At 48.0% G+C, this 56572-nt stretch carries 59 protein-coding genes and 1 tRNA gene (1 of these 60 cut by a window edge); 35 read left to right on the top strand and 25 right to left on the bottom strand.

Annotated features, from left to right (window positions below):
• The 4 genes from B160_RS0108225 to B160_RS0108210 all read left to right on the top strand — a co-directional run.
• On the top strand, positions 1-1996 hold the 3' portion of the coding sequence (locus B160_RS0108225) for a TonB-dependent receptor (protein ID WP_018627421.1). 419 nt of this gene lie to the left of the window's left edge; 1996 of the gene's 2415 nt are visible here — the last part of the coding sequence; its start codon lies beyond the left edge, outside the window; it ends in the stop codon at positions 1994-1996.
• Between the two features lie 130 nt (positions 1997-2126).
• On the top strand, positions 2127-3167 hold the full coding sequence (locus B160_RS0108220) for a DUF6807 domain-containing protein (protein WP_018627420.1): 1041 nt from the start codon (positions 2127-2129) through the stop codon (positions 3165-3167).
• Between the two features lie 368 nt (positions 3168-3535).
• The gene (locus B160_RS0108215) at positions 3536-4855 is read left to right on the top strand and encodes a M16 family metallopeptidase (RefSeq protein WP_018627419.1); all 1320 of its coding nucleotides are present in this window, start codon (positions 3536-3538) and stop codon (positions 4853-4855) included.
• A gap of 66 nt (positions 4856-4921) precedes the next feature.
• Positions 4922-7000, top strand: coding sequence for an insulinase family protein (locus tag B160_RS0108210; RefSeq protein WP_018627418.1), 2079 nt, complete (start codon positions 4922-4924; stop codon positions 6998-7000).
• Between the two features lie 195 nt (positions 7001-7195).
• Here the strand turns inward: B160_RS0108210 and B160_RS0108205 are convergent, their stop codons facing one another.
• Complete coding sequence (locus B160_RS0108205) at positions 7196-8185, bottom strand: hypothetical protein (RefSeq protein WP_018627417.1); 990 nt, start codon at positions 8183-8185, stop codon at positions 7196-7198.
• Positions 8186-8292: 107 nt separating this feature from the next.
• Between B160_RS0108205 and B160_RS0108200 the strand changes: the two genes are divergently transcribed.
• Positions 8293-8961, top strand: coding sequence for a metal-dependent transcriptional regulator (locus B160_RS0108200; RefSeq protein ID WP_018627416.1), 669 nt, complete (start codon positions 8293-8295; stop codon positions 8959-8961).
• Positions 8954-10846, top strand: coding sequence for an Nramp family divalent metal transporter (locus tag B160_RS0108195; protein WP_018627415.1), 1893 nt, complete (start codon positions 8954-8956; stop codon positions 10844-10846). Before B160_RS0108200 ends, B160_RS0108195 begins: the two co-directional genes overlap by 8 nt.
• A gap of 146 nt (positions 10847-10992) precedes the next feature.
• Here the strand turns inward: B160_RS0108195 and B160_RS0108190 are convergent, their stop codons facing one another.
• Together B160_RS0108190 and B160_RS0108185 are read right to left on the bottom strand one after the other, a co-directional pair.
• Positions 10993-11637 carry a rhomboid family intramembrane serine protease gene (locus tag B160_RS0108190; RefSeq protein ID WP_018627414.1) on the bottom strand — a complete coding sequence of 215 codons (645 nt, stop codon included), beginning with the start codon at positions 11635-11637 and terminating at the stop codon, positions 10993-10995.
• Positions 11638-11693: 56 nt separating this feature from the next.
• The gene (locus B160_RS0108185) at positions 11694-12167 is read right to left on the bottom strand and encodes a 23S rRNA (pseudouridine(1915)-N(3))-methyltransferase RlmH (RefSeq protein WP_018627413.1); all 474 of its coding nucleotides are present in this window, start codon (positions 12165-12167) and stop codon (positions 11694-11696) included.
• Positions 12168-12267: 100 nt separating this feature from the next.
• Here B160_RS0108185 and B160_RS32095 point away from each other — a divergent pair, with 100 nt between their 5' ends.
• The gene (locus tag B160_RS32095) at positions 12268-12408 is read left to right on the top strand and encodes a hypothetical protein (protein ID WP_157557960.1); all 141 of its coding nucleotides are present in this window, start codon (positions 12268-12270) and stop codon (positions 12406-12408) included.
• On the opposite strand, the gene B160_RS0108175 is transcribed toward B160_RS32095, so the two are convergent.
• Both B160_RS0108175 and B160_RS0108170 read right to left on the bottom strand, forming a co-directional pair.
• Positions 12409-12482: transfer RNA gene (locus B160_RS0108175), tRNA-Arg, on the bottom strand.
• A gap of 174 nt (positions 12483-12656) precedes the next feature.
• Positions 12657-13925: a sialidase family protein gene (locus tag B160_RS0108170; protein ID WP_018627412.1), complete on the bottom strand. Its 1269-nt coding sequence runs from the start codon at positions 13923-13925 to the stop codon at positions 12657-12659.
• A 212-nt stretch (positions 13926-14137) separates the two neighbouring features.
• Here B160_RS0108170 and B160_RS28720 point away from each other — a divergent pair, with 212 nt between their 5' ends.
• Both B160_RS28720 and B160_RS0108160 read left to right on the top strand, forming a co-directional pair.
• Positions 14138-14431: a hypothetical protein gene (locus B160_RS28720; RefSeq protein WP_018627411.1), complete on the top strand. Its 294-nt coding sequence runs from the start codon at positions 14138-14140 to the stop codon at positions 14429-14431.
• 30 nt (positions 14432-14461) lie between these two features.
• Positions 14462-14935: an Hsp20/alpha crystallin family protein gene (locus B160_RS0108160; protein ID WP_018627410.1), complete on the top strand. Its 474-nt coding sequence runs from the start codon at positions 14462-14464 to the stop codon at positions 14933-14935.
• A gap of 155 nt (positions 14936-15090) precedes the next feature.
• Here B160_RS0108160 and B160_RS0108155 read toward each other — a convergent pair whose 3' ends face one another.
• The 3 genes from B160_RS0108155 to B160_RS0108145 form a co-directional block, all read right to left on the bottom strand.
• The gene (locus B160_RS0108155; protein ID WP_018627409.1) at positions 15091-16176 is read right to left on the bottom strand and encodes a metallophosphoesterase; all 1086 of its coding nucleotides are present in this window, start codon (positions 16174-16176) and stop codon (positions 15091-15093) included.
• 105 nt (positions 16177-16281) lie between these two features.
• Entirely contained in the window at positions 16282-17085 is an 804-nt protein-coding gene (locus tag B160_RS31940) for an META domain-containing protein (protein WP_169540018.1), read from the bottom strand.
• Positions 17086-17397: 312 nt separating this feature from the next.
• A complete protein-coding gene (locus B160_RS0108145; protein WP_040679644.1) occupies positions 17398-17751 on the bottom strand; it encodes a single-stranded DNA-binding protein in 354 nt (117 codons plus the stop codon).
• A gap of 326 nt (positions 17752-18077) precedes the next feature.
• On the opposite strand from B160_RS0108145, the gene B160_RS0108140 reads away from it, so the two are divergent.
• A complete protein-coding gene (locus B160_RS0108140) occupies positions 18078-18335 on the top strand; it encodes a hypothetical protein (protein WP_245562167.1) in 258 nt (85 codons plus the stop codon).
• A 117-nt stretch (positions 18336-18452) separates the two neighbouring features.
• Here B160_RS0108140 and B160_RS0108135 read toward each other — a convergent pair whose 3' ends face one another.
• The 6 genes from B160_RS0108135 to B160_RS0108110 form a co-directional block, all read right to left on the bottom strand.
• Positions 18453-19367, bottom strand: a complete 915-nt coding sequence (locus B160_RS0108135) for an SMP-30/gluconolactonase/LRE family protein (RefSeq protein WP_018627405.1) — start codon at positions 19365-19367, stop codon at positions 18453-18455.
• A gap of 141 nt (positions 19368-19508) precedes the next feature.
• Positions 19509-20177: a ferredoxin reductase domain-containing protein gene (locus tag B160_RS0108130; protein WP_018627404.1), complete on the bottom strand. Its 669-nt coding sequence runs from the start codon at positions 20175-20177 to the stop codon at positions 19509-19511.
• A gap of 112 nt (positions 20178-20289) precedes the next feature.
• On the bottom strand, positions 20290-21201 hold the full coding sequence (locus B160_RS0108125; protein WP_018627403.1) for an alpha/beta hydrolase: 912 nt from the start codon (positions 21199-21201) through the stop codon (positions 20290-20292).
• A 66-nt stretch (positions 21202-21267) separates the two neighbouring features.
• Entirely contained in the window at positions 21268-21744 is a 477-nt protein-coding gene (locus B160_RS0108120) for a DUF4268 domain-containing protein (RefSeq protein ID WP_018627402.1), read from the bottom strand.
• Between the two features lie 12 nt (positions 21745-21756).
• Positions 21757-22506, bottom strand: a complete 750-nt coding sequence (locus tag B160_RS0108115) for a polyprenol monophosphomannose synthase (RefSeq protein WP_018627401.1) — start codon at positions 22504-22506, stop codon at positions 21757-21759.
• A 57-nt stretch (positions 22507-22563) separates the two neighbouring features.
• Positions 22564-23331, bottom strand: coding sequence for a 3'-5' exonuclease (locus tag B160_RS0108110; RefSeq protein WP_018627400.1), 768 nt, complete (start codon positions 23329-23331; stop codon positions 22564-22566).
• 247 nt (positions 23332-23578) lie between these two features.
• On the opposite strand from B160_RS0108110, the gene hisG reads away from it, so the two are divergent.
• The 9 genes from hisG (at position 23579) to hisIE (ending at position 31771) form a co-directional block, all read left to right on the top strand.
• Positions 23579-24439: an ATP phosphoribosyltransferase gene (gene hisG, locus B160_RS0108105; RefSeq protein ID WP_018627399.1), complete on the top strand. Its 861-nt coding sequence runs from the start codon at positions 23579-23581 to the stop codon at positions 24437-24439.
• Between the two features lie 184 nt (positions 24440-24623).
• Entirely contained in the window at positions 24624-25919 is a 1296-nt protein-coding gene (gene hisD, locus B160_RS0108100; protein ID WP_018627398.1) for a histidinol dehydrogenase, read from the top strand.
• Between the two features lie 4 nt (positions 25920-25923).
• Positions 25924-26997 carry a histidinol-phosphate transaminase gene (gene hisC / locus B160_RS0108095; RefSeq protein WP_018627397.1) on the top strand — a complete coding sequence of 358 codons (1074 nt, stop codon included), beginning with the start codon at positions 25924-25926 and terminating at the stop codon, positions 26995-26997.
• Between the two features lie 4 nt (positions 26998-27001).
• Complete coding sequence (gene hisB, locus B160_RS0108090; protein WP_018627396.1) at positions 27002-28141, top strand: bifunctional histidinol-phosphatase/imidazoleglycerol-phosphate dehydratase HisB; 1140 nt, start codon at positions 27002-27004, stop codon at positions 28139-28141.
• Between the two features lie 64 nt (positions 28142-28205).
• Complete coding sequence (hisH, locus tag B160_RS0108085; protein WP_018627395.1) at positions 28206-28790, top strand: imidazole glycerol phosphate synthase subunit HisH; 585 nt, start codon at positions 28206-28208, stop codon at positions 28788-28790.
• 357 nt (positions 28791-29147) lie between these two features.
• Positions 29148-29870 carry a 1-(5-phosphoribosyl)-5-[(5-phosphoribosylamino)methylideneamino]imidazole-4-carboxamide isomerase gene (gene hisA, locus B160_RS0108075; protein ID WP_018627393.1) on the top strand — a complete coding sequence of 241 codons (723 nt, stop codon included), beginning with the start codon at positions 29148-29150 and terminating at the stop codon, positions 29868-29870.
• A gap of 34 nt (positions 29871-29904) precedes the next feature.
• The gene (locus B160_RS28710) at positions 29905-30273 is read left to right on the top strand and encodes a four helix bundle protein (RefSeq protein WP_051107139.1); all 369 of its coding nucleotides are present in this window, start codon (positions 29905-29907) and stop codon (positions 30271-30273) included.
• A gap of 61 nt (positions 30274-30334) precedes the next feature.
• Entirely contained in the window at positions 30335-31090 is a 756-nt protein-coding gene (gene hisF / locus B160_RS0108065) for an imidazole glycerol phosphate synthase subunit HisF (protein ID WP_018627392.1), read from the top strand.
• A 90-nt stretch (positions 31091-31180) separates the two neighbouring features.
• A complete protein-coding gene (gene hisIE, locus B160_RS0108060) occupies positions 31181-31771 on the top strand; it encodes a bifunctional phosphoribosyl-AMP cyclohydrolase/phosphoribosyl-ATP diphosphatase HisIE (RefSeq protein WP_018627391.1) in 591 nt (196 codons plus the stop codon).
• A 104-nt stretch (positions 31772-31875) separates the two neighbouring features.
• Here hisIE and B160_RS28705 read toward each other — a convergent pair whose 3' ends face one another.
• The gene (locus B160_RS28705; RefSeq protein ID WP_018627390.1) at positions 31876-32583 is read right to left on the bottom strand and encodes a hypothetical protein; all 708 of its coding nucleotides are present in this window, start codon (positions 32581-32583) and stop codon (positions 31876-31878) included.
• Between the two features lie 167 nt (positions 32584-32750).
• Between B160_RS28705 and B160_RS30510 the strand changes: the two genes are divergently transcribed.
• From B160_RS30510 to B160_RS0108025, 5 genes are all read left to right on the top strand, one after another.
• Positions 32751-33476 (top strand): DUF4294 domain-containing protein, encoded by a 726-nt coding sequence (locus B160_RS30510; protein ID WP_245562166.1) that lies wholly within the window; start codon positions 32751-32753, stop codon positions 33474-33476.
• A 359-nt stretch (positions 33477-33835) separates the two neighbouring features.
• The gene (locus B160_RS0108040; protein ID WP_018627387.1) at positions 33836-37396 is read left to right on the top strand and encodes a DUF2723 domain-containing protein; all 3561 of its coding nucleotides are present in this window, start codon (positions 33836-33838) and stop codon (positions 37394-37396) included.
• Between the two features lie 310 nt (positions 37397-37706).
• Entirely contained in the window at positions 37707-38804 is a 1098-nt protein-coding gene (locus B160_RS0108035) for a vWA domain-containing protein (protein ID WP_018627386.1), read from the top strand.
• Between the two features lie 249 nt (positions 38805-39053).
• Entirely contained in the window at positions 39054-39233 is a 180-nt protein-coding gene (locus tag B160_RS32220; RefSeq protein ID WP_018627385.1) for a GxxExxY protein, read from the top strand.
• Between the two features lie 43 nt (positions 39234-39276).
• Positions 39277-40809 (top strand): AAA family ATPase, encoded by a 1533-nt coding sequence (locus tag B160_RS0108025; RefSeq protein WP_018627384.1) that lies wholly within the window; start codon positions 39277-39279, stop codon positions 40807-40809.
• 47 nt (positions 40810-40856) lie between these two features.
• Here the strand turns inward: B160_RS0108025 and B160_RS31580 are convergent, their stop codons facing one another.
• Positions 40857-41018, bottom strand: a complete 162-nt coding sequence (locus B160_RS31580) for a hypothetical protein (RefSeq protein ID WP_018627383.1) — start codon at positions 41016-41018, stop codon at positions 40857-40859.
• A gap of 40 nt (positions 41019-41058) precedes the next feature.
• Between B160_RS31580 and B160_RS0108015 the strand changes: the two genes are divergently transcribed.
• Positions 41059-41313 carry a helix-turn-helix domain-containing protein gene (locus B160_RS0108015; protein ID WP_018627382.1) on the top strand — a complete coding sequence of 85 codons (255 nt, stop codon included), beginning with the start codon at positions 41059-41061 and terminating at the stop codon, positions 41311-41313.
• An 11-nt stretch (positions 41314-41324) separates the two neighbouring features.
• On the opposite strand, the gene B160_RS0108010 is transcribed toward B160_RS0108015, so the two are convergent.
• A complete protein-coding gene (locus B160_RS0108010; RefSeq protein ID WP_018627381.1) occupies positions 41325-41771 on the bottom strand; it encodes an acyl-CoA thioesterase in 447 nt (148 codons plus the stop codon).
• Between the two features lie 126 nt (positions 41772-41897).
• Between B160_RS0108010 and B160_RS0108005 the strand changes: the two genes are divergently transcribed.
• Positions 41898-42632 carry an FKBP-type peptidyl-prolyl cis-trans isomerase gene (locus tag B160_RS0108005; RefSeq protein WP_026309626.1) on the top strand — a complete coding sequence of 245 codons (735 nt, stop codon included), beginning with the start codon at positions 41898-41900 and terminating at the stop codon, positions 42630-42632.
• Positions 42633-42821: 189 nt separating this feature from the next.
• Here B160_RS0108005 and B160_RS0108000 read toward each other — a convergent pair whose 3' ends face one another.
• Positions 42822-44585, bottom strand: coding sequence for a phosphodiester glycosidase family protein (locus B160_RS0108000; RefSeq protein ID WP_018627379.1), 1764 nt, complete (start codon positions 44583-44585; stop codon positions 42822-42824).
• Between the two features lie 177 nt (positions 44586-44762).
• A complete protein-coding gene (locus tag B160_RS0107995) occupies positions 44763-45269 on the bottom strand; it encodes an Lrp/AsnC family transcriptional regulator (RefSeq protein ID WP_018627378.1) in 507 nt (168 codons plus the stop codon).
• Between the two features lie 122 nt (positions 45270-45391).
• Between B160_RS0107995 and ahcY the strand changes: the two genes are divergently transcribed.
• The 4 genes from ahcY (at position 45392) to B160_RS0107975 (ending at position 49847) form a co-directional block, all read left to right on the top strand.
• Entirely contained in the window at positions 45392-46720 is a 1329-nt protein-coding gene (gene ahcY, locus B160_RS0107990; protein WP_018627377.1) for an adenosylhomocysteinase, read from the top strand.
• A gap of 260 nt (positions 46721-46980) precedes the next feature.
• Entirely contained in the window at positions 46981-47421 is a 441-nt protein-coding gene (locus tag B160_RS0107985; RefSeq protein WP_018627376.1) for a hypothetical protein, read from the top strand.
• 237 nt (positions 47422-47658) lie between these two features.
• Positions 47659-48459: a 3-keto-disaccharide hydrolase gene (locus B160_RS0107980; protein WP_157557959.1), complete on the top strand. Its 801-nt coding sequence runs from the start codon at positions 47659-47661 to the stop codon at positions 48457-48459.
• A 47-nt stretch (positions 48460-48506) separates the two neighbouring features.
• Positions 48507-49847 carry a Gfo/Idh/MocA family protein gene (locus B160_RS0107975; protein WP_018627374.1) on the top strand — a complete coding sequence of 447 codons (1341 nt, stop codon included), beginning with the start codon at positions 48507-48509 and terminating at the stop codon, positions 49845-49847.
• Between the two features lie 427 nt (positions 49848-50274).
• On the opposite strand, the gene B160_RS0107970 is transcribed toward B160_RS0107975, so the two are convergent.
• The 4 genes from B160_RS0107970 to B160_RS0107955 form a co-directional block, all read right to left on the bottom strand.
• On the bottom strand, positions 50275-50865 hold the full coding sequence (locus tag B160_RS0107970) for an NAD(P)H-dependent oxidoreductase (RefSeq protein ID WP_018627373.1): 591 nt from the start codon (positions 50863-50865) through the stop codon (positions 50275-50277).
• Positions 50866-50954: 89 nt separating this feature from the next.
• A complete protein-coding gene (locus B160_RS0107965; protein WP_018627372.1) occupies positions 50955-51476 on the bottom strand; it encodes a Crp/Fnr family transcriptional regulator in 522 nt (173 codons plus the stop codon).
• Positions 51477-51604: 128 nt separating this feature from the next.
• Positions 51605-52531 carry a helix-turn-helix domain-containing protein gene (locus B160_RS0107960; protein WP_026309623.1) on the bottom strand — a complete coding sequence of 309 codons (927 nt, stop codon included), beginning with the start codon at positions 52529-52531 and terminating at the stop codon, positions 51605-51607.
• 12 nt (positions 52532-52543) lie between these two features.
• Complete coding sequence (locus B160_RS0107955; RefSeq protein ID WP_018627370.1) at positions 52544-53395, bottom strand: NAD(P)H-binding protein; 852 nt, start codon at positions 53393-53395, stop codon at positions 52544-52546.
• Between the two features lie 380 nt (positions 53396-53775).
• Here B160_RS0107955 and B160_RS28685 point away from each other — a divergent pair, with 380 nt between their 5' ends.
• From B160_RS28685 to B160_RS0107940, 3 genes are all read left to right on the top strand, one after another.
• The gene (locus B160_RS28685; RefSeq protein ID WP_018627369.1) at positions 53776-54099 is read left to right on the top strand and encodes an SDR family NAD(P)-dependent oxidoreductase; all 324 of its coding nucleotides are present in this window, start codon (positions 53776-53778) and stop codon (positions 54097-54099) included.
• A gap of 162 nt (positions 54100-54261) precedes the next feature.
• Positions 54262-54546: a DUF3853 family protein gene (locus B160_RS0107945; RefSeq protein ID WP_018627368.1), complete on the top strand. Its 285-nt coding sequence runs from the start codon at positions 54262-54264 to the stop codon at positions 54544-54546.
• Positions 54547-54584: 38 nt separating this feature from the next.
• Positions 54585-54833, top strand: coding sequence for a hypothetical protein (locus tag B160_RS0107940; RefSeq protein ID WP_018627367.1), 249 nt, complete (start codon positions 54585-54587; stop codon positions 54831-54833).
• Between the two features lie 57 nt (positions 54834-54890).
• On the opposite strand, the gene B160_RS0107935 is transcribed toward B160_RS0107940, so the two are convergent.
• Complete coding sequence (locus tag B160_RS0107935) at positions 54891-55142, bottom strand: hypothetical protein (protein WP_018627366.1); 252 nt, start codon at positions 55140-55142, stop codon at positions 54891-54893.
• A gap of 313 nt (positions 55143-55455) precedes the next feature.
• Between B160_RS0107935 and B160_RS28680 the strand changes: the two genes are divergently transcribed.
• Both B160_RS28680 and B160_RS0107920 read left to right on the top strand, forming a co-directional pair.
• Positions 55456-55785: a hypothetical protein gene (locus B160_RS28680; protein ID WP_018627365.1), complete on the top strand. Its 330-nt coding sequence runs from the start codon at positions 55456-55458 to the stop codon at positions 55783-55785.
• 108 nt (positions 55786-55893) lie between these two features.
• A complete protein-coding gene (locus tag B160_RS0107920) occupies positions 55894-56226 on the top strand; it encodes an Ntn hydrolase family protein (protein ID WP_018627364.1) in 333 nt (110 codons plus the stop codon).
• Positions 56227-56238: 12 nt separating this feature from the next.
• Here B160_RS0107920 and B160_RS0107915 read toward each other — a convergent pair.
• Positions 56239-56572 (bottom strand): transposase (locus tag B160_RS0107915; RefSeq protein WP_018627363.1); only part of this gene is annotated, 334 nt, incomplete at its 5' end.

Here is a 56572-nt window from a genome sequence, read left to right as displayed (position 1 = left end):
AGTAGATCAGGCAGCTCTGGCGCAACAACAGGTGATCAGTATGAGCGACGGACTGGTGCGGAATGTAAGCGGCGCTACAAGAGTAGAGCACTGGGGCGATCTGTATGCGAATATTACTGCCAGGGGCTCCCAGATACAGGCATTCCGGAACGGCTTTAATGTAGTGGCTTCATACTGGGGGCCGTTAACAGAAGATATGAGCTTTGTGGACCGGGTGGAATTTGTAAAAGGACCAGCCGGGTTCATGCTGGCCAACGGCGACCCAAGTGGTTTGTACAACATCGTTACCAAAAAACCGACGGGGATCACAAAAGGCGAAGTCAATCTTACCCTGGGAAGCTTTGATCTGTACCGGGCCGGCCTGGACCTGGACGGAAGCCTGAGCAAAGACAAAAAATTATTATACCGTTTAAACATAGCGGCGCAGAACAGAGGCTCCCACCGCAATTTTGAATACAACAACCGCTACATTATTGCCCCGGTAATCTCCTACCAGCTGGATGAAAAGACCAAAGTAACGCTGGAGTACAACGGCCAGTTCGCAAAGATGACCGAGGTAGGCTCGTATTATATATTTTCCAGATCCGGCTATGGCACTTACCCCCGGAACCTGACTTTTACCAATCCCGGCCTGCCTCCTACCAGGATCAACGACCAGAGCGGTTACCTTACTTTCGAGCATGCTTTTAACCCCAACTGGAAGCTGACGGCACAAGGCTCCTACTTCCGGTACAACCAGGCCGGCATGAGCTCCTGGCCCTCTCTTATGGACTCTGTTACCGGTCACCTGATCCGGAACATCGGTCTCTGGGATGCAAAAAGCAATATGGCATTGGGCCAGGTATTCTTAAACGGAGAGTTCCGCACCGGTACCGTCCGGCACCGGATTTTAGCAGGCGTGGATGCCGCCGACAAAAAATACTATGCCGACTGGGGGCAGTCGCACGACCTCGATACCCTGGGCGCCCTGTTTGATCCGGAAAATCCCGGCTATGGCGTTCCAGACAACGGCTACCCGGTCTTTGACCGGAGCAAGCCGCTGGAAGAGCGGGCAATTGCCGCAGGCGGGATCCAGACCCAGCGGTATTCCAGCATTTATGTACAAGACGAACTGGCCTTTTTCCGCGAGCGTTTAAGACTTACCCTTGCCGGCCGTTACACTGATGTAAGCCAGATCTATGGCACCGGTACAGATTTTTCAAAAGCCAGGCATTTCACCCCAAGAGCGGGTCTGAGTTATTCGATCGATCAGACCCTTTCTGTGTACGGTTTATACGACCAGGCTTTTATTCCGCAGACCGGTGTACTTACCAACGGAGGAAAACTAAAACCGGTCACCGGCAATAATATGGAACTGGGCATCAAAAAGAACTGGTTCCACAACCGCTGGATGACCACGCTTTCCGTTTACCGCATACTAAAACAAAATGAATTGACAGCCGACCCCCAATCCGACCCCGGCGCGCCTACCAGCATTGTGCTGGGAGAAAAAGTAGCCAGGGGTGTTGAGCTGGACATAAGGGGCACGATCCTTCCGGGATTTACCGCTATGGCCAACTATGCCTTTACAGAAGGCCTTATTACGAAAGTAGCTCCCGGCGCAGCCGGCCTATATACCGTAGGTCAGATCGTACCCGGCTACGCCAGGCATACATCCAACGCCTGGTTCTCCTATGAGTTGCAAACGGGGGCATTACAGGGCCTGGGCCTTTCCGGAGGAGTCACGTCTCTTATTGGCCGCTACACCGGGTGGTCCATTGAAGGACAGCAATTGCCCGATTATTTAAAACTGGACGGCGGGTTGTTCTATACACGGGACCGATACCGCTTCACGCTGAATGTCTTTAATATCCTTGACAGCTACCTCTATACCGGCTCGTACTACGAAATGCCTTCGATCTATGGCGACTGGAGTCAAGCCTCGTTAAAACCGGCCTACTATTATCAGACCGAACCACCGCGCAATATACGGTTCAGCGTAAGCTACCGTTTCTGATCCGGACCGTTCATCTTAAAAACTGCTGTCTGCATTCTTATATGTCCTGCGGACGGCGGTTTTTCTTTTTCATCCCGTTGCCGGCCTTTCTTATCTTTGATCTTCTTAACGATCTTTCAAAACAAATGATATGAAAAGTAATTTTCTGGCCCTGTTCCTGCTATATACCCTCGCCGCCACCGCGCAATCTTCTGAAAAAGGCTTTGCCCTGGTCGCACGCCCGGATCAGAAACAGGTAGATGTCACCTATAACGGGCACCTGCTTACGGCCTACTGTTATACAGACTCCATTGCCAAACCATTCCTCTACCCCGTCAATACCCTCGATGGCATTACCGTTACCCGCGGGTTCCCGGTAAAGACCATACCCGGCGAAAGCACCGACCATCCGCACCACGTGGGCATCTGGATGAACTATGAATCGGTAAACGGCATTGATTTCTGGAACAACTCCTCGGCCATTCCTGCTGCCAAAAAGGATCATTACGGGACCATTCTGCACAAGAAGATCCTGAAACAGACCGCATCAAAAAACCAGGCGCAATTGCAAACCACGGCAACCTGGGTCAACCATTCCGGCGAACCCTTCCTGAACGAATCCACCACGTATTTTTTTGAAGTAAAGGACAACCGGTTTTATATAACGCGGTCTACGACACTGACAGCGCTGGACAAACCCATGGTATTTAAGGACGTAAAAGATGGATTCTTTGCCATCCGGCTTGCCAAGGAGCTGGAAATGCCCTCCGCCGAACCCCGGTCATTTACAGATAACCAGGGAAACGTAACAAAAGTAAAAGCCTCCGGCGCCAATGTACCTACAGGCATGTACTATGCCTCCAACGGGCTCAAAGGCGATGCAGTATGGAGCAGCCAGGGTACCTGGGCCATGCTGAAGGGAAAAAAAGACGGTGCGCCCATATCCATCGGTATGTTCGATCATCCTTCCAATACCGGTTACCCCACCTACTGGCATGCGCGCGGCTATGGGCTCTTTGCCCTCAACCCCCTGGGCCGGTCCGTATTCAGCAAGGGTAAGGACGCTCTAAACCTTACGCTTCAGCCACACCAGTCAAAAAAATTCACCTACCGCATCGTCGTTGCACAGCAGGATCTTTCTGATACCGAAATGAAAAAAATGGAAGCCGAATTTAAGCAAACGCGATATTGACGATTTCGCGGCTGATTTAAATAGCAGGAGCAAAGAGGCACGTAACGGCATTAAGATTTCCCGCAACAACGCTAAGGGCGGTCGCAGCGTTAATACCTGTTTTTGTAACGCCTGATGCCTTCGGGTATCGGCTATTTATTTCCCGCAGGGACGCGGGGGTTCCCTTGACGGCACAGTGATTTCCTGCATGCAAAGGATCGCGGGGCAAACGGTTGATCAATTCCCAGTTCCTCCGGGATCCCCTTTGCCGAACGGCGCATGTTTCGCAGTTAATGAAGAAAATATAATATCTTCGGGCCGGAAAATTGTCCATTAAGACAGTAACTGTTTAGCATGCTAATCGATTTCCATTTAAAAAAAATACACAAATGAAAAAAAGGTTGATTACTGCCTGTATGGCGGCGGGGTTCATGATCTCCTCCGTTGCGGTCAGGGCACAGAAAGTGGAATTCACCGAATACAAGCTGAGCAACGGGCTTCATGTGATCCTCCACCAGGATAAATCCGCGCCCGTTGTAGCCGTTTCTGTGATGTATCATGTAGGATCAAAAAATGAAGTAAAAGGCCGCACCGGTTTTGCCCATTTCTTCGAGCATCTTTTATTTGAAGGCTCACCCAACATCAAACGCGGCGAGTTCATGAAATATGTGTCTGCAAATGGCGGACAGAATAATGCCAATACTTCATTTGACCGCACGTTCTATTATGAGGTATTCCCCTCCAATCAGCTGGAGCTTGGCCTGTGGCTGGAAAGTGAGCGGATGCTGCATCCCATTATTGCCGACTCGGGTGTTAACGTTCAGCGCGAAGTTGTAAAGGAAGAGCGGCGGACACGCTATGAAAATACGCCTTACGGGGGATTGCTGGCAGCAGTAGCAAAACGGTTGTTCCGCAATACGGTTTATGAATGGATGCCCATCGGATCCATGGAAGATCTGAACCAGGCAAAGCTGGAAGAATTCATCGCCTTTTTTAAAAAATACTATGTGCCCAATAATGCCGCCCTGGTCATCTCCGGTGATATCGACATCCCCAAAACAAAATCCCTGGTGCAGGCTTATTTTGGCGAAGTGCCCAAAGGAACACCGGTAGCACAACCCGAAGGCGCCATCCCGCCGCTGACAACGGCGATCATCGATACCGCCTATGATGCCAACATCCAGATCCCGGCCTTGCTGGTGGGTTATCGCTCCGTTCCCCTGAAATCAAAAGAAGCAAAAACCTTCAGCCTGATCTCGTCCATTTTATCCGGTGGCGGCAGCTCGCGGCTCCTTAAAAAAATGGTAGACGAAAAAAAAGAGGCCCTCACCATTGAAGCCTTTAATCTGGCGCTTGAGAATGGTGGCGGCTATATTGTATTTGCCCTGCCAAACGGCGCTACGCCCCTGAATACCCTTCTGCAGGATATTGATTCTGAGATCAAAGACCTGCAAACCAATTTGATCAGTGAAAAAGAATACCAGAAGCTGATCAACCAGGCCGAAGATGCATTCGTAGGGCAAAACACAACCAACCTGGGTGTGGTAAACAACCTGGCGGATGCCTATACGTTCCAGGGTAACACCAACGCTGTAAATACGGAGCTGGATGAAATACGATCGATCACCCGCGAAGACATCCGGGAGGTGGCAAAGAAATACCTGGGAGAGAATCAGCGACTGGTCCTTTATTATTTACCCAAAAAATAACCGCAGGTACCCGGAGCGATACATATACTATTATTGGCCATGCACCATTCACCCAACTTACAACAAATGAAAAAATATATACTGATAACAGCTGCAGCACTGATGATGCAACCTGTTACTGCACAAAAAATAGACCGGACCCATGCTCCCAAGGCAGGACCGGCACCGGTTATTAAAATAAATGACCCGGCAACCTTTATCCTGCCTAACGGCATTACTGTGCTCGTCGTCGAAAACAAAAAAGTTCCGAAGATCTCCGCAACCTACTCCATTGATGCAGGTCCTATTACCGAGGGCAGTAAGGCGGGCGTAACAGAACTGATGGGGGCCATGCTGAATGAAGGAACTCAAAAGCAAACCAAAGCCCAGTTTGACGAAGCCGTAGACCAGATGGGCGCCAGTGTGTCCCTCAACGCCGGAGGCGGAGGCGTTTCTGCGCTGAACCGGTATTTCGACAAAGCATTTGAATTGTTCGCCGAAGCCTTACAGCAGCCGGCCTTTCCGCAGGAATCCTTCGACAAATTAAAATCCCAGACCATCACGGGTCTGAAAGCACAGGAAAAGGATGCCAAGGCCATTGCAGGCAGGGTGACCAATGCCCTGTTATATGGGAAAGACCATCCCCTGGGTGAATTTGAAACAGAAACGAGTGTCAATGCCCTCACGCTTGAGGACGTAAAAAGCGCCTATCAAAAATACATTACCCCATCCCGGGGCTACCTGGTCTTTGTGGGGGATATTACCCCGGCAAAAGCCAAAGCCCTTGCTCAAAAAGCGTTTGGCTCCTGGAAAGGCACCTCCCTCTCCTGGCCGGACCTTGCCCTCGTCAGCAACCCCGGCAAGACAGAGATCAACCTGATAGACGTTCCCAATGCCGTACAGTCGGTGATCACGGTTACCAATTTAATTTCGCTTCCGCTGAGCAACCCGGATTATTTTCCGGCCATCCTTGCCAACAACATTCTTGGAGGCGGCGCCGAAGCAAGGCTCTTTAAAAACCTGCGGGAAAAACACGGATTCACGTATGGCGCCTACTCCCGTATAGGCAGCGGACGTACACAGGCCGCCTTTTCTGAAAGTGCCTCCGTGCGCAACGCCGTAACGGATAGCGCTGTTACCGAATTTCTGAACGAGATCAAACGCATGCGCACGGAAAAAGTATCGAACGAAGAACTGAAGAATGCCAAAGCGCTTTACAACGGAAAATTTGCACTGGGTACGGAAAATCCGGAAACCATTGCTACTTATGCGCTCAATATTCTTACCAACAGGCTTCCCAAAGACTTTTACCGTACCTACCTGCAAAAGATCAATGCCGTAACCGCTGATGACATCCTGCGGGTAGCAAAAAAATATTTCAATTATGACAATACCCGTATTGTGGTAACCGGTAAGGCCGGCGAAATAAAAGACGGCCTGCTAAAGCTGGGCCACCCGGTAAAAGAATACGATAAATTTGCAGCTCCCGCAACAGCCCAAGCTGCAACGGCACCCGTTGCCGGGGTAAAAGCTGAAGACGTGGTCGCCCGATATCTTACAGCAACAGGAGGAGCAAATGAATGGGGTAAAATAACGGCTGTGTCCGCCAAAGGGACCATGACGATGCAGGGCATGAACCTGAACGTTGTCATGAAAAACAAGATACCCAACCTTTCGCTTATGCAGATCTCCATGGGCGAGAATACGGTAATGAAACGGGTATTTGATGGAAAAGCAGGGTACAGTATGCAAATGGGACAAAAAAAAGCAATGACCGCCGGCGAGATCGCAGACGTAAATGAGAATGGCATTATTCCTCAGCTGGAATACAACAAGGGAAAATACAAACTTGAACTGGCCGGCGCCGAAAAGATAGAAGGCAAGGATACCTACAAAATAAAAGTAATCAAGCCGTCCGGAAATTCAGCAACGGAATATTACGATGTGAAATCGGGCCTGCTGATCCGGCAAGATAACACGGTCACTGCAGAAGGGCAGGAAATAGCGCAGTCAGTAATTTTTTCTGACTATATCAAAGAAGGCAGCATTCTTTTTCCGAAGACATTTGTCACTTCCGTTCAAACGCCGATGGGTACCCAGGAGTTCACCATAACCCTCAAAGAAATAAAGCTGAATGAAGGCGTAAGTGCGGAAGATTTTAAATAAGATCAAAGCCTCCTGATCGTAAAAGCGATGGATACCAAAAGTAATCGTATCCTGATGGCGCAGCCCTTTCAGATGATATGGTTATTTCCTCACGGATGCCACGGACGGGCACCGAAGGCTTTGTATCTCTGTGCCCGTCGGTGAAGTCTGTGAGCCTTATACACGCGGTGTATTTCTTTGGGTCATATTGAGCTGTCAGGATCTGGATCTCGCTTTCTCCGGCTCTGCGGTGGCTTTTTTCTTTTCCTTCTTCCGGGGGTATTTGCCATTAAAAGAACATTGCAATGCGCCAAGGCGGGAACCGCAGCCCTCCACTTCCTCCAGGGAAACACTGTTCTTATCAAAGATAAAACGCAGTACACAGGGATCCCCTCCCTGCCGGTATTCGGCCACGGAAGCAGAAGTAAACACCGCGTCCCCTTTTAATTCGCCCACACATTCCTTATCATTTTTTTCCAGATGGATAAAAAAATGGATCCGCCCTTCGCGCTGCCCGTCGCGGATGGAAACCAGGTTCATTTTGCTGTTGCCATAGTCGCCCGAATACTTTTGCTTGCGTTCCAGCGTATCGATCGGGTTGATCAGCTCCGTAAAGCCGTCTCCCAGACTGTCCGTCATGATCAGCGAAAAATTCTTCGCTGCGCTATTCAGTACAAAAACATCGTGCCCGCTTATTTCAATACCATTGGGTAAGGTTTGCGTGAGGTCTTTACTGATATTCAGCCGGGAGTCAATGGTCACCCTCACCGCCACATTGGTATTCCGTGTAAGCTTGATCACCGGAAACCCCGCGATGAACTGTTTCTTTTTATCGTGGGCGGTGATCAGCAGCACCTTCCGCTCTTTATCAATTCCCCTGGTCAGCAGGTAGCGCTCTCCGTCACCGGCCTCCACAGCGCCCACCGGATAATAACGGGGACGGGAAGTCGCGCCAAAAGCCTTCTGTGTGACCGAATCCGGTATGAACTGGTGCAGGACCTCAGGGGCAATGCGGAGTGAGTCATTTTCCCTTGCAGGAAAGGACGTATCGCTAAAGGTAAAAGGAAGCGATAACGCCGGGTATGCCTCCATGAATTCTTCAATATTCACCACATCATCCCCGGTCATTGTCTTTTTCTTCTTTCCGCCACAGGCCACAAATAGGATCGCAGCGACGATCAGGAACCAGTATAAAGGTTTACGCATACATATGGATTATGCAACAAAATAAATAAAATCCCAGCATCTGCATAAAAAAATAAATTTTGACCGCTTGTTCTATTTTTTTTAGATTTGTCTAAATTTTTATTTAGATGTTATTAAACCTTTCATATACGGAAGAAAATTATATAAAGGCCATTTACCGCCTGGAACAGGACGGGAAACCGGTAAACACCAACGATCTGTCGGAACAACTGAGAACGGCCGCCGCTTCTGTTACGGATATGCTCAAAAAGCTAAAACAGAAAAAAATAGTGCATTATAAAGCCTATTATGGGTGTAATCTTACCGACAATGGCCGGAAGCACGCGCTGATGATCATCCGGCGGCACCGTCTGTGGGAGTATTTCCTGTCAAAAAAGCTGGGATTCAACTGGGATGAGGTGCACGACATTGCCGAAGAGCTGGAACACGTGGGCAGTACCAGCCTCATCAACAAGCTGGATGCCTTTTTGGGCTATCCCCGGTTTGACCCGCACGGAGACCCGATCCCGGACGAACAGGGCCATATCATAAAGCTGCAAAACAAGTTGTTATCTGCAGTGCCGCTACACACCCCGGTTGAAGTGGTACAGATCGGCGATCAGTCGGCCAATATACTGGAGCTGCTCAATGAAAAAAATATCCGGATCGGCACCATCCTGGAGATCCGCAAGCGGTTTTCCTATGACCAGTCCCTGGAAATAAAAGCAGGCGGCAAACAGATCACCCAGATATCAAAAGAATTATCACAAAATATATTAGTACAGGAGCATGAATAGGCATCATTCCGACATCTCGCTGAGCGAGGTACATCAATCCGTAGATACCACCCAGACCAATAAGCCCAAGTGGCGGCGCATTCTTTCCTTTTTCGGGCCGGCTTACCTTGTAAGCGTGGGCTATATGGACCCCGGGAACTGGGCTACGGACCTGGCGGGGGGCAGTCAGTTCGGCTGCAGCCTGCTATGGGTGTTGCTGATGAGCAATCTTATGGCATTGCTGCTGCAGAGTCTTTCGGCCCGGCTGGGGATCGTGCGGCATAAAGACCTTGCCCAGGCCAACCGGGAGACCTATCCCAGGGGGGTTAACTTTATCCTTTATCTGCTGGCAGAAATAGCCATTGCCGCCACCGATCTGGCCGAGGTGCTGGGTATGGCGATCGGCTTGCAGCTGCTGACCGGCATGCCACTGATGTACGGCGTGCTTATCACTGTGCTGGATACTTTTTTGCTGATGCTCCTGCAACGCTTTGGTATGCGCAAACTCGAAGCCTTTGTCATCGGTCTGATCTTTATTATTGGCATGTCCTTCCTGGTGCAGATCATCATCGCCTCTCCCAACCCGGGAGAAATGGCGTCCGGTTTTGTACCGAGGCTTCAGAACGATGCTGCCCTGTATATCGCCATCGGGATCATCGGTGCCACGGTAATGCCACACAATCTATACCTGCACTCGGCCCTGGTACAGACCCGCAAATTCAAGAACACGGAGGAAGGGATCCGGAAGGCATTAAAATACAATTTCTGGGACAGTGCCATTGCTCTGAACATGGCCTTCCTGGTGAACGCAGCCATCCTGATCCTGGCGGCCACTATTTTCTTCAAAACGGGCAGGACCGATGTGGCAGAGATCCGCCAGGCCTATGAGCTCCTGCCCAGCCACCTGGGCAGCGATTTTGCCTCCAAGCTCTTTGCCATTGCGCTTATCGCAGCCGGTCAGAGCAGCACGGTAACCGGCACACTGGCCGGCCAGATCATAATGGAAGGCTATTTAAAACTGCGGATCAACCCCCTGGTGCGGCGTTTGCTGACCCGGCTGATCGCCATTGTACCCGCAATACTCGTTATCGGGCTGTATGGAGAAGACGAGGTAGACCAACTGCTGATCTTCAGCCAGGTGGTGCTGAGCATGCAGCTGGGATTTGCCATCATCCCCCTTATCCATTTTGTAAGCGACCGGCAAACGATGGGCGCTTTTACCATCAGGCCCCTTACCAAATTTTTCGCATGGGTCATCACAGCAGTGCTGATCTACCTAAACGGCCGGATGGTGGCAGATGCGATTACCGGCTATTTCGCAACCACCTCCTCCTGGAGCTGGAAGCTGCTGATCATCCTTGCCAGCGGTGGGATCCTGACCCTCCTGGGCTACACGATCCTATATCCTTTTCGTAAAAAGCGCCTGTTCCCCAGTTTCTCCCCTGTTCATCCGGAGCCGGCTCCGTTGGATCTTTCGCAAGGCTCCGGGCCCCATAAGACCATCGCCATTGCGGTTGATTTTGGCAAAAACGACAGCGCTCTCATTACGCAGGCGCTCAAACAGGGCAACCTCCAGACAAAATTCGTATTGATCCATGTCGTAGAAAGTGTGGCCGCCCGCTTTAACAACCGGGAAATAAAGGACCAGGAATCCAAAACCGACAAGGCATATTTAGACGGGTATGCCCGGCAGATCCGGCAAAAAGGATACAAAGTGGTATGGGAACTGGGCTATGGAATTGCATCACGGGAGATCCCAAAAATTGTCAACAGCCAGCAGGCCAGTCTTCTGGTTATGGGCGCCCATGGCCACAAGGGCCTGAAAGACTTTATCTATGGCAGTACCATCAATAATGTACGCCACCGCCTAAAGATCCCGATACTTATTATCGGCAGTAAGATCTGAGCGGTCAGCAATACAGGATTGAGATTTCAGAATTGAGCATCTGCGATCAATTCAGAAATTGAAAGTGTGGAAACGTGAAAATCAGCCACCATGCATGAGACCGATCCAACGTTGAACTGAAGCGGCAAATCCCGGACCATTACTGATCACCCCCGGATATGGCGGATAAAGTTCTCAAAAACGGGGAACTGGCCTTTTAGCCCCACAAACAAAATGACAAAAACGATCCCAAAGATGGCGCCCCATAAATGCGCTCCATGATTGATGCGTCCGCCGCCCTGCCGGTCTAAGTATGCCGATATCAAAAGATACAGTCCACCGAAGATCCAGCCGGGGATATCAATCGGAATAAAGATAAAGCGGATGGGAAGGGAAGGATACAGGAGGATCCCTGCAAAGATCACCGAGGAAACGGCCCCCGAAGCGCCAAGGCTTCTGAACGCATAGTCATCTTTATGCTTGAAATAGTCCGGTATGCTTGCAATGATCAGCCCGCCAATATACAACCCGGCAAAATAAAGCGGGGCGTCGGCGCCAAAAATCACCGGGTTCCCGAATAGCATGGGCGACTCCAGGAATTCGCCAAAAGTAAACAGCGCTATCATGTTAAACGCCAAGTGCATCAGATCCGCATGGATCAGCCCATGTGTTAAAAAGCGGTAGTACTGGTGGTTTCGGGAGATAGCAGGTCCAAAGAAGATAAGATTATCAATAACTTTCGGGCTGCTGAACCCTCCTAATGAAACGGCTACTGTGATCACCGTGATAATGAGTGTAACGGTTATTTCCATCGGCTAAAAATAGCGACATTTTTCCCATTTCTCAAATCTCAATGTTCTTTTCAAAATTAAGAATGATGGTATTTCTCGTTTTTCATGATCGTACAGGCCCGGTATACCTGCTCTGCCAGGATGAGGCGCACCAGCTGATGCGGGAACACCAGTTGCGACAGGCTCCACAATGTATTCGCCCTTCGCAGAACGGTTTCATCCAATCCGTAAGCACCGCCGATCAAAAAGATTATACGCCGGGTTCCGGCATTGGCCCGGCCCTGCAAAAAAGCAGCAAGCCCTTCTGAGGTCAATTGACGCCCCCGCTCTTCCAGGGCCACGAGATAATCCTCACGGGCTATTTTCGGCAGGATGATCTCAGCCTCTTTTTTCTTTAATTCTTTCGGAGCAAGATGCGCCGCTTCCCTGGGCACGGGGATCAATTCCCATTTCAGCCGGAAATAATTCCCGATGCGACCGGAAAATTCCTCCACCCCTTCTTTTACATATGCTTCATGATTCTTTCCCAGCGCCCAAAAGGCAATTTTCATGTACGATGCTTTTAAAAATGGTGATACCGTTCAAAAATTCTAACAAATTTGTCAAGGATCATACCAAAGACTACAGGTGAAAGGAAGAAACCAACGGGTTATGCAACCAAATGGATATGAAACATATAAAAAAGCCACCTCCACCGCTGCCGTTTATACGCCCTGCTGCACTCCGCCCTGCCTGTACAAGAAGCGCTCCGGCATTTTCAAACAAAAAGCCCTGGCTTTCGCCAAGGCCTAGTGACCGCGTCAGGATTCAAACCTGAAACCTTCTGATCCGTAGTCAGATGCTCTATTCAGTTGAGCTACGCAGCCATTTTTGTGGGAGGCAAAGATAGGCATTTCTTTGGTTCCTGCAAAAAACTTTTAGGCTTTTCTTCCGGCGCTTCCGGTAAAATACCAGTCACTGATCCCTTATAAAGATCGACCGACATGATCATTAGCAATGGAACCTTCATAAAAACGCGGGCGGCAAAGAGCAGCCGGCGATCAGGGCTCCTTTCTTTGTGGATCGATCTCTATAATGCTGCCTGCAATATGCCGCGTCCCCTTCCCGATATTATAGTAGTACACCACCAGAACATGCTTTTTATCAAGCTGCACAGACCATGGATACCCCAGGTCCGTGCTGCCGCCATCGGTTCGCAAAATGATCTCTGGTGCCGTCCTGTAATCAGAACAGTCGGCATTCAGTATACGCGCCCTGATACCATAAGGCTGGTGCCGGTAACCATAGGTGATCAACACCCGGTTGTCGGGGAGTCGCAAAGCATGAAAGGGATGGCCTTTGAACCCCATTTTTTCCCATTGAAATGTTTTGCCGCCATCGGTTGACCGGGCAATACAGGCTTCGTCCTCCAAGCCGGCTGTACGCAAAAAAGCTACGATCTCTCCCCGCGGCGTTTCGTATACGGAAGTTTCATTAAAAGAGACTTTTTCATCTTTTGCAACCACCCCCTGCAGCCGCCACGAACGGCCTTTGTCATCAGATATATACAGATAGGTTGAAGTCTTTTTGTTATTGGGCAGCCGGTCCGAGGCCGCCACTACCCAAAAGATCCGCCCGCTTTTCCCTTCATACATGGCCCCCCGGTTATAGGCCGGGATCCTGTTCCCATAAGGGCTGTAATTCAGCTCATCCGGAACGGGAGGTGGATAAACAGGGGCCTGCCAGCTTTTTCCACCATCCGTTGAGCGAAGCACGTATCCGCCCAGAAAAGTTGCATGAGCAGCGTTAAACAGCGGCTTTTTCAATTTTGCTTTTGCATCTTCTTTTAGGAAAGCCCATCCATAGCTGGCGCATAGCAATGTGCCGTCCCTCAGCTGCAGTAAACAGGGATCCTGCGACCCGCCAAAAGGGTTTGCATAAATGAGTGCGGGCTCCCTGCTCCAGGAAACACCGTCCTTTGAAGTAACGGCAACAAGGTAACTATTGGGATCCACATGGTTCGTACTTAGCTCACCGAGTGCCCTGCGCTCCGGTGCTCGCCTGAATGCCACAAACAGCGTTCCGTCTTTCTTCTTTATAACCGACGGGAACGACGAAAAAAACAGGCTATCCTCATAAATGATCATATCCCTGATCTTCCGCACTCCGGCCGGGTTGTTTTGTTGCCCATAAAGGACGCCCGAAAGGAACATCACAACAACCCCCACCATCCCCCGCAGTAGTCCGTTATGCAGGTATTGGGTATTATTTCTATCACAAGGGCAGCCCAGGGCCCTTGCCTTCTTCCAGGAGAGATCGTATCGAAACATATCGTTCTATGGTTTTGTTAAAGATCTGTTTTAAAACAGGTTGCCCCTGCTACTATTCAGCGCAATTATGATATCATCTTTCATCCGCTGCCGATCGGATACAATCATCCGTCGTCACGGCCCTGAAAATACTTTTCTTCTTTTTAAAGTAAAAATAAACGTCCCCCGTCTTCTATAGAAACAACCGTTTTAAAATCATAAAAAGAAAAAAAATGAAACACAAAATCATGTTCCTGCTTCCCCGTCTGGCCGGGTTTACGCTGCTGATCGGGTTGGCTTCGCTGGTATTATTCCTGCTGTTTAAGTTGTTGCTGCTAGCAATTGTGATCGGCGTTATTGTTGCCGTTACCGCAAAAATCGTTTCTGGAGTCCGGGCCCGGTGGGCAGCCGGCAACAGCTCCCTCTGGTCGCAACAAGCACCCGTTGGGGTTGCGGGTAATAACAGCTCAATGCACCCCGTCATGCACCGACAGGCACAAACTCCGGCCATTGTTCCCATTCATTAATTTTATAACCCACACAAAAAATAAAAGATCATGTTTACAAATCAATCCATAAGCGGCCCTACTCAATCCGGGTCCTTCGACCCCCGCTTTAAACAACGCGGATGTTTCTTTGGCAAAAAATTCGGCGGACACGCCTTTGGTGGCGGACACCCCTGGATGCATAAGCTGCATCAGTACATGAACGATGCGAAGCCCGCCAATATTGAAGAAGCTGCATCGGCTTTTATCATTTCCCTATATGCAGCCGGTCTTCAAAAAGAGCATTTTAAAATCTCTGTGAACGAGGATGTGCTGACCGTTGCCTATACCGTGCCGGACAGCGCAGCACCTGGCAATTTCATCTATCAGGAATACCGGCCCGCATCGTTTGAGCGCTCCTTCCAGTTAAGCAATAAAGTGCTTACGAATGAGATCAGCGCCTCCTATACAGACGGTGTATTGAAGATCACTCTTCAAAAGAACCCGGAAACCAATAAACCCGGACAGGAAATAAAAGTGGCATAACTCCTAGGTACCGGCTCCGTTCCCGGATGATTAATAAACGTTCATGTACTCCCAATTTCCGGGGAACGCATGGACGTTTCTTTTCATTTGCATCCATCGTCCATTGCTTCCCGTGCCTTATAGAACAGCAGGCTTCTCTATAAGAACGCCGGCCTTTATTGATAAGCCGGCTCGGTAAACTGGCTGTCTCCATCTGTTTCAAAAATCACCTCCCCGTCCTTTTGAGGAATAAATGTAAGTGCGCTTACGGTTTGTTTGCTCGTATTAAAACGCAGCAGGCGCATAAGCCCGTTGCCACCATTGCGGTCCTCAGCACCCGCATAGGGTGGATTACGGCGCGACTGGTAATCTGTAAGATACGTCTTGATCACATTGTTTTGAAATGTGTCCCTACGAAAAGCTTCTCCGGCAATATGTCCGCCCAGCATCATAAATACATTCGGGTGATGTTTTGCCATCTCGTAAATTACTTTTCCCTGGTTGGTCAGCGGTCCGGGTTTTGTATTTGTTCCCTGTCCGGGCACAAAATTGCTGTTGCTGCTCTTCGGTCTTCCAATTGTTCCATGAGACACGATGATCGCTTTCCGGCCAGGATGCGCCGTTAACACGCTGTCGGCCCATTGCATCGTTGCCGCTTCATAACCCGGGTTATGATATTTATGACCCGGTTGATTGTATACCAGGTAAAGCACCATAAAGCCCTGCCCGTTCGCGGTAAAAAGGTCAAAGTGGTTGTCATTATTGTTGGTGGCTCCCATGCCTCCGCCGTACCAGCTTTTTGTTTTAAAATAGGCTTTCCCAAAATATTTTGAATACCCGGTATTCGGATCCCCCGCCGCCGGTTTGCTATTGGGCGTTTGGTCGTGATTGCCCACTGCCAGTCCGTAAGGGATCTGATACCGGTCAAGACGATACATTTCATTTTTTGCCCGGACCCACTCTTCCTCCGCATTATGATCGGTAATATCTCCGAGGTGGATCACATAAGCTATTTTCTCCGTGCGCCGGTTTTTTGTGATCCAGCTGATCTGGTTCGTAAACATCGACATGTTCCCTCCATGCCGCATAGCGGTATAATACTGGGTATCCGGCAATACAACAATAGAAAAATACGCATCGCCCTTATCTACGCCATAGCCGGTAACCGGTGCCGTGGTTTTACAACCCAGGCCCAGGAATAACAGGAGGCTCAGTAATATCTTCAGCCCTGCCTGCTTCCGTTCTCTTTGCTCCTTTTGCATATTGAAATTGGTTTGGTGCTTTTTTGACGGTTACAAATCAAAAAAGTTTAATCGAAGATTATTTACCGGGAAGTATGGCAGCCCGGGCAGAAGTTTATTTTAAATTCATTTACGAACAAACCGCATCACGGCGATGTCGCCCATAATCAAATGCAGCGTATCACCGGCAACATCAAAATTCGTAACTGTTTTTAATGTGCGGAAAAACGTTGCCTCCCCCGCTCCCTCACATGCCATTTTGGTACTTGCCGGATCCTTGAATTGGATGGCATTCCCATCTATGGTGAATGATACACGGTAACGGTTGCAACTGCTGTTACCGGCAGCATTGGTCTGCGGAAGGTCAAAAGTGATCGTAGGACGTTTTTGAGGATACAACCCTTCAAACGCGATCTTTGCACCGGAAATATAGTTCAGCTCCCAGGTGCCGTTCAGTGCATTGCTTTCCGGGGCTGTACCCGTTGCCCGGAAACGCGCCAGGGGTGCCATCCGTGCCCTGTTCAGGGAAAGCTGGTCTCCGCTTATTGAATAATGATCAGCGGTTTTAAGGGCTTTGATCAGTCCCTGTTCCATATCCATATGTGCACAGGCCATCATTGTCGACGGCCCTGGCGTAAAACGGATCCGGTTATGGTCCTGCAATACAAAGGTTCCGCCCAGGCCATTGCAGCCGGCCGACGCGGAAAAACGGTGATCGCTTTCCTGCAATTGTATGAACGGTTCCTTATTATTGATCTTATCCGGAACAGGTTTACCCGCCAGTTCCACCAGCTTCCATTTCGTTGTAGTAATACCGGCAGCAGGATCATCCGCCGGGGGTTCATTTGGCGAAGCAGATTTCTTTGAGGAATTGCATGCAAAAAGAACCATAACGCTGAACAGCGCAGAGCAGAATATTATTTTTCCCATGATCATTGGTTTACATATGGTGTAGGAAAGTTTAGACACTATAAAGATACGTCAATCGCGGCACTCTTCAGAACGCGGCGTTCTGCGAGGTCTTCAACGCTTTCATCTGTGCTGAATGGGATACACCACGTGATGCAACAGGACAGACCCGGAACGACGTGCCTCGGGGATCCAGGTACTCTGCGAGGCCCCCTGTTACTGTATCTACACCGTCCCGCAAAAATAGCACAGGGTGTATCAACGTCAAAAAAGGGCTGCCAGTAGAGAGGGCAACCCTGTTGATTAGCAACGGCGCTTTTCTATAGAAAGATATTATTCCGCGGCGTTCCGGTGACCGCCGGACAAAAGCAGTAATTCCTGCACCTGTATTTCGGTCGTGTATTTTTTCTGGCCGTTCTTGTCATCGTATTGGCGGTTCACCAGCTTTCCTTCAACCATAACCTCCCGGCCCTTCTCCAGGTACCTGGCGGCAATATCTGCCAGCTTTCCCCAGGCCACCAGGTTGTGCCACTGGGTTTCCGTGACCTTTTCTCCCTTGGTGTTCTGGTAACGTTCATTGGTTGCAATACTGAAACGGGCCATCTTTTTCCCGCTTGCGATCGCTTTTACTTCGGGATCATTTCCTAAATGACCAATCAATTGGACTTTGTTTTTCATTGTGTACATAACATTGGTTTTGGGCCTTGCGGCGATGATCATTGTTTGTTTTTATTCCGGTTGAACCAACAGCGCTATCGGATCAACACTCCAAAATTGCACTACTTTAAAAGCGTTATCCGGTTATTAAACGTTTACTTACGTAAGTAAACGTTTATAAGCGTTTACAAACACTTATAATAGAATAATTTTGTATATTGTACGTAGAAAATCAAATGAATATGCCAAACACCGATGCTTTAGAGAAACTATGCCGCTCTTGCCAGAAACCATTAAAAGGCAGGGCTGACAAGAAATTCTGTGATGATTTTTGCAGGAATCAGTACAATAATTCCATGAAAAGCGGGCCTGAAAAACTCATCCGGAGTATCAATGCCATCCTCCGGAAAAACCGGAAAATATTGCAGGAGCAATTAAAACTAACGGAGAAAACGATAGCAGTGCACCGGGACAAATTGCGATTATCCGGGTTTCAGTTCAAATATATAACCAGCCAGTATCAGACAAAGAAAGGCCTTACTTATTTCTTCTGCTACGACTACGGCTACCTCCTTTTGGAAAACGATTGGTTACTGGTGGTACGAAAGAAGTAAGCGGGATGGATCCATACAGTCCTTTTGGTATTGCAGGTCATTTGCCATAGGATACAGGCCAACGGCATTGTCTGTACGGCTGCCCTGCCGGGGAAAAGACATTCCCGTGAGCGGCTGTTAAAACTTCTTTACGCCCTTTACCCGCATCCGCAGGGTATAGATGCTCGTTCCCGCCGTCATAAAAAGGAGGTCCCGGTTTTTACCGCCAAAACAAACATTCGCCGTCCACCGTTCCGGAACCGGGATATATGCGATCTGCCGGCCTCCCGGATCAAACACGGTGATCCCATTGCCGCTCAGGTAAAGATTTCCTTTTTCATCAACGGTAATACCATCTGCGCCCCGGGGCACGAACACCGTCTTGCCGGAAAGCGTACCGTCCTTATTCACAGAAAACCGGTAGGTCTTGTCGCCTTTAATATCGGCCACATACAGGAGCGCACCATTTCCGGACCCCACGATCCCGTTGGGCTTCACCAGCTCATCGGTAACCACGATCGGTTGCCTTGCACCTTTGGGCAGGTAATATACTTTTTGCGCCTCTATTTCCGGAGCCGTCCGGGTCCAGTACTTCCGCTGATAATACGGATCCGTGAAATAGATCCCTCCTTTTTGATCGATCCAGAGGTCGTTAGGGCCGTTCAGTTTCTTCCCCTGCACATCGGTTAAAAGAGTCGTTACTTTTCCGGCCGGAGTGATCGACCAAAGCTCATTGTGTTCGTCTGCACAGGCTACAATATTCCCCCGGGCGTCCATGTCGAGACCATTGGCACGGCCAGACGCCGATTTGAATTCGGTAAGCGTCCCGTCCAAGTTGTAGCGCCATATTTTATTATTTGGCTGATCCGTAAAGTAGATATTACCGGAACGGTCGGCTACAGGTCCTTCTGTAAAGGAAAACTGTGTACTTACTTTTACCAGCGCCGCGTTTTTCGCGATGATCCTTAAAGAGTCAAAAAAAGGAGTGCCGGGCTGCTGGGCATTTAATACAGAGCCCAGGAACAACAGTCCTCCTAAAATAAAAATCCGCATCCTTATTTTGTTTATTGAACCTTTCCGCCAGGCCTGCCGGCAATGACGCATAATGAATGTTTGATACCTATCTATGGTGCAATGATCCCGGCACATCACCATTTTATTCTGCAACCCGGAAATGAAAAATGGAGGCCGCAGCTAAAATCCTTCCTTAACGATCAGTGCCGGGTCAATTTCAAGCACTGCCAGTTGCCGTTCCACGGCGTCCATCATCGGAGGTGGCCCGCATAGATAGATGTATTTTCCGCCGCCGGACATCATTTTTTTCAACAAAGACTCAGAAATATATCCATGCTCGTAGCCCGGAAGATCCTCGTCGGAAAGAATATTTGCAAACCCTGTTCCGAGAAGGCGTTGAAACTCTTCCTCATGAATAATGTCTTCTTTCCGCTTATTGGCAAAAAGCAAGCGGTTATTCCCGATCCGGCCCTCTTTATTTAGTTGCCGGAAGATCGCTATAAAGGGAGTGATTCCTGCCCCTCCGGCAATAAACAGGCCTTCGCCTTTATACGCTATTTCTCCAAATATATCATTCAGAAGCAGTGAATCCCCTGCTTTCAAATGCCGTAACTGGGCAGTGACCCCATTGCGTTCGGGATAAGTTTTTATGGTAAACTCCAGGTGATCGTCGTCCGGCAGCGAGGTAAAGGTAAACGGGCGCCCCTCCTCTTTCCATGCTTCATTATCAATAAAAATTTCAGTGGCTTGTCCCGGAACATAGGTTAACCCCTCCGGTTTCTCTACGCTTATTCCCAGCACATCATGGGTCACATTTCCGATCGATATTATTTTTGCAGCATACTTCATGGAATAGATATTTATAGAATGGCTTGTTGTTTAAGTGCTCCTAAATTACGATAAATTATGGATTCGCAGCCGCTGCTGACCAGGCACTGCTTTGATCGCCCGGCCCGTCATCTCAGAGGATTCCCTGCTGCTGCATCCATTCTTTCAATACATTCATCCAGTTAACATCGGAGGTTTTGTTATGCAATCCAAAGCCATGCCCGCCTTTATCATAATAAAATACACGGGCCTTTACCTTATGCTGTAACAGAGCTTCATAGTACCGCTGGCTGTTCTTCCAGGGTACACCCTTATCATCCTTTGCATGCACCAAAAATGCAGGTGGTGTTTCCTTTGTGACCTGAAGTTCGTTCGAATATTTTTTGACAGCTTCAGGTGTAGATGTTTTCCCGAGTAGCCGGTCACGGCTGCCCCGGTGCATCAGACTGTCGGTAAAGCTGATCACCGGGTATACCAGCACAGAAAAGTCAGGTCTTAAAGAAATCTTTTTGGGATTGTCGATCAGGGTTTCCCCGTAATGGGTAGAAAGCGTTGCGGCAAGATGTCCGCCGGCAGAAAAGCCCATGATCCCGATCTTACGGGGATCGATATGATAGTCCTTTGCGTGTTCACGCACCCATTGGATCGCCCGCTCGGCATCCTGCAAAGGTCCTATTGATTTATCTGCCATCGTTCGATCATCGGGCAGCCGGTATTTCAGCACAAAGGCTGTTACCCCCCATTCGTTCAGCGCCTCTGCCACCTGTACGCCTTCATGGCCTATGGCAAGGATCGCATAGCCGCCTCCCGGGCAAATAATAACGGCCGGCCCATTGGGTTTTGCTCCTGCTGGCTGGTACACTGTTATTGTAGGCACCGATACATTGCTGATCCGGGTAAGGCCGTCAGCACCGGTCACCGCTTTTTCTATGTTTTCAGCAGGTATGCTGTTCGGTATCGTCGTGTATAAAGGCACTTCCTGCTGAGCATTGGCCGTTATCTGTAAAATAAAAGGGGCCAGCAAACCAATCGCCATTTTTTTCATATTTCTTTGCTTTTTTAACCAACGGTCAGCAGCCGGGTTGCTGCCGCAAGGCTGTTTCGGTAAAACTTAAACCAGGCCGCTTCCGTTGCCATTTTCAAAATAGTCTTTTACCATGAGCCAAAACGCATCCAGGGCTATCAGATGTTGTTTGAAAAAGGAGATGATCGCCGGCCAGTCATTCTTATTAAAAACGTTTACCTGTTCCAATTGCACAATGATTCGCGAAATGGGCCGGCCGGATTCGTCATACACTTCTCTTTGCCAGGCCCAGTCTTCCCCTGCCATTTCAGTAAATACCGGCTTTAGCGACACCAGCTTATCAAAGGCTATCATCCGGTTATCCACGGCCGGATGCGTCAGTTCTATGGCAACACTGGCCGCTCTTTTGGTCACGTCGGTCCTGAAATAGATGCCCTTGACCCCGGTCTTATAATTCACCCAGTTTATCGTTGCTCCATCGGCATTTAAAACCGGTTTCAGGTAAGCACCCAGCGAGGTCCAGAATGCCCTTTTGATCAGCGCCGCCTCATTTTTACTATACATAAGAACGTACGATCAGCTATTTGATACCCGGTTTCTGTAATTCTTGAACAGGCTTTGCCAGCGCAGGTTCAGTACACCCAATATCCCTTCTTTTAAGATGCCCTTGCTCATTTTCGATTGTCCTTCTGTGCGATCCCGGAAAACGATCGGCACTTCCTTTATCTTAAAACCCAGCTTCCAGGTAGCATATTTCATTTCGATCTGGAAGGCATACCCCACAAAACTGATGTTATCAAAATTAATGGCCCGGAGCACCTTTGCAGTATAGCACATAAAGCCCGCGGTAGGATCCTTCACCGGCATCCACGTAATGATACGCGTGTACAACGATCCGCCTTTGGAAATGAATATCCGGTCGGCGGGCCAGTTCACAATACCGCCTCCTTTTACATACCGGCTGCCGATCGCCAGGTCAGCGCCTTCCACACAGGCCTGATGCAACCGGATCAGATCATTCGGATTGTGCGAAAAATCAGCATCCATTTCAAATACGAACCGGTACCCCCTTGCGAGGCTCCACCTGAACCCATGAATATACGCTGTGCCCAGTCCCAGTTTTCCCCGGCGTTCCTCCAGGAACAGCCTCCTGTCGTAGAGTCCCTGCAACGCTTTCACAATATCCGCCGTACCGTCCGGAGACCCGTCATCCACGATCAGCACATGAAAGCCACCTTCCAGGTCCATAACGGCCCTGATGATTTTGGCCACATTCTCCCTTTCATTATATGTGGGTATGATTACAACTTTATCCACGCTATCCATTCATTCGATAATAACAGCACACTTAAATGATATTCAGGCAACAGTCGGACAATACGCTTAATTTTTCCTCAGCTTGCTTCTTGTAAAGATCTCAGTCAGTTTCTGTTTGGTATGTTGCGGAAAATCGCCTTTCATCATCCAGTCATAATATTGCGGTTCCGCTTTTAAAATATCGGCAACGGCCTTTCCCTTGTACTTTCCAAAGTTAAATACTTCCACCCCATTGTCCATTACAAAACGGCGCGCAAAATCCACAATGATCTCTTCCCCGATCGCCTTATTGATCGAGTCAACGGTTGTTCCCAGCTCAGGGTAACGGGAGATCTGTGCCAGCAGCACTTCATGCGTGGCCGAAGCATCCGCTTCTGCAGAATGTGCGTCTTCCAGTGTTTTTTCGCAATAGAACCTATATGCAGCGGACAGCGTACGCTGCTCCATTTTATGAAAAATATTCTGTACATCAACAAGCCGGCGTCCGCGCATATCAAAATCAACACCCGCCCGGAGGAACTCCTCTACCAGCAGCGGAACATCAAACCGGTTGGAATTATAGCCGGCAAGATCACAGCCATCCAGTACCTGCTTCAGCTCCTGTGCCACCTGCGCAAAAGTGGGGGCATCCTTCACCATTTCGTCTGTGATCCCATGTATCTCTGTATTTGCTTTGGGTATGGGCATCTCGGGGTTGATCAGTTTTCGTTTTACATTCCGTGTTCCGTCCGGAAGGATCTTTACAATGGCTATTTCTACGATGCGGTCGGAACCCAGGTTCACTCCTGTGGTCTCCAGGTCAATAAAAGCGAGGGGCTTGGTAAGTTGTAGCATGTATCCTTTTTAAAAATTTAAAGATAGGGCATTTTCCGCTGTAGCTGGATTTCTCCGCTCAAAATTTTCTACCAAAAAAGTGGGAAATCATAAATTTCGTATATATTTGCACCGCAATGAAAATATTTGTACATATTCATCATCATGTAGCAGACATACCTGTGTAGGCCGGTGCTGATATGTATCCAAATTATAGAAGAAGGCTTACAAGATTTGTAAGCCTTTTTTATTTAAAAAAAATAAAGCTATGCAGGAAAAATTAAGAATCGCGGTCCAAAAATCCGGACGACTCAGTGAAGACTCCTTAAAATTGCTGAAGGAATGCGGCATTGGTGTGCCGAACGGCAACAACCAGTTAAAGATCAATGCCGAGAACTTTGACGCCGAGATCCTCTTTTTAAGAGACGACGACATTCCCGAATACGTACAGGACGGAGTGGCCGATATCGGTTTCGTAGGCGAGAATGTGGTGCTGGAAAAGAACAAGACGGCGGATATCGTAGAACGGCTGGGCTATGGCAAATGCCGGTTGTCCATTGCGTTGCCCAAGACCCGGAAAAAACGAACAGTAAAGGACCTGGATGGAATGAAGATTGCGACCAGCTATCCTTTTATCCTGAACAAATGGCTCAAACAGAACAGACTGAAAGCCGACATTCACGTCATTAGCGGATCGGTGGAAATTGCACCCCGTATTGGTCTGGCAGATGCGATCTGTGATCTCGTAAGCTCGGGCAGCACCTTGTTCAGCAATGAACTTTATGAATTTGAGACCATTTTAAAATCAGAGGCTGTACTGATCTCCGGCAAAAAGCTTAGCCCGAAACGCCGGGCGCTGCTGGAAAAGCTGCTGTTCCGCATCCGTTCGGTAAAAAAAGCAAAATACAACAAGTACGTCATGCTCAATGCACCCAACAAAAGCATCGGGAAGATCTGCTCTTACCTGCCGGGTATCAACAGTCCCACCATCGTGCCGCTGGCAAAAAAAGACTGGAGCTCGGTGCATTCCGTGATCAGCGAATCCGATTTCTGGAATGTGATCGAAAACCTGAAAGCTGCCGGCGCCGAAGGCATCCTGATCATTCCGATTGAGAAGATGATTGACTGAGGGATATGAATAGTGTGAAGTATTTGGTAAAAAGTAAACGATGCAAAGCAAGATAAAATAATAAAACAGGTAACCTGTATTTTTTTGTCACTCCCCATTTATGGGTTGTTGCACATCTCCTCTCAAACTTCTCTCTTTAAACTTTTACTTTAAAGCTTCCCACTTCACCTTAAATAGATAAACAGTGAAACTTTATAAATATCCAACCCGCGATCTCTGGCCGGAAATTGGTGCCCGTCCGCTTCAGGACGACCGGAAGCTCATCCCTGCGGTGACCGGGATCCTGTCGGCCGTTCAAAAGAAGGGTGACGCAGCGCTCCGGAGCTTCAGTAAAAAATTTGATGGTGTGGAGCTGACCTCCCTCGCCGTTGCGCCCGCCGAGATAAAGGAAGCCTCCCGGCAACTCCCCCCCGGGCTGAAAGCGGCGCTGAAACAGGCTAAAAAGAACATTGAAGCTTTCCACCGTGCTCAAAAAGAGCCCGTAAAAAAGATCACGACCCAAAAAGGCATCACCTGCTGGCGTGAGAGCCGGGCCATTGAAAAGGTAGGCCTGTATGTCCCGGGAGGCTCTGCTCCGCTCTTTTCCACGGTCCTTATGCTGGGCCTGCCAGCCCGCATTGCCGGATGCAGGGAAGTCGTACTGTGCACCCCCTGTAATAAAGAAGGCAACGTACATCCGGCCATCCTCTATGCAGCATCCTTATGCGGCATTCGCAACATATTCAAAACCGGAGGCGCACAGGCCATTGCGGCAATGGCTTATGGTACAGAAAGCATTCCGCAGGTCTTTAAAATTTTCGGGCCGGGTAATCAATATGTTACTACTGCCAAGCAGCTGGTGCAGAATCGTGTAGCCATTGATATGCCGGCCGGGCCATCCGAAGTACTGGTGATCGCCGACGGAACTGCGGACCCCCGTTTTGTGGCAGCAGATCTGCTGGCCCAGGCAGAGCATGGTCCGGACTCCCAGGTGATCTGTATTACCACGCAAACGGGTATGGTTAAAAAAATTGAAACGGCCCTAGCGGCCCAGCTGAAAGCCCTGCCCCGGCAAGACATTGCCGCCAGGGCGCTGGAACATTCCCGTATCGTGGTAGTAAAAAACCTCAAAGAAGCCGTTGCCTTATCCAATTTTTATGCGCCCGAACACCTGATCCTGGCCTGCAAAACAGGGAATGGCCTGCTGAAAAGTATTACAGCAGCAGGGTCTGTGTTTATTGGCAACCACTCTCCGGAAAGTGTGGGCGACTACGCCAGCGGTACGAACCATACGCTGCCTACCAATGGTTATGCCACTGCATACAGCGGCGTTTCGCTCGACAGCTTTTATAAAAAGATCACCTTCCAGCAGCTAAGCACACAGGGATTGAAGCATATCGCAGGCACGGTGACCACAATGGCCGAAGCAGAAGGATTACAGGCGCACAGCAACGCCGTTAACGTGCGCATCAGAAATGAGCAATCAGAAATCAGAAATTAGAAACATGGAGTTTAATTTAGAATACCTCGTACGGGAAAACATTAAAAACCTCAGTCCCTACTCCACTGCCCGTCATGAGTTCAGCGGTGAGGCCCGGGTGATGCTGGATGCCAATGAGAACGCCACCGGCTCTCCGGTAACCCTCAGCATCAATGAGCAGCACGAGCTGCTGAACCGTTACCCGGACCCGGTACAGCTGAAGCTGAAAGAGCGCATCAGTGCCATCAAAGGAATACCGTTCGAAAACATCTTTGCCGGAAACGGCAGCGATGAGGCCATAGATGTATTGATCCGCATCTTCTGCGAGCCCGGCTTTGACAACATCATTACCCTGCCGCCTACATATGGCATGTACAGCGTGGCTGCCGCTATTAATAATATAAAGGTAAAAGAAGTACCCCTCAATGCCGATTTCCAGATGAACATACAGGGTATTGCCGACGCTGTGGATGAATACACAAAGATCATTTTCATTTGTTCCCCCAATAATCCCAGCGGCAACAGCATCACCCGCCAGGACATCGAGATCATCCTGAATAATTTTGACGGCATTGTGGTAGTAGATGAAGCTTACATCAACTATGCCCGGCAAAAGACGCTTTCGCTCCAGCTCATGGACCACCCCAACCTGGTAGTATTGCAAACGCTCTCCAAAGCCTGGGGGCTGGCGGCCCTGCGCCTGGGACTGGCCTTTGCGGGAAAGGAGATCATCCAGCTGATGAACAACGTAAAATACCCTTATAATATTAATATCGCCACACAGGAACTGGCCTTACAGGGACTGCAGCAGATCGAAAAAGTAAACACCTGGATCCATGATTGTATTGAACAACGTGATTGGCTGGAAAAAGAATTGAAGCAGTTGCCCTATACACAAAAAGTATATCCATCGGATGCCAATTTCCTGTTGGTAAAAATGACCGGTGCAAACGACATCTTCAAATATCTGCAGCAAAAAGGGATCATCGTGCGCAACCGCAGCAATATTCCGGGATGTGCGGACTGTTTGCGGATTACGGTCGGTACAGAAAATGAAAACCGAATTTTAATTGATACCTTAAAAGCATACACTGCCTGAAAAAATGAAAAAAGTATTGTTTATCGACAGGGATGGCACCCTCATCTACGAAGCGCCCCCCACCTATCAGCTGGACTCCATCGACAAAGTCACTTTCTATCCCGGCGTGTTCACCTGGCTGGGGAAAATTGCCCGGGAAATGGACTATGAACTGGTGTTGGTGACCAACCAGGACGGACTGGGCTCCGGCACGTTCCCGGAAGAGACCTTCTGGCCCACACAAAACCTGGTGATGCGCAACCTGGAAGCGGATGGGATCCATTTCAGCGAAGTGTTCATCGACAAAACGTATCCGGAAGAAAATGCGCCTACCCGTAAACCGGGCACCGGCATGCTTACCCGGTACATCAATAGTCCGGACTATGATCTTGCCGGCTCCTATGTCATCGGCGACCGGATCACCGATATCCAGCTTGCAAAGAACCTGGGCTGCAAGGGCATCTGGCTGGCACAGGACGAAGCGCTGGGCGCCGCCGAGATCTCCGGCTCTGTTAAAGAGCTGGAATCCACCATTGCCTTGAAGACCATCAACTGGCAGGACATTTATGCGCTGCTGCAATTGCAATCAAGAGTAATAACGCACGAGCGCAATACCAATGAGACCAAAATAAAGATCGACATTAATCTCGATGGAACCGGGCAATGTTCCATTGATACAGGGCTCGGTTTTTTTGATCATATGCTGCACCAGCTGGGCCGGCACAGCGGTATGAACCTGGGCATTGTTACCAAAGGCGATCTGCACATTGATGAGCATCATACCATTGAAGACACGGCCATCGCCCTCGGAGAAGCGCTGGCGCTTGCATTGGGCAACAAGGCGGGTATTGAACGTTATGGTTTCTGTCTGCCCATGGATGATGCCCTGGTGCAGGTAGCACTGGACTTTGGCGGCCGCCCCTGGCTGATATGGGATGCGTCCTTCAAACGGGAAAAGATCGGCGAAATGCCCACGGAAATGTTCTATCATTTCTTCAAATCGCTCAGCGATGCAGCAAAGATGAACCTGAACATTAAGGCCGAAGGCGAGAACGAGCATCACAAAATAGAAGCCATTTTCAAGGCGCTGGCAAAAGCCATCAAAATGGCCATTAAACGAACCCCGGGAAACGACCAGCTGCCCAGCACTAAAGGAATACTGTAATAACGTTTCTGGTTTGAGGTTTAATATTTGACGTTAAACTTCAAACTTCAAACTTCAAACAAAAATGAATACCGTAATCATAAAATACAACGCCGGCAATATTCAATCGGTGCTCTTTGCTCTCGAGCGCATTGGTGCAACAGCCACCGTTACCGACGACCCCGAGGCCATCCGCAGGGCAGACAAGCTTATCTTTCCCGGCGTGGGGGAAGCCAGTACCGCGATGAATTACCTGAAAGAGCGGAAGCTGGACCGGCTGATCCGGGAAGCAACGCAACCCCTTTTGGGCATTTGCCTCGGAATGCAATTACTGTGCGCGCACAGCGAAGAAAACGACACGCCCTGTTTGGGCATTTTTGATGTAGCTGTTAAGAAATTTATCAGCCCCGATCTGAAGATCCCGCAAATGGGTTGGAACCGTATCCACACAAAGGACAGTCCGTTATTCAAAAATGTGCCCGCAGATGCCTGGTGTTATTTTGTACACAGTTACTATGCCGAGCTGAACCCCGCCACCATTGCCACCACCAGCTATGCAACGGAATTCAGCAGCGGCATACACCGGGATAATTTTTATGGCGTTCAATTTCACCCGGAAAAGAGCGCGGAAGCCGGAGAACAGATATTGAGAAATTTTTTAGAACTTTGAGCAATTGAAGAACACTAAAAAATCAGCGATGGAACCTGAACAGAACCCTGTCAAAGCTCAATTACCGTATGCATACCGATGCCATTAAAGAAAATATCATCCCCAAAAGCATTACCAAAGAACAGGCAGCAGTAATATATGCACATGAGACGGACCTGCTAAATATGGCATTGTTCAGCATTACGGCAAAACAATGGAAAGCCCGGCAGCAATTACCCAAGAGGAATATAAGAGGCCAAGCAACTATAGAGCAGTTATTGGTCTTGGCCAAAATGAACAGTTGTTAAAGCTCAATCAGACAGCTCACTTCACTGCTAAAAAACAACACGATCAAACAAATTAAATAGTAGAGCATAAATGGAAATCATACCTGCAATAGATATCATAGAAGGGAAAGCCGTACGGTTGAGTAAAGGCGATTACACGCAGAAAACAGTATATAATGAGAATCCGCTGGAGGTAGCCCGGCAATTTGAAGATGCAGGTTTAAAACGCCTGCACCTGGTAGACCTGGATGGGGCGAAGGCCGGCCGCGTTACCAACTGGAAAGTGCTAGAGAACATTGCCGGCAAAACCGGTTTGGTCATCGACTTCAGCGGCGGGATCAGCAGCGAAAAGGATGTACAGATCACTTTTGAGTCAGGCGCTGCCTATGCGGCTGTAGGCAGTATGGCCGTTAAAAAACCCGTGGTATTCCAGGATTGGCTGACGGCATTTGGCGTTGAAAAATTCATCCTGGGGGCGGATGTGCTCGATGAAAAAATAATGATCAAAGGCTGGACCGAGGCTACAGAAATCAATATTTTTAATTTTCTGAAACATTACCGCACCAAAGGTATTCAACAATTCTTTTGCACCGATATCAGCAAAGATGGGCTCCTTCAGGGCAGCTCCAACGACCTGTACAAAAAGATCATCGATGAAGTAAAAGATCTGAACCTGATCGCCAGTGGCGGGGTCAGCTGCATGCAGGACCTGGAAAGCCTGGCGGCTATCGGCTGCAGCGGGGCAATTGTGGGAAAAGCCATTTATGAGGGACGGATCGGTTTGAAAGATTTGGCACAATTTCATAAGAAATAAACGTTTCAATCTTTGTAATTTCTAATTTGAGATTATGAGCACCATTAAAAAGTTTGAAGACCAGGAAATATGGCAAATTGCCGAAAAACCTCCTTTGAGGATCTTTACAGCATCTACTGATGGGGCCTTCTTAAAAGATTTCCGTTTCAGAGATCAGATCCGGGCCGCTTCGGGTTCTATTATGGACAATATTGCAGAAGGTTTTGAAAGATCTTCCAGGCTGGAATTCATTAACTTCCCCGGCTTCGCCAAAGGGTCATGCGGAGCAGTGCAATCACAGCTGCATCGTGCAAAAAACCGACTATATATAACCGAGCGTTTTTTGCGGAGCTGTATGAGAGCTATGACCGGCTTTCTGCAACTATTGCAGGCTTTATGGGTTATCTCAACAAAACATCGATAAAAGGACAAAAATTCAAGAACCGCGATTAAATCGGAAATCAGAAATTTCAAATCAGGAATAAATGTTGTCAAAAAGAATCATACCCTGCCTGGATATAAAAGACGGACGTACGGTAAAAGGCACCAATTTTGTACAGTTACGGGATGCCGGCGATCCGGTAGAACTGGCCATGCGTTATTGCACGGAAGGTGCCGACGAACTGGTATTTCTCGACATTACCGCAACAGTAGACAAGCGCAAGACCCTTGCCGATCTGGTACGCAATATTGCCACGCATATCAATATCCCGTTTACCGTCGGAGGCGGCATTAATACAGTAGACGACGTGTCGGTACTGATGGAGCACGGTGCCGACAAGATCTCCGTGAACACCTCTGCTGTAAGAAACCCGCAGCTGGTAAGTGATCTGGCCAGGAACTTTGGCAGCCAGTGTGTGGTGGTGGCTATCGACATAAAATTGTTCAACGGCGTCTGGAAAGTGGTCACTCATGGCGGGCGGAATGCCACGGATCGGATCGCTGCCGAATGGGCTAAAACAGTGGCCGATCTTGGTGCCGGGGAGATCCTGCTGACCTCCATGGAAAATGACGGTACCAAAAACGGGTTTGCCATCGATATTACCCGGCAGATCAGCGAAGCCCTGTCCATACCGGTGATCGCCTCCGGTGGGGCCGGAACGATGCCGCATTTCAAAGAAGTATTTGAGGAGGGCGCCGCAGATGCCGCCCTTGCAGCCAGCATTTTCCATTTCGGAGAGATCGGAATCGGCGCACTAAAAAATTATTTAAAAGAAAACAATATTCCAGTCCGGCTGTAATTTGTTCCCTGTTTGACGTTTGATGTTTGAAGTTGTTATATTGCAGACCTGAACATCAGACATCAGACGTTAAACTTCAAATATTAAAAGATGATCAATTTTTCAAAATACGCTGACGGCCTTGCGCCGGTTATCATCCAGGACGCCGCTACCCAACAGGTATTGATGCTGGGATTTATGAACGCCGAAGCGCTGGAAAAAACCAGGACCGAAGGCAAGGTCACCTTCTACTCCCGTAGTAAGCAGCGCCTGTGGACCAAGGGAGAAACATCCAATAACTTCCTGCTGGTAAAAGAGATCCTGGAGGACTGCGATGCAGACACCCTGCTCATCAAGGCCGATCCGCAGGGGCCTACCTGTCATACCGGAACTACCAGCTGTTTTGGAACCGTCAATGATACCTTCTCACTACAGGCGTTGGAGCAGGTGATCCGGGACCGGAAAAACAATCCCACGGAAAAGTCCTATACCGCATCTCTTTTTGCGAAGGGCATCAATAAGATCGCGCAAAAGGTCGGTGAAGAAGCCGTGGAAATTGTGATCGAGGCAAAGGATGACAATAAAGAATTATTCCTTGGAGAAGCCGCCGACCTGATGTTCCATTACCTGGTACTGCTGCAGGCCAAGGGATTTGAGCTGAAAGATGTGTTACAGGTGCTGGAAGCCAGACATAAAAGATAAGCAGCCGTTGCCGGAAGGCCGTTACAGCGTCCTTTTGCATACCCCAATGTCTCTTTGGTCAAAAAACGGCCCTGTCAGTCATTGAACGAAAGCATCTATTGCGGCTACAAATCCCTGTTCTTTACGGTCTCGTCCGTCATTGCTGCCAGATCGAACAACGGGCGCTTCTTGATTACAGACCAACGTTCCCCGGGATGATCATTTTCAGGAAAGAATTCATTTCCCCCGGAAATTTCCTGTTTTTTACCGGTCATAAAATTATAGCTGGTCGTTGACGTTTCCCCGCTGGCCCGGTGCAGCGACGACACATCCAGTCCGATCAATTCAAACCGCCCATGCTGGAACCGGAACCTGTAATCCCGGTCTGTAACCTCGTAGCTGCCACAGCTCAGCCAGTAATGAAACCCCATTTTTAATACCCCCTTATCAATACCAATGCTGCCGTCAACGAAAGGATCCGACAAACAGGGGGTGACAGCGCTGTTTACAGAAGGCAGGAATTTATCGGTACTTAAAACCTTTCGGTAGCCCTTCCCTTCCCTGAAATAAATCATTAACCGGCGCGGATTCAGGTCCAGTGTATCCTGTCCCAACCCATCATGCAGCTTAAAATTTCTTACGCTGGTGTTCCGTATCACCAGTACTGCATCCGGCTGCAGGTCTTTATTCAGATCACCGGTTATCAGCGTGTCGGTCACCCAGCCCTTAGGAATTGCGGTTTCAAAATAATCAGGCAGCTTGTTGGGTTGTGCTGCCGAAAATAGAAAGCATCCAGTGGCAATCATAAAAAAAACAGCCTTCCATGATTTCATAAAAGCGGATGGTGGTTTACTGAAGTTCAAGATCATACCTGGGAAATAATGGGCAAAAGTTCAAAAAAAATAAGTTCTTAAAAAAATTAAACTAATATTAACACCCGAAAACAGATCTATCTGCGGTTACTTTACGAAGTTACGCGTACCAATATTAAATTTGTGTATTGAATAAGCGATATCGATACCTGGCAGTACTGACAGTATCCCTTTTAATGCCATTTGCTTTTGAGACAACTGCACGTGCGCAAACGGCGGATACTGTACGCGTCCCCCCTATGCCTTCCCTGCAGGAGATCATGAAGGATTGGGGCCCGCGGGATTCTACAAAAGTTGCCGCAATATGGTACGGCCCCGATTACAACTCGTTTAAAATGATGCCTTATTCCGAGGAAGAGAATATCTGGATCTCAAAACTTCCGCCGGCCCAGCTGGAAAAGGTAAAGAAGGAATGGAACCGCTTGCGGAATGCCGTCTATGTTTGCTATCCTTATGCCCGGGTAGCCGGCGCTACCATCAACCAGATCAGCCGCCAGTTGCAGGGCGTCAGCGACAAAAAGGCCCGGAAAGCCATCATAAAAGCCAAAGAGAAAGAGTTGAAAAAGCAATTCTCCGACCCGCTTTCCAACCTCTCGGTATATCAGGGTAAAGTATTGATGAAGCTGATCTATCGCCAGACCGGTGACGATTGTTATGAGATCATCAAAGAATACAAAGGCGGATTGAACGCCCGTGTGTACCAGACCGTCGCTTTTTTTTACGGAAGCAGCCTCAAACAGGACTATGACATCCGGAAGAATGAATTCGACCGCCAGATCGAAGATTTTGTGCAGGAGATAAACAGCACCTGGTATGATAATCCATACCGGCGCAACCGGGCAGCGGCATTTTAGCCGGTTTGATTCCTAAAGGCGCATTTCGTATAAAGCGATGTGAAAATGGAAAAGCGGTTTTCAGGGCCTGCCGGGGCACAAGGCTCTTATCCGGCAGATCAGGGGGCCTGAACATGACCTCATTGCCGCCCCGGAACAAGGAGCAAACCGCAATGATCCCTAAGCGGCAACGGGCAAACCGGGAAGAGAAAATGAGCCGCGATATGCCCCGGGATCAACTGTTTGACAATCGCTTTCAAATACCATTCAGTACCTTCCTTCCGCCGGTGATAAAATATCTGTAATACTGTCTGGCAATCAACCAAAATGGCGTGTTTATCCCTATTTTTGTCATCATTGAAAAAAAGACGCGTTTTAACATGAACTTCAGAAAAGTAAACAACCTAACCGGATGGGTGGTATTTGCCATTGCTACCCTTACTTATTCACTAACCAGGGAAGCCCGCGGATCACTCTGGGATTGTGGTGAATTCGTTGCCACTGCTTACAAATTACAGATGGCCCACCCCCCGGGCGCGCCGATGTTCAGTTTGCTGGGCCGGTTATTCATCCTGTTCTTTGGAGATAACCCCCAAACGGCTGCCAATGCGGTAAACTTCATGAGTGCGTTGGTCAGTGCCGCCACCATTTTGTTTCTTTTCTGGACCATTACCCACTTTGCGCGAAAGATGTTTGTACGGTCCGGCGAATCGCTTACCGGTCAGCAGACATTCACCGTAATGGCAGCAGGCGCCGTGGGCGCCCTGGCCTATACTTTTTCTGACTCATTCTGGTTCAGCGCTGTAGAAGGTGAAGTGTATGCCTTATCGTCCTTCTTCACCGGACTCGTATTCTGGGCCATGCTCAAATGGGAGCATGCCGATGAACTAGCGGGAACGGACGAGCATGCACGTGCGCGGAGCGACCGCTGGATCGTATTCCTTTTCTTTATGATGGGATTGTCTATAGGCGTACACTTGTTGAACCTGCTGACGATACCCGCTATTGTGATGATCTATTACTACCGGCGCTATACTCCCTCTGTGAAAGGAGCCATCGGTGCATTCATCATTGGCTGTATCATTACCGGCATCATCCAGGTGGCCATTGTCCAGTACAGTATGAAAGCTGCCGGCCTGTTTGATATTATGTTCGTCAACAGCTTCGGGATGCCCTTCTTCTCCGGGTTCACGGTCTACTTCATCCTGATCGCCCTGCTGGTAGCCGTCGGCATCCGGTTTAAGGCAAACGTGTCAAAGACTGCGATCATTCTCTGGACGGCCGCTTTCTTCCTGCTGGCGTTTTTACCCTTTGCCTTCGGGGGAACCCTGGCCGCGCTGAAGATCATCCTGCTGCTGATCGTGGGTGCCGTATTGGGCTATTTTATCCGCCCAACGGCGCTGAAGATCATGAAACTATTTCTTTGGTGTTTTGCCTTCATGATGCTGGGCTATTTCATGTACTTCACCAACATCATCCGCAGCAGTGCCAATCCGGCCATTGATATGAATAATGTGGACAATCCCATTAACCTCGTTTACTATCTCAGCCGGGAACAATACGGTACCCAACCACTGCTGTATGGCGCGCATTATGCTGCCGAACCTGAGCCGGATCCTGAAACCGGAAGCTATTATGATCTCGGTGAAATGAAATACGTAAAGGGCGAAAGCAAATATATCCCCATCGGGAGAGATCGCACCGTCCGCTATAAAAGTTCGGATAAACAATTATTCGTACGGGTCTGGGATTCCAGTAATGACCAGGGGCACGCCGATTTCTATGCAGAGTGGCTGGGGCTTCCCAAACCCGACCCGGCTACCGGCCAGGGCTCCTATGGCGCTCCCAGTTATGCAGACAATATCAACTGGTTCATGAGCTACCAGACCAGCTTTATGTACATGCGCTATTTTATGTGGAACTTTGCAGGCAAGCAGAACGATCTGCAGGGCTATGGCAATAAAAGAGACGGAAACTGGATCTCCGGCATCTCGCTTATGGATAATGCCCGCCTGGGCGACCAGGGCCAGATGCCGGGAAGCTTAAAGCGAAACAAAGCGCACAATGTGTTTTTCATGCTGCCCTTTATTTTGGGTATCATTGGTTTTGTGTACCAGTTCCTGAAGAACCGGAAAGACTGGGTGGTCACCTTCCTCCTGTTCTTTTTCACAGGTATGGCCATTGTGCTGTACCTGAACCAGCCCGGCAATCAGCCGCGCGAGCGGGATTACGCCTATGTAGGATCTTTTTACGCATTTGCGGTATGGATCGGTCTGGCGGTCGTAGCGCTGCTCCGGTCGGCCCTGGAAAAAGAAGACAAAGAATCATTCCAGAAACTGCTCGTTTACGGCGCATCCGGTACCTTCCTGATCACTGCGCTCAGCAGCATGTCCAGTACATTTAGCGCCATCATTATTGCCAGTCTGGTGGCTGCTGCTATTTATGCTGCGGTGCTCTATATCGTAACATTTGCAGCAAGGGCGCTTTCATCCGGAGGAACAAATATCAGGGCTGCAAACGTGCTGACCGCCGTCCTTTGCCTGGCCGTTCCGGTATTGATGGCACAGCAGGAATGGGACGATCACGACCGGAGCCAGAAAACAATGGCGCCGGATCTTGCCAAGGACTATCTCGAAAGCTGCGCACCGAATGCTATTGTATTCACGGTTGGCGATAATGATACCTACCCCCTGTGGTACGCACAGGAGGTCGAAAATATACGACCCGATATCCGTGTGATCAATACCAGCCTGCTGGGTATCGACTGGTACATCAACCAGCTGCGCTATAAAATAAACGATGCGGATGCAGTAGATGTGATACTGACTCCCGAGCAGATCGAAGGGCATAACCGGGAATACCTGCGTTTTGTGGCGCCCCAGCCGGGTCAGAATATTGACCCCAATGCGTATTTTCCTTTAGACCGGGTGATCCGGGAAGTAGTAGGCTCCAAATTGGCTGACCCCGAAACCGGCCGGGATGTAGGTTCCAATGCCCTGCCGCTGCGCAAATTTTTTGTTCCGGTAAATAAAGAGCTGGTACACAAAAACGGAACAGCCAACCCAACCGACAGCGTTCCGGATCAGATGTCTTTTGAGATCCCGGCATCCAAAGGCGGCCTTCAGCGCAACGACCTGATGGTGCTGGCTATCATCGCCTCCAACCAGTGGAAACGCCCCATTTACTTTACGGCGCCTTACGGGGATCTTGGTTTTGGGCAAAACCTGAGGAAGGACGGACTCACCTACCGCCTCGTTCCGTTTAACGTAAAAACGCCCCAGGCCAACTGGGTGGTGGACCAAACCTACCGCCAGATGAGGGCCGGTGGTACTTCCATACGGGACAATAACCAAGAGGTAATGGCAAAGAACCTGCTCACCAAGTTTGAGTTTGGCGGGGCCAATAAAAAAGGCGTTTACTTTGATGAAACCAACCGGCAATACCTGCTCAACATCCGCAGCATCTTCGCAGAAGCTGCCGGAAATCTTGCGGACGCCGGTAAAAAAGAAGAAGCCATCAAGTTGCTGAATAAGGCAGAAGCCGGCATCCTGCCCGAAAACCTGCCCTATGCAATGACCAGCCGTTATAACCAGCACAACCAGGCCGGCCTGATGTATGCCGAAGCATATTATAAAGCAGGCAAGCTGGATATGGCCCGGAAAGTGATCGCTGCGGTCAAAAAGGATGTGGCCGATCAGCGGAAATATTATAATTACCTGAAAGCGGAGAAACCGGAATACTTCCAGGGCCTGGCCGGCATTGAAGATCCGCTCAACGAGATCGCGGAAGTTGCGGCCAATGCGATCGAAGCGCATTACGATCCCCTGAAAAAAGGAGAAAAATCGCCGGTTCAGGAACTTTTGCCGACAGACAATGTCCCCGCTCAGGCAGCTGACAGCGGCGCGGCCAAACCCGCGGGAGCAGACAGTACAAAAAAATAAAATACAGGTCATAGGAACAACCTCAATCCCTTCCGCTCCGGAGGGGATTTTTTCGCAACCATTTTATGGCATCCGCTGTTGTAATGAGCAAGGGGCCCGGCAAGCGCTGAAAAAGATCAGATTCATTGCCCCCGGCCCGGTATATGAATGCAGCTGACGCGCAGGCTCACACCTGTAGGTGCCGGCGGCCGTTTATTTGTCTCAATATTCCAAATCGGAGCAGGTGTATCTGCAGTTACGCGATCATTGCACCTGCACCGGGGCAAGGCATTTACACCTTTTTTAGAAAAATAGTTTTACATTTAATAATATGAGCGGTTTCCAATTCTCCGGGTTAGATCCCCGCGGTCAGGGCAAATCCCCTTTCGATACCATGCTGGATCTTTTCATGCAGCTGCTTACCTACACAAGCGGCGATGCAGGAGAGGCCCTTCAATGGCTGAATGAACTGGACAAAGAATACCAGCTGGGCAACGGTGAGTACGGCATGGGCGACTTTATCGACGACCTGAAGCAAAAAGGTTATATAACGGAAGACCAGCAAAAGGGCGAGATCAGGATCACGCCAAAGACGGAGCAGGGGATCCGGAAAAAGAGCCTTGAGGAGATCTTCGGAAAGCTGAGAAAAGCCGGCCAGGGTGATCATAAAACATTCAAACCCGGGCAGGGAGACGAGCTGAACCCGGAAACACGTCCTTTCCGGTTTGGAGACATGCTGGAGCAGATCGATTTCACCGAGTCCATCCGCAATGCCCAGATCAACCATGGCATTGATTCCTTCCGGATCGGGGAAGATGACCTGAGCATCCGGGAAACAGATTTTAAAACGCAGACCTCAACGGTGCTCATGATCGATATTTCGCATTCGATGATCCTTTATGGCGAAGACCGGATCACGCCGGCAAAAAAAGTGGCCATGGCCCTGAGCGAACTGATCACTACCCGCTATCCAAAAGACACCCTGGATATCGTGGTATTCGGCAATGATGCCTGGCCGGTGGAAATAAAAGACCTTCCTTATTTGCAGGTAGGGCCTTATCATACCAATACCGTGGCCGGCCTGGAGCTGGCTATGGACCTGTTGCGGAGAAGAAAGAATCCCAATAAACAGATCTTTATGATCACAGATGGGAAACCTACCTGTTTGAAAATAGGCAAACGTTATTATAAAAACAGCTTCGGGCTCGACCGGAAGGTCGTTAACCGGTGCATGAGCCTGGCAGCATCCTGCAAAAAATTAAAGATCCCGATCACTACCTTTATGATCGCCACCGACCCCTACCTGCAACATTTTGTTCAGGAATTTACCGAGATGAACCATGGAAAAGCGTATTTCGCTTCTTTGGATAACCTGGGCGCTTTTATTTTCAAGGACTTTGAAAGTGGGAAAAGAAAAACTGTTTATTAATTTACTACCGGGAAGACGAAACACGGGAAGTTCTCTTAATTTAGCCTTGATGACCAAAAGCACTTTACCGGCTTACCCTTTTTCTGCCTCCCGGGAAAACCAAATTTCAAACCACTAAAAACCAGTCAAACTTATACCAGCTCACTGGAAAAGAACATCACCTTGCCCGGAGATTACCGGCTGCGCCTTTAAAGTACTACCTTGCCTGGCCCGGGATCACCTGAAAAATTTATGAAATAAGCATCTGCCATGAATTATCAAAGAAAAGATCTTATCGTCTGCGAACTAAAAGCAGTAGGTATTGTTAATCCCGTTTGGGAGGCGCAAATCTTAAGTCATTTAAAGTTAACCGGGAAACATGTCGGTTTTCTTATTAATTTCAACCTCGTAAAAATAAAAAACAGAATCAGGCGATATTGCCTTGAATAAACAATATGGGAAGCGTTCTCCATCTTTCCCAACCCGACAGATTATGAACAATATTGAGACTCTGGGACAATTAAAAGAAAGCGGATACAGGCAAAAATCCATCAAAGAAGAGATCCGGCAGAACCTTATGAAAAAATTAAGGGCGGGCGAAACTTCCTTTCCCGGCATTGTAGGCTATGAAGATTCCGTGATACCGGAAACAGAACGGGCATTGCTGAGCAAACACAATATCCTTTTCCTGGGTTTGCGCGGACAGGCAAAAACCCGGATGGCGCGCCAGATGACCGCCCTGCTGGACGAATACATTCCCATTGTGGCAGGAAGCGATCTGAATGATGACCCGCTGAACCCCGTTTCAAAATACGCACGGGACCTCATTGCAGAAAAAGGTGCAGACACGCCCGTCACCTGGCTGCCCCGCAATCAGCGCTACGGCGAAAAGCTGGCGACACCCGATGTAAGCGTAGCCGACCTGATCGGAGATATTGATCCCATCAAGGCCGCCAACCAGAAACTGAGCTTTGATGACGAGCGCGTGCTGCATTACGGCATCATCCCCAGGAGCAACCGGTGTATTTTTGTGATCAATGAATTGCCGGACCTGCAGGCCCGTATACAGGTTTCTTTATTCAACATTCTTGAAGAAGGCGATATCCAGATCCGGGGGTTCAAGCTGCGGCTGCCCCTCGATATTCTTTTTGTGTTTACGGCCAACCCCGAAGATTATACCAACCGCGGGTCTATCGTAACCCCCTTAAAGGACCGCATACAAAGCCAGATACTGACCCATTACCCCAAAACGCTGGAGCATGCGCTGGAGATCACCGGGCAGGAAGCAGGCATCCACGACGAACAAAAAGAACGGGTAACGGTCAGCGACCTTGTAAAACGGCTGATCGAACAGGTCGCTTTTGAAGCACGGAACAGTGAGCTGGTCGACAAAAAAAGCGGGGTCAGCGCCCGGCTGACCATCTCCGCTTTTGAGAATGCGGTCAGCACCGCCGAACACCGGGCCCTGATCAATAATGAACCCTCCACACAAGTGTGGATCTCCGACCTCTCGGGGATCATCCCTTCCATAACCGGCAAGGTAGAACTGGTTTACGAGGGCGAACAGGAAGGCCCCTTCCAGGTAGCGATGAACCTGGTCGATAAAGCCATCCGGTCGCAGTTCGTTCAGTATTTTCCCAACCCCGAGCAGCTCAGCAAAAAAAAGAACACCGGCAAGCCCTCAGCACAAAACAAAGCAGACGAAAATCCATACAAGCCGGTCATCAGCTGGTTCGACAAAGGCAATTTGCTGAACGTTGATTTCAACACAACAGATGCCTCCAAAATACAGCAGCTGTACCGGGTAGACGGGCTGCATGCACTGGTCAAAAAATACTTTCCCGGTACCGATGAGTTGCAGGCCGCGCTTTTAATGGAATTTGTACTGTTTGGCCTGGCCTCTTATTCGCTGATCAGCAAAAAGCTTTTCGAAACCCGGGTCGAATTCAAGGATCTCTTTGGCAGTATGCTGGGGTCTGCCACTGCCGGCGATTATGAAAATTACGGATTTGAGGAAGAAGAGTGACCGGCAGGCAGTACACGGGTATGCCTCAACACCGGCTTAGTTATAATTTACACAAGAACTGGAATGGTCCTTATATTTTTTTGCTGCGAGCCTGCGGCAGCTTTGCGATATTGAACCTTGATCGTTTTGCCTTCAATGATGTCAACGGCATCACCATCCTGAATCATGTGCTCAAAGGAAACAACCGGATCACAAAACCGCATAAGCATGACTTCTATTTATTCTTTTTAATTCAGAGAGCACCGGTCTGTGGCTTACTATGCCCGCCAGCTGAACATCACGCCCAATTATCTCAATATCCTTTGTAAAAGATCCCTGTTCGCGTCCGCCAACGAGCTGATCCGGAAAAGGCTCATCCTCGAAGCAAAGCGCCTTTTGGGAATTTCGGGCAAAAGCATTAAAGAGATCGCTTATGAACTGGGGTTCTGCGACACCGCCAATTTTTCAAATTTTTTCAAATCACATACCGGCGTCGCGCCCAAAGCATTCAGAGCGCAAACCTGAGAGCTACCGGTTCAGGAGGCATCCTCCAGCCACCTGAAATGACCGGCCAGCGGCATTACATTATAGGCGGCAGCGACTTCTGAAGGCGGAATTGTCAGTTTTCGTTTCAGGGTATCCATCCATGCACCCTCCAGCGAAATAATAGCTGCCAGGGTATGTGCATCTTTATAGATCCGGTGCTGCATCCCCCAGCGGCTGAAATCCCTGCGCGACCGGGTCAGTTCCAGATCGATAAAGACGGGATCTCCCGGCCTGATCTCTTTTTTAAAGACACATTCTTCCCGGAAGATAACCGGCCCCACGCGCAGCTCCATCATGCGCGTTGTGGTCAGTCCCTTTTCCGAAAGGAACCGGATCCGGCAGTAAGCGCCCCAATCATAATAAACACTGTGCCGCAAGTGGCCATTAAGATCCAGATCGGACCAGCGGATCTGCAATTCCCGGATAAAAGGTTCCATAACGATCTTTTTCTGTATTATTAACAAACTTACATCATGTTTACTGTTAAAATTGTGAAAAAGGGTCCCTATATTTACCGTTTCAACTTAGACGAATTAACGTTTCAACAGTGTGTAAAACAAAAAATGATGAAGTACATTTTCACAATCGGATTTCTGGCTGCCGGCAGTTTATCCCTTCTGGCCCAGCCCAAGGCCAAACCCAAACCGGCGACGGCAAAAAAGCCCGTTCCGGCATCCGCTTCTGCAACGGCACCGTTAAAGACCATGGCAGATTCTGCCAGTTATGCGATCGGGGTCAATATTGCCCAATCGATGAAAAAAGATCTCGGAGATCTGAATACCGGTATCCTGCTTGATGCAATGAAAGCAACATTCGACGGGAAAAAGCCCCTCCTGGACGAGGACGCTTTAATGAACGTCATCATGGCTTATTCTGAAAAAGCCAAGGAAGCCCAGGCGCAGGCAACGATAGATGCCGGCCACACATTTCTTGAAAAGAACAAGACACAGCAAGGCGTAAAGACCACGGCAAGCGGGTTGCAATACCTCGTATTGAAAGAAGGCACCGGTGAAAAACCGGGTGCTGCCGATACGGCGATCTGTCATTACCGGGGATCGTTGCTGGACAGTACAGAGTTTGACAACTCCTACGACCGTGGAGAGCCGCTTACCATCCCGGTATCCGGTGTCATCAAAGGATGGACCGAAGGGCTGCAACTGATGAGCAAAGGGTCCAAATATCGGTTCTTCATCCCCTACGAACTGGGTTACGGGCTGAGAGGTGCTCCACCCACCATTCCCGGGGGAAGCGTCCTGATCTTTGAAGTAGAATTGCTGGACGTAAAGAAAGGAAGCTGACCGCTCCCGGATCAATAACCGGTACACCCCTGTCCGCCTGCGCCTGCTGAATTATACAGACCGGTACAGGCGGTTTCTTTTGGGGAACTCCTGATCGATCAATCTTATTAAACCAGCCCCTCAGGCCACCGCTCCGGAATGAATGACGATCCCTTTTTCTGCGCAAAAACAGAAGGCGGTCATCCGGGATCAGTCCACTACATTTAGGTGGATGGTTGTGGTTAGTCCGTTGTAGGAAGCGGTCAGCACGCCGTGGCCCGCCGTTTCCCCTGCCTTAAAAGAAGCGCCTTCAATGATACCCAGCCCCGGCGCCCCCGATAGTGTTACTCCGGCCGGTGCCGGATCTGCGATGTGGTCATACTGGTTCAACCCATAAAAATTGGGGGTAACGGTTTCGCCCTTTTGAAGACGGATGGAATAAACATCCGAAACCAGCCGGCTCACAACCGCGTCGGCCGGTGCAGTGGAAACCACAAACAACCCGTTTCCGGCATTGGGTGCGGCCGTTGTTCCTCCCGGCTGGTTCATGAGACCGGTGTGGTTGTAGCCGCTATTCTTCAGATACAGGGTACTAAGGTCTCCCCCGTTTAAGTTCACCGCGTTATAGGCACCCGCGATCTTTAAAATATCAGCAAGATCCGCACGGGAAGCACCTACCGATACACCTTCGATTGCACCTTCAACCACACAGAAGATGATCTTTGATTTATCCTGTGTGGCACCGATCGCGGTACGGCCGGAGCGCGTCCCGTCGCCATTGATGGCAGCACCGTCCTTCAGTATCCGGAAGTCGCCGGAGATCAGCTGCTCCGCTATCACCCCCCGGTCGTTGCTGATATTGGCGGTCACTTTCAGCACATCGCCCACGCCGGCCTCAGTCAAAAAAGAAGCGCTTTGTGTGCCATGCGCCGATAATACGGCACCACCCGCAGGAATGATGGTAGAGCCCTTTTTATCCGCCTCTGTTGTTTTCGTCAATACTTTTACCGGCACGTCCTGGTGATCGCCCCAACTGCCGTCTGCCGGTACTACCGCCAGTTCCGTACCAAAGATGTTGGTAGCACTGTTCACTCCCCGGTACACATTATAAAGCACCAGGTCGTCCGCCGCACGTGAATTATTGATGGTCCTGAAGCTCATGCTGCTGCCATTTGCAAGGGTCAGCGAAGTGTTCAGCCGGATATCATCAAAATAAATGGTGTTCTGGTTAAAATATACCGGTGCATAACTTTGGATGGAGCTATTGCTGTTGGTGATGGTGCCGTCTACCACACAGGCACCGCTCACCCGGCCAAAATTGGCATTATTTGCATCATTATTAAACCGGTCTCCATTGATGCCGGCAAAATAGTTCTGTCCCGCCGCCGACTTCCGGCCGGCCATTGCCGGCACCGTTTCCACATTTAAAACAGAATCCATGGCCAATACCGACCGGAACTGCACATAGGGATTGGCCACATCGATCACCATCAGATGGACCCTGATGGGGCTTTCGCCTGCCTGATCACGAAAATCAAGCTTCAGGTATTTCGTGCCGGGGCCCGCAGCATATAATGCCGTGGTATCTATATCATAATAAACCGCACCAATTTTATATCCTTGCGGAGGAGGAGGCAGCAGGTAGCTAAACACCCATTTGTTGGACTCGATCCCGCCCGTTTTTACCGATATATAAGAGCTGCCTGTTCCGCCGGGCACTACAAATTTCAGCTCTGAAGAAGACCGGCTGAAAGGTTCAACACCCAGGGAGCCGAACATTATCACATCACTGTTCCCGAACGTGCCGTTCAGCACGAGGGTATCGCCCGCATTTCCGGAAAGCTTGCTCACGGCATCGATCCGGGAGGTTCCTTTACCGCCCTCTTCTGCGGTCGTCGACGGAACATAATCTTTATTACAGGCAAAAAGTACCAAGAATACCGGCAGCAGTCTGTAGAATCGGAACGCTCTCATTTCGTAATTGAATTTTAGTAATTTGGGTAAAATCGTCAATAAGATGTTAAAAATAACAGTTTTAAACGAACAAAAGAAAGTTTTTAAACCTTTTTAAATAAAATTAATCTAAAAATAATTTAACTCCGCTTTCGGATCCGGCTGCTTCCGGTCACGTCACCAGTGCGTAGGTACGACTTAAAAGATGATCTTATGTGTTTCCTTGATGACACCCATTACAAAAACGCTTTGTACATGCCCCAGATTTTCTACCTGGCTCAGCCGGTTCACATGAAAATCATAAAAACCAGCCATGTCTTTTGCCATTACCTTCAGCATAAAATCAAACTCACCGGAAATGCTGTAGCACTCCACTACTTCATGCAGCCCGTTAATGGCCTGGATGAATTTTAAACCCGCCTTTTTATCATGCTGCTTCAGCGATACATAGCAGATTACCATCAGGCCCTTGTTCAGCTTTTGCGCATCCAGCAGGGTTGCATATTGCCGGATAACACCCGATTCCTCCAGCCGGCGGATGCGTTCATGTACCGGCGTTGGGCTCAGGTGCACCCGGGCGGCGATCTCTGTTACCGACATACGGGCATGCTCCTGCAAATGTTTGAGTATTTCCCGGTCTTTCTCATCCAGTTCCGGTGACAGGTCCTTTATAGCCAATTCTTCTGTTTTAACGGTTCTCTTCATCCGGATATAGTATTTAATACTATAAATTTAAAAATTATTAGTGAATAACACTTATTGAAAAGAATTAACATAGTGCTTTCTTCTAAATCTTACCTTTGAGGTCTAAAAAATTAGATACAGATATGTCCACTGAAACAAAAACCCGGATAGACTTTGATCTGAAATACAAAGTTGCCGATATCAGCCTCGCAGATTGGGGTCGTAAAGAAATAAGACTGGCCGAAGCAGAAATGCCCGGTTTGATGAGTATCCGTAAGGAATACGCCGGATCCCAGCCGCTGAAGGGAGCGCGTATTGCCGGGTGCCTGCACATGACCATTCAAACGGCCGTACTGATCGAAACACTGGTTGCTCTCGGAGCCGAGGTAAAATGGAGCTCCTGCAATATTTTCTCAACCCAGGACCACGCTGCTGCGGCCATCGCTGCTGCAGGGATCGGTGTATTTGCCTGGAAGGGACAAACCCAGCAGGAAGCCGACTGGTGTATTGAGCAGACCTTATTCTTCGGCGGGGCCGACCGTCCGCTGAACATGATCCTGGATGATGGCGGAGACCTGACCAATATGGTGCTGGATACTTACCCCGAGCTGGTCCAGCATATAAAAGGCATCTCCGAAGAAACCACTACCGGTGTGCACCGTTTATATGAAAGAGTGACCAAAGGAACCCTTCCCGTGCCGGCCATTAATGTAAACGATTCAGTTACCAAATCCAAGTTCGACAATAAGTACGGCTGTAAAGAATCATTGGTAGATGCCATCCGCCGCGCTACCGACGTAATGCTGGCAGGCAAAGTAGCCGTAGTAGGCGGTTATGGAGACGTAGGTAAAGGATCTGCCGCCTCTTTGAGCGGAGCCGGTTGCCGCGTGATCGTAACGGAGATCGACCCCATCTGTGCGCTTCAGGCGGCAATGGACGGTTACGAGGTAAAGAAGATGATCGATGCGGTTAAGGAAGCAGACATCATCGTTACCGCCAGCGGATGCCGCGACCTGATCACCGGGGAACATTTCAAAGCCATGAAGGATAAAGCCATTGTATGCAACATCGGGCACTTCGATATCGAGATCGATGTAGCCTGGCTGAACCAGCATTACGGCGACACCAAGGATACCATTAAACCACAGGTGGATCTTTATAACATCGATGGCAAGGACATCCTCCTGCTGGCGGAAGGACGCCTGGTAAACCTGGGCTGCGCCACCGGTCACCCCAGCTTTGTAATGAGCAACTCCTTCTCGAACCAGACCCTGGCCCAAATTGAATTGTGGACCAATCACGATCAATACGAGAACAACGTGTATGTACTGCCCAAACATCTTGATGAAAAAGTAGCCCGCCTGCACCTTGCCAAAATAGGTGTTGAGCTCGATACACTCACTCCGGCACAGGCCGCCTACCTGGGCATCCCCGCAGAGGGACCGTTCAAACCGGAGCTGTACAGGTATTAATAAAACCTTTCATAAAAAAAACGCACTCTTTACCGGGTGCGTTTTTTTATGCTCATTAAAAACAATTAACATTTGTTTATCGCCATACCGGTATCAGTCGTCGTCCGGCCATCATAATTATTGTTACCTTCAATATCAGAAAAAAGACGCTGTCATTCGACCATCAAGGCACTTATGAAATTGACGATGATGCGTGCTCCCGATAGCTGCTTTAACGTATGACAGCCGCCTGTTTTATTTACTGCTAAAGCGACCCGATCATGAAAAAAGGATACCTGTCTGTTTTACTGGTTACGCTGCTATTCATCAGTTGCAGCAAAGATATTTTTAAACGATACGAAAAACGGATCATCGGCGATTGGGAAGTGGAAGACATCAATAGTTATGGTTTCGGGAGTATGCCCATGAACTTCGGCGAGGGGGCCTATCATTTTGGCGAAGACCGCAGTTTTATTTTTACCGACATAAATGGTGTTGCATATACGGGAAAATGGCAAATAAAGAAGTACTGGACAAATAACAACTGTGATGGTTGCAGTTCCGACAACATCCGTACATTGATGGTCAGCGCTGTGGACAACCGGTCCGGCGAACTGAAGGCAGACTATTTCAATGAAATTAAATTTACCGGCACCGACCGGTTCAACGGCACCATGGTGAACGGAACACGAACCAGGGTTTTCAAATTCAGGAGGAGATAGTCCTTCCCGTTTCCTGCCTGCACACCGTTTTTTTATCCTTTTGCCCGCTATTGCCGGTTATCCTCCCATGCCGGTGTACGCCTGGTACCCACCCTCCACCCTCTGTAAACACCGTTACTGATCCTGGCTTTCGAAATTTATATGCCCTTTATAAAGGTTATTTTATTATTTTAGCCCCCGTATTAAAAGAAATACGAAAGACCGGTTTATTCATTTCCTTCCATTGATCTTGTTTTTATGAAGCTAATTTTGACTCCGCTCCTTTTCCTGGTCCCTATTTTCATGGCTCTGGGAATGGACTTACCCCGCTCATCGGCCGGCCAGACGGATACGGTGCCCTCCGTAACAAAAAAGAAGCCCATCAACCTGCTGGACAAAGCGAATATCCCGAAATGGCGCGGATACAATGGAAAAACGCTGCCGCCAGGCTGGACCATCAGCAATGGTATGCTGTGGATGAACGACCATGCCTTGCCGGATACCACCTATAAAGGCGGACGCGACGTTATTTTTACCGGTCAGGAATTTGAATACTTTGAACTGACGGTTGACTGGAAAATAGCCAAAGGCGGGAACAGTGGCATCTTTTACCATATAAACGAAGGATATGGCTCACCTTCCAGCATCAGCCCGGAGTACCAGCTGATCGATGACGAGAACTATGCCCGCATGCACAGCGATCTGAAAAATTATAATGCCCAGTTCGGCGCCAAAAATCCTGAAGAGCTGCAGGACTGGCAAAAGACCGGAGCCGATTATGCCATGCACCCGGTAAAAGAAGTAAAAAAGCTGCTGCATCCGGTTGGCCAATGGAATACCACCAAAATAGTGGTGGCCCCCGGCAGGACGGAGCACTGGCTGAATGGGGTGAAGCTGCTGAGCTTTGAACCCTGGTCGGCAGACTGGTATGCCCGCAAAAAAGCGGGCAAATGGGCCAAAAGCGATCGCTACGGCACATTCAAAACGGGGTACATCGGCTTTCAGTATCACGGAAGTTCTTTATGGTTTAAGAACATTACCGTAAAACCGCTTCAGTAAGCAGGCATGCATCACAGGTTTACATTCAGAAAAACAAAAATACACATATGAAAAGAAGAAATTTTATAAAAACCACGGCGGCAGGAACGATGGCTTTCATGCTTCCGTTCCCGTCATCGGCTTTTGCTCCCGGAAAAAAATTAAGAGTGGCCCACGTAGGATTGGGCTCAATGGGTGCCAATGATCTGAAGGCCATTGCGTCGCACCCACTGGTAGACATTGTAGCGCTTTGTGATGTGGATATGAACAACCTGAACACCGCAAAAGCCCAACATGCCAATGCAAAAACATTTGCCGATTACCGGGAAATGTTTAAGAGCATGGGCAACGAGATCGACGCGGTGGTCGTATCCACACCGGATCATGCCCACGCCCCCGTTTCGCTGATGGCCATGGATCTGAACAAACATGTGTATTGTCAAAAGCCGCTGACACACTATATTTCCGAATCCCGGAAAATGGATGCTGTTGCGGCAGAGAAAAAGCTGGTGACCCAGATGGGCATCCAGGTACATTCATTCTATGATTACAAGCTGGCAACGATCCTCATTCAGAAAGGAATAATCGGCAAGGTCAGAAAAGTCATTGCCTGGTCACCGAAGGTTTGGGGATACGATGGCCCCGCACCCGCGGGAAGCGATCCCGTTCCTGAAGGACTGGACTGGAACCTGTGGCTGGGAACTGCGAAAGAAAGACCCTATAAAAAAGGATTTTACCACCCGGGCAACTGGAGAAAATGCATCGACTACGGTTGCGGCACATTAGGAGATATGGGCGTTCATATTTTTGATACGCCTTATAATGCGCTAAAACTGGGCGTGCCGTTGACCGTAAAAAATGAATGCCGGGCTCCTAACGATTTTGGCCATGCAGAAAAGAATCATGTAACCTATGTTTTCCCGGGAACGCCTTATACCGCCCAAACGCTGGAATGGGTATGGTATGATGGCAAAGGAGCCCCGGAGCCACAGGCTGAGCTGCTGCTCCCCGGCGGGGAAGCATTGCCGGACCAGGGTGCCATGTTCATCGGCGAAAACGGGCGACGCCTGCTGTTGCCTCATTTTATGCAATTGCCAAAACTCGTCATCAAAGACCAGTTTGCACCCATCGACATCAAAAAATATGACCCCGACGGAAAAGCAGGCAAACCCACTACCAGCTACGACGCTGAAACGCCCAGGCATTACCACGAGTTTGTAGACGCCTGTTTGGGAAAGGCGGCATGCAGTGCCCCTTTCTCCTATTCGGCCAGGTTGACGGAAGTGATCTTGCTGGGTGTTATTGCGGCCCGGTTCCCCAACGAAACGCTTCACTGGGATGGCGAACAGGCCCAGTTCAAAGAAACGAAAGCAAACAAATTCCTGACAGGCACCATGCGGAATTTTTAAATACCGCCATTACAGGATCCTTTTCCGTAAACCGGAAAGGCGGGGTGCCCCTTCCCTGGTCTGCATATTTTTCCGGCAGACCAGGGAGGGTTATCGGCCTCCGCATGCACGTTAAGTTGATGGTACTATTTAAAAGCTGCAGCGCAGTGTTGGTCATTTTAGGAAACGCCCGTGAACAGGCCATGCAGTCCTGCCGGGACAATTTCCGAACCATTTCTTGGATGATTTGAAAAAACTGGTCAGTTCAAATGAGAGTATTTTCAATTGACTATCAATGTATTATCCTAATTTAAAGTTTTAAATTTAAAGATCAAATAATGCAAAAAAATAAATGGTTCGAACTTTTCTATTTTTCATATACAAGAAGAACCAGGTAAATAAAAGAAGTAATATGGTTTCTATTCAGTTTCATAATATCAAGAATTGCTTAATCAATTTTTGAAAACCTGATTTCAATATCAGTCAACCATTTTACTCTTTTTCCCTGACTGACTGACTTTACCATATTATAGCTAATCCATTTAAGATTTTTGTACCCCATTGTTTTGAAAACACTTTTTATTATTGCCTTTTTGATTAAGTTGCCAATGAGCAGTGAGTACATTATTTTGGGTTTATTCATGGTAGTGATCACTGTTACACCTTTTAGGTTTTTTAAAAGTGGTACTAAACCGAAACCTCTTGGATGGTGATCATAAACAACACCCGGAGTGAGCACCCTATCAATAAATCCTTTGGTCATTGCAGGCATCAAATCCCACCAGATAGGAAAAATAAAAATCAGATGGTCTGCTTTTTCCAACCGTTCATTATAAGCTATTACTTGTATGTCCACAGGTTTGTGATCCATAAACGCTTTCAAATCTGCCTTTGACATTACAGGATTAAAGCCATCATTATCAAGATGCATCAGGTCAATCTCGTGATTTGCACTTTTAAGCCCTTTGATTACGGAATTTAAAATTGCGTTTCCAAAGCTTCCCTCATAAGGATGATTAAATACTATTACTACTTTCATTTTTACTTTGCTTGGTTTTATATTGCAAAGTTGTGACGTAGCGAATGCCTGAACGATAACAATTGTAAAGAAATGCTTTGTTATTGAAACTATCGCCTATTTCTAATTCGGCTTAAAGAAACGGAGGTAATCCCCAAATAGGATGCTATATAATGTTGGGGAACACGCTGGATAATATGAGGATGATCTTCAAGAAGTTCCTCGTATCGTTTTTGAGGATTATTTTTAAGATAGGAATAGAATGTTTTTTGAGAGTTTAAAAATCGTCTGAACAGATGTTGATGCATTTCCTCTTTGATTTCGGGGAAATGCTCTAAAACATCTTGAAAATCCTTTTGGGAAATAGTCTGTAAAATACATGGTTCTATGCTTTCAATGCTATATAAACTCGGTTGATTTGTTAGGAAACTTTCAATAGAAGATACCTTAGCACCTTCAAAGAAAAATTGGGTAGTAATTTCCTTACCGTCATTATTAAGCCAAGTCCGCAAACAACCCTTCTCAAGAAAGAACATTGTTCTCGAAATTTCTCCTTCCTGTAAAAGGATTGTTTTGGCAGGAACTTCCAGACGCTTTAAAAGATGTTCGAATTTATCCCAATCACCAGTCATTGTTTATGGGCAATTTGTTATTACTATTTGTACATAAATATGCAAAATTACAAAGACTTATCACCCAATATCGGCTTCGCATGTTTTTTTATAGATAGAATAGTGTCAACCACCTCCGTTAAACTGTATTAATTAAACGATTGCCTAAACTCCAAAGGGGAAACATTGGTCTTTGACTTAAATAATTTACTGAACGACTGTGCATGCTCAAATCCTAATTCGTAAGCAATTTCGCTTACTGAAAGGTTTGTAGTAGACAGTTTTTCCTTGGCTTTTTCTATCAGTTTGTCGTGGATATGTTGTTGTGTGTTTTGACCGGTTACCGCTCGCAGCAAACTTCCTAAATAACCTGGCGAAACATTCAGTTCTTTCGAAACATATTGAACAGATGGTAAGCCTCTTGTTATCAGGTCATCACTGTTAAAATAATCTGTCAACAGTTTTTCCAGACGTCCCAAAATTTGATGGTTGGCTTTTTCCCTTGTAATAAACTGCCGGTTGTAGAATCGTTCGGAATAGCTAAGCAAGTTTTCAATATGTGTAATGATGATTTGTTTACTGAATCGATCAATATTGGAATGATATTCCTGCCTGATATTTTGTATGATACCATTTAGTGTTATTTCCTCTTTTTCTGATAACAGTAACGCTTCATTTACCGAATAATTAAAAAACTCATATTGTTTAATTGTTTCTGCAAGTGGCGTATTCCAAATAAAATCAGGATGAATGAGCAACACCCAACCTGATTGTTTTTCGGAATTTACTTGTTCATTAATTTCAAGTTCGAGCACTTGATTTGGTGACATGAAAAACAGTATACCGTCATCCTCAAAATCGTATTGCAGCTGCCCGTATTTATACTTAACCCCTTTCATACGTTTCAAAGCAATAAAATAAAAATCAAATACCGCATTCATAGCGATCTGATCGGACAACCTGGTAAAATCATCCGCTGTTATTACACTGATCAAGGGATGCTCAGGCTTGGAAAAGCCCCTTAACCTGTGAAAATCACCAATTGATTTTATTCTATGGGGTTTCGAATTGTGCATATATAAATATAATTATTCTTGATGATATGCTTTCGCAAATTCTTCTGCAAACTCTTTCAATTTTGTTTTACCTAGCACAGGTCTGTTTTTGAGATAATCCTCAAATGTTTTTCCGCTATGCGTTTCCATCTGCATTTTTACGAAAGTGTGTGCAAGTTGCTGTGGAAAGCCTGCTTGAAGTAAACCATTTAGTAATTGCTCTTCTGATAGCGCTATCCATTTCAGGTCAGGCTTGCCAATGGCCTCGCCTAAAATTTTAGCCGCTTCATTACAGGTCAATTCTTCACTTGCCACATAGCGGATTTTTTTCCCTTGAAACGGTGTAGTCAGTTCTTCAAAAGCCGCCTCCGCAATATCATGTGGTGAAACAAAAGCAATTTTATCATTTTCCCCATAGCCTGCCATTAGGGCACCATATTCTTTTATGGTTTTAATATCATTGTAAAAATTGGTGTAAAAAGAACCCGGACGCAATTCGATAACTGTTCTGTCCGAGAGCTGATTAAGCAGGGGAGAATCTTCCACGTTAGCTGCCCAACCCGTTAGAAATAAAACTTTCTCAATTTCGTTCTGCTTGATCGCTTGCACATAATTGTTTTCAATTTTTTTGAAATAAGCCGCTTGGTCTTCTTCCATAAAATTGAAAGGTATCATGCAATACACAGCGTCTGCGTCTGCAAAAGTTCTTGTTAGAAAATTAATGTCCTCAATTGAGCCGATTGCTGCTTTTGCTCCAACGGTTTCAATTTCTTTTTGTTTTTCGGGATTGGTACTAATAACGGTTGCCGAGTGCCCTTTTGCAATCAATGCTGTTGCAAGTGGCTTACTGATGTTACCCAATGAGCCTGTAATTACGATATTCATATTTTTCCTTTTTTGTTAGTACAAAAATGCAGCGCTTTCAAAAAACAGATGTAGCCAAAACGACTGTTTTTGAAGTCAAAATGAACAATTCTTACAAACAGAGATAATCAGGATCAATCTGCGCTTTTTGAAATGTGGATAAATTCTAAAAGACGGTTGTGTTTCTCTAACACGAATAGCTTCTTCTGTTCTTGGAAGAAGAGATTCTAATCCAACTTTTACGGCTTCTGTTTGCGCGTCTTCTATAAAAGGTCGTAGTTCTTTATTGTATTCTTGAAAGGCCTTCTATTCCTTGCTTTGGTTACAAGCTTCCTCATTTTGGTTACAGTTATGATTTTTTAGGTCATGACTTTTGTGTCATAATTTAAAAATCGTATAAAATGAAAAAAGTACTCATTACCGGAGCTAACAAAGGGATTGGTTTGGAAATAGCAAAACAATTGGCTCAGCAAGGTTTTTATGTGTTTGCGGCAAGTAGAAATCTGAGAAATGGATTGGATGCCATCAATGGACTGGAAAACGTTGAAGCAGTCCAGCTTGACGTTACGGATGATGAATCCGTAAAAGATGCTTTTGCGGAAATCAGTCAAAAGACCGATGTGCTGGACATCCTGATTAACAATGCAGGAATCAATGGAATCGAATTTGTGGGGGACGTTCCTTGGCGACGAATATCATTGAGTGCTATGAGGTGCATCGTGTAGGCCGTTATATTAACAAGCGGTGGCTTTTTAGTGGGACCAGGGAGAATATAAAAAAGAACACGAGGAGACCGCAGCTAAACGATGCTAATTTGATTTCTGGTAAGGTTGTTCGAACCCTTTCCATAAAAAGAAGATAATTATTCATCTTAATTTAATACGACTATGTACAATCTTGACACCCCTATCTGGCAGTTAACTGTCGCCGATTTTATTGATCTGAACAAAAAAATAATGGCTGAGGCAACTCAACCTCCTGCCAAAGATTTTACGGAAAAGCGATACGTATACGGCCTTGCGGGGTTAATGGCCGCGCTTAATTGCTCCAAATCGAAGGCTCACGAGATTAAAAAAAGCGGGAAGATTGATGCCGCCATTAGCCAGCACGGGAGAAAAATAATTATCGACGCAGACAAGGCTATATCGCTTTTAAAAACAAAGGCCCTTTAATGTAGGATTCAATTCAATCAACAATTTAAAATTTCAACATGACACAGATTGTCAAAAAAATAAACGAACTTGAAAGGATCGACGATGGCTACTGCATGGAGTTAATCAACCTGGTAGGGGCAATAGCCAACCTGGCGGAACCTTTGATAGCTTCACGGGATATACAGATTTCGGAAAGAGGTTGCCAAATCGTTGAGCTTGCAGGTATTTTAAGGAAGCGGATAGATTGTTACGACTTTGAGGTAGTGGAAAACCTGCGTAAAATGGCGAAGGCTGCAGCCGCCTAAAAAATGAACGCAAAGAGACTGAACAGGACCACCGGAAATGATGGTTTTATTGGGCGGTTATAATGAACCACCGGTGGGCCCTTGCTCCCTACTATCCATTATTTCAAATATTTCATTGGGCGTAGCCATGCGGCCCTTTCCGGCCCCGTCAACGACAATAAAAGTGGGGTAGCCCACGATGGGGGTTTCGTCGGCGTCGGTTTCGTCGAAAGCCTCGTACACAGCATACCCTTTCCATTCCTTGAAGAATGAAGCGGAATCGAAATTGTTGGCGTTGGCTATTTTGATAGCAATCTGTTTCTTGCTCATAGCGGTATTGTTTCACTTTTGCGAAGGTACTGGATAGGTAGCTTTTTAGTTGCTCTCAATTTTCAAACCGGGTCATGCTCCGGTTTTTTACATAACATGGTTCCCCCAGCCAGGGCCGCCCAATAAAAAAATTATAGGCCATCCAGAGACAACCTATAAAATGAGCTTCGGTAAAGTGCCGCAATTACGCTCGGTGGACTTGGCAGAACCGCGTCCGATACAAAGGTAGGTGAAACTCTAAAAGTCAGTTTACGGAATACCGTATCGGTAATTTTGATACTTTCGTTCCTTTGACACCAATAAAACTATTTGCATGAAGACAATCAAAATTGCATTACTGCTACTTGTCTACGCCTCATGCGGCGGATCAAAAGAGCGCAGCGCCAACGATGAATATGCATTGATGGCAGTTAAAAAAGAATCAAAGGTTGTTGATGCTACCATAACAGATGCCGGGGTATTATACGCTGCCGTACATGATGACGGCACCCGAAGAGATGGTTATGCGGAATACTTGTGTCAGCTACTTAAAGAGTATCGCGCAGAAGCTGGCCGCGTTAAGGTAGTTGCGGCGGGCAGCATGAATAGCTCGGATAGAGATAATGCTTACGGTCGATTGTTGGGCGAATCGTGGTGCAGATGAGTTTAGGACCAGGATAGGTTTGCAGCACGTATTGGATAAATAACCCTATTTGAAATTTAATCAAGGAAGTGAATCCAATAAGGAAACATTAATGCTAAAGCTTTATGTATGAGTATAGTAATTTCTGTGATCGCATCAACAGGCGTTTGTGTTATCGCTGGTGACAGAAGAGAAATAAACGAAGATTTTGTTGTCAGTGATGAGTGTTCTAAAGTATTTAGAATAATCGACAAGATATCCATGGGGATTACAGGCGTTAAACATATCGGAGAAATGGCAGTCTCTCTTTTCCAAATAGCCCCTCATTTACCAAGTTATGATTTGAACCGCCTTTTAGAGTCGTTCGATCAAATTCCCCTTGTCGCTATTAATGGAATAAGCTCAACAGCCTCCATGATTGGACGGGACTGTAATAACCAGGCATTTATTGGATCAGGTTGAAAAATTGGGGGATCAGGCATAAATGTTAGCGAGTCTGAATAGGAAAAAGTTAATATCTCTTACGCCTCTTGCAGCGGCCCTGAAGGCCTTAATTTTAGCGTTAAAAGATTCTGCCGCTGCATTGGTGCTTCGATTATTAAAATAATTAAGGATACTTTGATGATGGGTTTCAATGGATCTGGCCACCGTTCGAAATACTTTTAATCCGGAATCTTCCACTTCATTATACCAGAGGGCCAGTTTTTTGAATGCTATTATTTTAGCGGTACAGGTTGAAAAAACAGCACTTAATTTTCTTGATAATTTATAGGCTTGTTCAATAAGCGGATATCGTTCAAATAGTAGT

The sequence above is a fragment of the Niabella aurantiaca DSM 17617 genome (assembly GCF_000374125.1).
GTDB classification, from domain to species: Bacteria; Bacteroidota; Bacteroidia; order Chitinophagales; family Chitinophagaceae; genus Niabella; species Niabella aurantiaca.
The sequence above is the reverse complement of the archived record's forward strand: the minus strand, read 5'-3'. Positions and strand labels throughout refer to the sequence as shown.

Excerpts from the sequence above, each read along its gene's own strand:
- B160_RS0108220 (WP_018627420.1), top strand. The coding sequence starts at position 2,127 with ATGAAAAGTAATTTTCTGGCCCTGTTCCTGCTATATACCCTCGCCGCC.
- B160_RS0108215 (WP_018627419.1), top strand. The coding sequence starts at position 3,536 with ATGAAAAAAAGGTTGATTACTGCCTGTATGGCGGCGGGGTTCATGATC.
- B160_RS0108210 (WP_018627418.1), top strand. The coding sequence starts at position 4,922 with ATGAAAAAATATATACTGATAACAGCTGCAGCACTGATGATGCAACCT.
- B160_RS0108205 (WP_018627417.1), bottom strand. The coding sequence starts at position 8,185 with ATGCGTAAACCTTTATACTGGTTCCTGATCGTCGCTGCGATCCTATTT.
- B160_RS0108200 (WP_018627416.1), top strand. The coding sequence starts at position 8,293 with ATGTTATTAAACCTTTCATATACGGAAGAAAATTATATAAAGGCCATT.
- B160_RS0108195 (WP_018627415.1), top strand. The coding sequence starts at position 8,954 with ATGAATAGGCATCATTCCGACATCTCGCTGAGCGAGGTACATCAATCC.
- B160_RS0108190 (WP_018627414.1), bottom strand. The coding sequence starts at position 11,637 with ATGGAAATAACCGTTACACTCATTATCACGGTGATCACAGTAGCCGTT.
- B160_RS0108185 (WP_018627413.1), bottom strand. The coding sequence starts at position 12,167 with ATGAAAATTGCCTTTTGGGCGCTGGGAAAGAATCATGAAGCATATGTA.
- B160_RS32095 (WP_157557960.1), top strand. The coding sequence starts at position 12,268 with ATGCAACCAAATGGATATGAAACATATAAAAAAGCCACCTCCACCGCT.
- B160_RS0108170 (WP_018627412.1), bottom strand. The coding sequence starts at position 13,925 with ATGTTTCGATACGATCTCTCCTGGAAGAAGGCAAGGGCCCTGGGCTGC.
- B160_RS28720 (WP_018627411.1), top strand. The coding sequence starts at position 14,138 with ATGAAACACAAAATCATGTTCCTGCTTCCCCGTCTGGCCGGGTTTACG.
- B160_RS0108160 (WP_018627410.1), top strand. The coding sequence starts at position 14,462 with ATGTTTACAAATCAATCCATAAGCGGCCCTACTCAATCCGGGTCCTTC.
- B160_RS0108155 (WP_018627409.1), bottom strand. The coding sequence starts at position 16,176 with ATGCAAAAGGAGCAAAGAGAACGGAAGCAGGCAGGGCTGAAGATATTA.
- B160_RS31940 (WP_169540018.1), bottom strand. The coding sequence starts at position 17,085 with ATGGGAAAAATAATATTCTGCTCTGCGCTGTTCAGCGTTATGGTTCTT.
- B160_RS0108145 (WP_040679644.1), bottom strand. The coding sequence starts at position 17,751 with ATGTACACAATGAAAAACAAAGTCCAATTGATTGGTCATTTAGGAAAT.
- B160_RS0108140 (WP_245562167.1), top strand. The coding sequence starts at position 18,078 with ATGAAAAGCGGGCCTGAAAAACTCATCCGGAGTATCAATGCCATCCTC.
- B160_RS0108135 (WP_018627405.1), bottom strand. The coding sequence starts at position 19,367 with ATGCGGATTTTTATTTTAGGAGGACTGTTGTTCCTGGGCTCTGTATTA.
- B160_RS0108130 (WP_018627404.1), bottom strand. The coding sequence starts at position 20,177 with ATGAAGTATGCTGCAAAAATAATATCGATCGGAAATGTGACCCATGAT.
- B160_RS0108125 (WP_018627403.1), bottom strand. The coding sequence starts at position 21,201 with ATGAAAAAAATGGCGATTGGTTTGCTGGCCCCTTTTATTTTACAGATA.
- B160_RS0108120 (WP_018627402.1), bottom strand. The coding sequence starts at position 21,744 with ATGTATAGTAAAAATGAGGCGGCGCTGATCAAAAGGGCATTCTGGACC.
- B160_RS0108115 (WP_018627401.1), bottom strand. The coding sequence starts at position 22,506 with ATGGATAGCGTGGATAAAGTTGTAATCATACCCACATATAATGAAAGG.
- B160_RS0108110 (WP_018627400.1), bottom strand. The coding sequence starts at position 23,331 with ATGCTACAACTTACCAAGCCCCTCGCTTTTATTGACCTGGAGACCACA.
- hisG (WP_018627399.1), top strand. The coding sequence starts at position 23,579 with ATGCAGGAAAAATTAAGAATCGCGGTCCAAAAATCCGGACGACTCAGT.
- hisC (WP_018627397.1), top strand. The coding sequence starts at position 25,924 with ATGGAGTTTAATTTAGAATACCTCGTACGGGAAAACATTAAAAACCTC.
- hisB (WP_018627396.1), top strand. The coding sequence starts at position 27,002 with ATGAAAAAAGTATTGTTTATCGACAGGGATGGCACCCTCATCTACGAA.
- hisH (WP_018627395.1), top strand. The coding sequence starts at position 28,206 with ATGAATACCGTAATCATAAAATACAACGCCGGCAATATTCAATCGGTG.
- hisA (WP_018627393.1), top strand. The coding sequence starts at position 29,148 with ATGGAAATCATACCTGCAATAGATATCATAGAAGGGAAAGCCGTACGG.
- B160_RS28710 (WP_051107139.1), top strand. The coding sequence starts at position 29,905 with ATGAGCACCATTAAAAAGTTTGAAGACCAGGAAATATGGCAAATTGCC.
- hisF (WP_018627392.1), top strand. The coding sequence starts at position 30,335 with ATGTTGTCAAAAAGAATCATACCCTGCCTGGATATAAAAGACGGACGT.
- hisIE (WP_018627391.1), top strand. The coding sequence starts at position 31,181 with ATGATCAATTTTTCAAAATACGCTGACGGCCTTGCGCCGGTTATCATC.
- B160_RS28705 (WP_018627390.1), bottom strand. The coding sequence starts at position 32,583 with ATGAAATCATGGAAGGCTGTTTTTTTTATGATTGCCACTGGATGCTTT.
- B160_RS0108040 (WP_018627387.1), top strand. The coding sequence starts at position 33,836 with ATGAACTTCAGAAAAGTAAACAACCTAACCGGATGGGTGGTATTTGCC.
- B160_RS0108035 (WP_018627386.1), top strand. The coding sequence starts at position 37,707 with ATGAGCGGTTTCCAATTCTCCGGGTTAGATCCCCGCGGTCAGGGCAAA.
- B160_RS32220 (WP_018627385.1), top strand. The coding sequence starts at position 39,054 with ATGAATTATCAAAGAAAAGATCTTATCGTCTGCGAACTAAAAGCAGTA.
- B160_RS0108025 (WP_018627384.1), top strand. The coding sequence starts at position 39,277 with ATGAACAATATTGAGACTCTGGGACAATTAAAAGAAAGCGGATACAGG.
- B160_RS31580 (WP_018627383.1), bottom strand. The coding sequence starts at position 41,018 with ATGCTTATGCGGTTTTGTGATCCGGTTGTTTCCTTTGAGCACATGATT.
- B160_RS0108010 (WP_018627381.1), bottom strand. The coding sequence starts at position 41,771 with ATGGAACCTTTTATCCGGGAATTGCAGATCCGCTGGTCCGATCTGGAT.
- B160_RS0108005 (WP_026309626.1), top strand. The coding sequence starts at position 41,898 with ATGATGAAGTACATTTTCACAATCGGATTTCTGGCTGCCGGCAGTTTA.
- B160_RS0108000 (WP_018627379.1), bottom strand. The coding sequence starts at position 44,585 with ATGAGAGCGTTCCGATTCTACAGACTGCTGCCGGTATTCTTGGTACTT.
- B160_RS0107995 (WP_018627378.1), bottom strand. The coding sequence starts at position 45,269 with ATGAAGAGAACCGTTAAAACAGAAGAATTGGCTATAAAGGACCTGTCA.
- ahcY (WP_018627377.1), top strand. The coding sequence starts at position 45,392 with ATGTCCACTGAAACAAAAACCCGGATAGACTTTGATCTGAAATACAAA.
- B160_RS0107985 (WP_018627376.1), top strand. The coding sequence starts at position 46,981 with ATGAAAAAAGGATACCTGTCTGTTTTACTGGTTACGCTGCTATTCATC.
- B160_RS0107980 (WP_157557959.1), top strand. The coding sequence starts at position 47,659 with ATGAAGCTAATTTTGACTCCGCTCCTTTTCCTGGTCCCTATTTTCATG.
- B160_RS0107975 (WP_018627374.1), top strand. The coding sequence starts at position 48,507 with ATGAAAAGAAGAAATTTTATAAAAACCACGGCGGCAGGAACGATGGCT.
- B160_RS0107970 (WP_018627373.1), bottom strand. The coding sequence starts at position 50,865 with ATGAAAGTAGTAATAGTATTTAATCATCCTTATGAGGGAAGCTTTGGA.
- B160_RS0107965 (WP_018627372.1), bottom strand. The coding sequence starts at position 51,476 with ATGACTGGTGATTGGGATAAATTCGAACATCTTTTAAAGCGTCTGGAA.
- B160_RS0107960 (WP_026309623.1), bottom strand. The coding sequence starts at position 52,531 with ATGCACAATTCGAAACCCCATAGAATAAAATCAATTGGTGATTTTCAC.
- B160_RS0107955 (WP_018627370.1), bottom strand. The coding sequence starts at position 53,395 with ATGAATATCGTAATTACAGGCTCATTGGGTAACATCAGTAAGCCACTT.
- B160_RS28685 (WP_018627369.1), top strand. The coding sequence starts at position 53,776 with ATGAAAAAAGTACTCATTACCGGAGCTAACAAAGGGATTGGTTTGGAA.
- B160_RS0107945 (WP_018627368.1), top strand. The coding sequence starts at position 54,262 with ATGTACAATCTTGACACCCCTATCTGGCAGTTAACTGTCGCCGATTTT.
- B160_RS0107940 (WP_018627367.1), top strand. The coding sequence starts at position 54,585 with ATGACACAGATTGTCAAAAAAATAAACGAACTTGAAAGGATCGACGAT.
- B160_RS0107935 (WP_018627366.1), bottom strand. The coding sequence starts at position 55,142 with ATGAGCAAGAAACAGATTGCTATCAAAATAGCCAACGCCAACAATTTC.
- B160_RS28680 (WP_018627365.1), top strand. The coding sequence starts at position 55,456 with ATGAAGACAATCAAAATTGCATTACTGCTACTTGTCTACGCCTCATGC.
- B160_RS0107920 (WP_018627364.1), top strand. The coding sequence starts at position 55,894 with ATGAGTATAGTAATTTCTGTGATCGCATCAACAGGCGTTTGTGTTATC.